The sequence below is a fragment of the Pararhizobium sp. P1_E7 genome (assembly GCF_056405855.1).
This window is the reverse complement of the sequence record NZ_JBFUBH010000014.1, coordinates 1-57,671: the sequence shown is the minus strand read 5'-3', so window position 1 is coordinate 57,671 and position 57,671 is coordinate 1. Positions and strand designations below refer to the sequence as shown.

Genomic DNA, 57,671 nt, shown 5'->3' with positions numbered 1-57,671 from the left:
AGACGCGATTCCAGAAACGCATCGGCGATCCGCCCTGCGCCCAGCCGGTAGAGTTCGGCAGCGGCGCCAGCCAGCGCCAGCTGTTCGACCAGCATGCGGGCCGCACCTTCGTCGCGCTCGCAGAGCGACATCGCCGCCCTCAGCACATCGACGGTCTTCTTGGCGGATGGTCCGAGATCGCGGCTGATCACCTGGAACAGCAGTTCGAACAGATCCTTGCCGCGGGTCAGCACTCTCAGCACATCCAGCGCCATGACATTGCCGGAGCCTTCCCAGATCGCATTGACCGGGGCTTCGCGATAGTGCCGGGCGATGGGCCGTTCCTCGACATAGCCGCTGCCGCCGATGCATTCCATCGCCTCGGCGATCAGCGCAGGCGCAATCTTGCAGCTCCAGTATTTGGCAACCGGCGTCATGATCCGGGCATAGGCGGCGTCCTCGGCGCTGTCGCGCGCCTTGTCGAAGGCTTCGGCGAGGCGGAAAGACAATGCGCTGGCGGCGGCGACATCGAGCGCCATGTCGGCCAGAACCCGCGTCATCATCGGCTGGGCGACCAGCGGCTTGCCGGACACCTTGCGGCCACGCACATGATGCACGGCTTCGGCCAACGAGGCGCGCATCATGCCGGCCGAAGCCAAGGCGCAATCGAGACGCGTCAGCGTCACCATATCGAGGATGGTGCGAATGCCGGCATCGGGCGTGCCGAGCACGAAACCGAACGTATCGGAGAATTCGACCTCGGAAGACGCGTTCGACCGGTTGCCCAGCTTGTCCTTCAGCCGCTGGAAGCGCAGGCCATTGGCCGAGCCGTCTTCGAGGAGACGCGGAACGAGGAAACAGCCGAGACCGTCGCGGGTCTGGGCCAGCATCACGAAGGCATCGCTCATCGGCGCCGACATGAACCATTTGTGGCCGTTGAGGCGGTAGATGCCCTCGCCCACGCGCTCAGCTGTCGAGGTATTGGCGCGCACATCCGTGCCGCCCTGCTTTTCCGTCATGCCCATGCCAATGGTGACGGAGGCTTTCTGCATCCAGGGCCGGTTGGACGAATCATACTTCCGGGACAGGATTTTTGGCGCCCATTCCTTCTGAACGGCTGGCGACGCCGAGATCGCAGCAACCGAGGCGCTGGTCATGGTCAGCGGGCAGAGGTGACCGCATTCGAGCTGCGCCGTCAGGTAGAAGCGTAGCGCCCGCGCCTTGTGCGAGCGGCCACGCTCGTCGGCGATGTTTTCCCAGGCGGACGCATGCAGGCCCGACGTCACCGAGCGGCGCATCAGCGCGTGCCAGGCCGGGTGAAATTCGACCACGTCGAGCCGCTCGCCGCGCGGCCCATGGGTGCGCAGCTTCGGCACGCCTTCATTCGCCATGCGGGCCAGGTCCTGCGCCTCGGGCGAGGTCACATAGCGGCCGATCGTCTCGAAATCGTCGCGCAGAGGACGCGGCATCGACGCGGCGATATCGACCAGTAGCGGGTCGGAGCGGAAGGCATTGATCCCCGACCAGGGTTTCGGCTGGTTCAGATCGGCTAATTTCTGTTCGGTGCGGTTCAGAGTCATGTCGCGGTTCTAACCCAAGTCCCTATGCTTAGGAACAGCAGCCGGACGGGATAAATGCCGCTTCCCGCAACAATTTGCGCACGGTGCGGAATGGCCACAAAAGCGTGGGGCCACAAAAGCATGGGCATGGGCCGGGTTTGCGCAGCCTTTGCCTTGCCGGTTGCTCATACAGTCATTATAGACCCACGCAACTTCACAAAAATGAGGCGGCTCCCCATGGATTTCTTTCCGCATCGCCACCTGCTCGGCATCAAGGGCCTGAACGAACAGGACATCACGCTCCTGCTCGACCGGGCCGACGAAGCCGTCAAGATTTCCCGCCAGAGAGAAAAGAAGACCACGACGCTGCGCGGCCTGACGCAGATCAACCTGTTCTTCGAAGCCTCGACCCGGACGCAATCCTCCTTCGAACTCGCCGGCAAACGGCTTGGCGCCGACGTGATGAACATGTCGGTCAGCAATTCCTCGGTGAAAAAGGGCGAAACGCTGATCGATACGGCGATGACGCTGAACGCGATGCATCCCGATGTGCTGGTCGTGCGCCATTCGTCTGCCGGTGCGGCAGCCCTGCTCGCTCAAAAAGTCTCCTGCTCCGTCGTCAATGCCGGCGACGGCCAGCACGAACATCCGACACAGGCGCTGCTCGATGCGCTGACCATTCGCCGCGCCAAGGGCAAGCTGTCCCGTATCATCGTCGCCATCTGCGGCGACGTTTTGCATTCGCGCGTTGCGCGTTCCAACATTCTTCTCCTCAACCAGATGGGCGCCCGCGTGCGTGTGGTCGCTCCGGCAACCCTGCTGCCTTCCGGCATCGCCGAGATGGGCGCCGAGGTCTATCACTCGATGGAAGAAGGTCTGAAGGATGCGGACGTGGTGATGATGCTGCGCCTGCAACGCGAGCGCATGGCCGGCTCCTTCGTGCCGTCGGTGCGCGAATATTTCCGCTACTACGGCCTCGACGCCGAAAAGCTGAAAGCCGCCAAGGAAGACGCGCTCGTCATGCATCCCGGCCCGATGAACCGCGGCGTCGAGATCGCCTCGGAGATTGCCGATGGACCGCAGAGCGTCATCGAGCAACAGGTCGAAATGGGGGTTGCGGTGCGCATGGCGGTGATGGAAACGCTTCTTCTTTCGCAAAACCAGGGGCCGCGCACATGAGCAATTCCGTCGTCCTGAACAACCTGCGCATCATCGACCCCTCGCGCAACCTTGATGAAACCGGCGCGATCATCGTCGAAAACGGTGTGATCGTCGCGGCCGGAAAATCGGCTGACAAAAAGGGCATCCCTGAAGGCGCCGAAATCAAGGACTGCAATGGCCTGATCGCCGTGCCCGGCCTCGTCGATGCCCGCGTCTTTGTCGGCGAGCCCGGTGGCGAATATCGCGAAACCATCGAATCCGCATCGCGGGCTGCGGCGGCCGGTGGCGTTACCTCAATCATCACCATGCCGGATACCGATCCGGTGATCGACGATATCGCACTGGTGCAGTTCGTCCAGAAGACGGCGCGCGACAAGGCGCTGGTCAATGTCTACCCGGCGGCGGCACTCACCAAACATCTCGACGGCGAAGAGATGACCGAGTTCGGCCTTTTGCGCGAAGCCGGTGCCGTCTGCTTCACCAATGGCCGCCGCCCGGTGCACGATACGCTCGTGTTGCGCCGCGCCATGACCTATGCCCGCGAATTCGGCGCGGTCGTCTCGCTCGAGACCCGCGACAAATATCTCGGTGCCGGCGGCGTCATGAACGAAGGGCTGCTGGCCAGCTGGCTCGGTCTCTCCGGCGTCCCCAGAGAAGCCGAAATCATTCCGCTGGAGCGCGACCTGCGCATCGCCGGACTGACGAAGGGGGCCTATCACGCGGCGAAAATCTCGCTGCCGGAATCGGCCGAGGCCATCGCCACTGCCCGCAAGCGCGGCGCCAATGTCACCTGCGGCATCTCGATCAACCATCTGACCTTGAACGAAAACGATATCGGCGAATACCGGACCTTCTTCAAGCTCTCGCCGCCGCTGCGTGGTGAAGACGATCGCGTCGCGATGGTCCAGGCGTTGGCCGACGGTACGATCGACATCATCGTCTCGTCGCATGATCCTCAGGACGTCGATACCAAGCGGCTGCCGTTTGCCGATGCCGCCGATGGCGCGATCGGGCTGGAGACAATGCTTGCGGCCGCCTTGCGCCTCTATCACAGCGGCAGCGTGCCCTTGATGCGGCTGATCGATGCCATGTCGACCCGGCCAGCGCAGATTTTCGGGCTCGATGCCGGCACGCTGAAACCCGGCGCCAAGGCCGACATCACGCTGATCGATCTCGACGAGCCCTGGCTTTTCGCAAAAGAGGCGATCGTGTCCCGTTCGAAAAACACGCCGTTCGAAAATGCCCGCTTTACCGGCCGGGCCGTTCAAACCTATGTTGCGGGAAAACTGGTCCACGCCATCTAGGCGGCACGGACTTCGGGAGGGGAACCGTTGGAACTTTTTGTCTGGCAACTCGGGCTGGCGTTGACGGCCGGTGCTGCGATTTTCGGCTATCTGCTCGGCTCCATCCCCTTCGGCCTGATCCTCACTCGGATGGCCGGGCTTGGCGACGTCCGCAAGATCGGTTCCGGCAATATCGGGGCGACCAATGTGCTGCGCACCGGCAACAAGAAACTGGCGGCGGCGACATTGCTGCTCGATGCCCTGAAGGGAACTGCCGCAGCGGCAATTGCCTCACGTTGGGGGATCGAGGCCGGCATCGCCGCCGGTTTCGCCGCGTTCCTCGGTCACCTCTATCCCGTCTGGCTCGGCTTCAAGGGCGGCAAGGGCATCGCCACCTATATCGGCGTATTGCTCGGCCTGGCGCCGGTCATGGTCCTCCTGTTCGCGGCGATCTGGCTGGCGATGGCCAAGCTTACCCGTTACTCCTCGCTTTCAGCACTGGTTGCAACGCTGATTGTTCCGGTTGTATTGTTGGCGGCCGGATACGGAAAGATCGGCCTGCTCTTCGTGGTGATGAGCATCATCACCTGGATCAAGCACCGCGAGAACATCCGGCGGCTTTTGGCCGGCACGGAAAGCCGGATCGGGGAAAAAGGATAAGGCGGAATGTCGAACGGCAGCGCAGGACGAAACGGGATTGCGCTTTCGGAACGACAAAGGATTGCCTGGCTGAGGCTGATCCGCAGCGACAATGTCGGCCCCGCCACCTTTCGCGACCTCATCAATCATTTCGGCTCGGCCGAAACCGCCCTTGAAATGCTTCCGGAACTGTCCCGGCGCGGCGGCTCCACCCGCGCCATCCGTGTCGCCTCGACGGCCGAGGCAGAGAAGGAACTGGCCGCCGCTCACCGGTTCGGCGCCCGCTTCATCGGCATCGGCGAACCCGATTATCCCCCCGCCCTGCGCCAGATCGATGGCGCCCCGCCGCTGCTTGCCGTGAAAGGCAATCCGGCCGCCGGCACCGTTCCTTCGCTCGGTATCGTCGGCTCGCGCAATGCGTCCATCAGCGGCACGAAATTCGCAGCCATGATCGCGCGTGATGCCGGACGTGCCGGATACTCCATTGTATCGGGGCTTGCGCGCGGCATCGACACGGCAGCGCACCGCGCCAGCCTGGAGACCGGAACGATCGCAGCCCTCGCCGGCGGTTTGGATCGGCCCTATCCGCCCGAAAACATCAGTCTGCTGGAAGAGATCACCGATGGTAATGGCCTGGCGATCAGCGAAATGCCGTTCGGCTGGGAGCCCCGCGCCCGCGACTTCCCGCGCCGCAACCGGCTGATTGCCGGTGTCAGCCTCGGCGTTGCCGTCGTTGAAGCCGCCTCGCGTTCCGGCTCGTTGATTACGGCGCGTTATGCCGCCGATTTCGGCCGGCTGGTCTTTGCCGTGCCCGGCTCACCGCTCGATCCGCGCTGTCACGGCACCAACGGGCTTTTGAAGGACGGCGCGATCGTCACGACGGAAGCGCAGGATATCCTCCAGGCGCTGGCGCCGCTCAGCCGCATTGATCTCTTCACACCACAGCAAGCGGAAGAACCCGGTGAACATGATACCGGACCGATGGCGCCGCCGCCGAATGAGAATGACCGCGGGCGGATCACCGATGCACTCGGTCCGACGCCCGTCGAAATCGACGACATCATCCGCCATACCGGCCTTTCGGCCTCGGCCGTCTATCTGGTGCTTCTAGAACTGGATCTTGCCGGAAGGCTTCACCGGCATCCGGGCGGTCTTGTTTCCCTCAGCATCGGAGAATGAAAGCTGCCTTTTGCCGGACAGGATGTCACCCGCTTCGACAAAAGCCATTTCGATCAGGTAGCGCAGCATATCAGCCCCCTCATGGGCGGCGACGCCGCGAAGTTCTGCGAGCATCTCTTTGATGTAGGCGACCTTCTCGCGGGCCTCTTTGCTGCCGGCCGCGGTTGAATTCGGAATCATCGGTTTTCCCCGTGGTGCTTTCAAATTCCGTCCGTAGCCGGGCACATGATAGTCGAGCGGAAACCCATACACCCCCGCGCGGCCGTCTCGGTCGCAACGAGGACGCAAGAGCTCGAAAGTATCGTCTCGCGTCGTCGTTCTGCGAAATCGGACTACACTTAAAAGACGATAACCCATTTATCTGTAATTGCAATACGCACGTAATCGCCTATAGGTTGCATCGCATTGCAAGGGCTTATTTTTGGCGCAGCACTTGACCGCAGACGAATCCCTGTCCATGTCGGGGCATCGATATTTCCCATTGTGCCGCCTCTCTCCGGCCTGGCACAGCTTTGAACGGTTGCTTTGAGAATATGACCATGAATGTCGTCGTCGTGGAATCGCCTTCAAAGGCGAAGACCATCAACAAGTATCTTGGACCCGGGTACAAGGTTCTCGCCTCCTTCGGTCACGTCCGCGATTTGCCGGCCAAGGATGGCTCGGTGCTTCCGGATGACGACTTCGCCATGCTCTGGGAAGTGGACACTGCCTCCGCCAAGCGCATGAAGGATATCGGCGACGCATTGAAGTCGTCCGACGGGCTCATACTCGCAACTGACCCGGATCGCGAGGGGGAAGCGATTTCGTGGCACGTGCTCGATCTCTTGAGGAAGAAGAAGCTGATCGGCGACAAGCCCGTTAAGCGCGTCGTCTTCAACGCCATCACCAAGAAGGCCGTGCTCGACGCGATGGCCAATCCGCGCGACATCGATGTGCCGCTGGTGGATGCTTATCTCGCACGCCGGGCTCTCGACTATCTCGTCGGCTTCAATCTGTCGCCGGTGTTGTGGCGCAAGCTGCCGGGTGCCCGCTCGGCTGGCCGCGTGCAGTCTGTGACGCTTCGCCTCGTTTGCGACCGCGAAGCGGAAATCGAACGCTTCATCTCCGAGGAATACTGGAACCTCTCGGCGCTCCTGAAGACGCCGCGCGGCGATGAATTCGAGGCACGCCTGGTATCGGCCCACGGCAACCGTTTGCCGCCGCGCGGCGTGACCAACGGCGAAGACGCCGGCAAGCTGAAAGCCTTGCTGGAAGGCGCCGCCTACACGGTCGAGAGCATCGAGGCGAAACCGGTCAAGCGCAACCCGTCGCCGCCCTTCACCACGTCGACGCTGCAGCAGGCCGCTTCCTCCAAGCTCGGCTTTTYCGCCTCGCGGACCATGCAGGTTGCCCAGAAATTGTATGAAGGCGTCGATCTCGGCGGCGAGACCGTCGGTCTGATCACCTATATGCGTACTGACGGCGTCCAGATGGCGGCAGAAGCGATCGATGCGGCCCGCAGTGCGATCGGCGACCAGTTCGGCAACCGCTACGTGCCGGAAAAGGCCCGCGTCTATTCAACCAAGGCGAAGAACGCCCAGGAAGCGCACGAGGCGATCCGCCCGACCGACTTCACCCGCACGCCCGATCAGGTGAAGCGTTTCCTCGACGCAGACCAGCTGCGTCTCTATGACCTGATCTGGAAACGCGGCATCGCCAGCCAGATGGCGTCTGCCGAAATCGAACGGACCACGGCCGAGATTACCGCCGACAACAACGGCCAGAAGGCCGGCCTTCGGGCGGTCGGCTCCGTCATCCGCTTTGACGGGTTCATTGCGGCCTACACGGATGCCAAGGAAGATGGCGAGCAGAGCGACGACGGCGACGAGGATGGCCGCCTGCCCGAGATCAACGCCCGCGAAAACCTCGCCAAGCAGAAGATCAATTCGACCCAGCATTTCACCGAGCCGCCGCCGCGCTATTCGGAAGCCTCGCTGATCAAGAAGATGGAAGAGCTCGGCATCGGCCGCCCTTCCACCTATGCAGCGACAGTGACGACGCTGCTCGACCGGGAATACATCACCAACGACAAGCGCAAACTTATCCCCGCGGCCAAGGGCCGGCTGGTAACGGCTTTCCTCGAGAGCTTTTTTGCACGCTACGTCGAATATGATTTCACCGCTTCGCTTGAAGAAAAGCTCGACCGGATTTCAGCCGGTGAGCTGGACTGGAAGGACGTTCTTCGCGACTTCTGGAAGGATTTCTTTGCGCAGATAGAAGAGACAAAGGAACTGCGCGTCACCAATGTTCTCGACGCCTTGAACGAGGAACTGGCGCCGCTGGTCTTCCCCAAGCGCGAAGATGGCAGCGATCCGCGCATCTGCCAGGTCTGCGGCAACGGCAAGCTGTCGCTGAAGCTTGGAAAATACGGCGCCTTCGTCGGCTGCTCGAACTATCCGGAATGCAACTTCACCCGCCAGCTCTCGTCTGACAGCAATGGTGGCGACGAGGCCTCCGTGTCCAACGAGCCGCTGGCACTCGGCAAGGATCCGCATACGGGCGAGGAAATCACCCTGCGTTCCGGCCGTTTTGGCCCCTATGTCCAGCGCGGCGACGGCAAGGAAGCCAAGCGCTCCAGCCTGCCCAAGGGTTGGACCCCGGCCAGCATCGACCATGAAAAGGCGCTGGCGCTCCTGTCGCTGCCGCGCGATATCGGCGCGCATCCGGAATCCGGCAAGATGATCTCGTCGGGCCTTGGCCGCTATGGACCGTTCATCCTGCATGACGGGAAATATGCTAATGTCGAAAGCATCGAGGACGTATTCTCCATCGGGCTGAACCGCGCGGTCACCGTTCTCGCCGACAAGCAGGCGAAGGGTCCCGGCGGACGCGGTGCGTCGGCCGCTCCTTTGAAGGAAGTCGGCGACCACCCGGATGGCGGGCCGATTACGGTCAAGGACGGAAAATACGGTCCTTACGTCAACTGGGGCAAGGTCAACGCCACCCTGCCGAAGGGCAAGGATCCGGCATCGGTGATGCTTGAGGACGCCCTCCTGCTGATCGCCGAGCGCATTGCCAAGGGCGGCATCAAGCCCGCCAAGGCCACGGGCAAGGGAGGCAAGGCCGCCAAGCCGAAGGCCGCGCCGAAGACCGGTGCAACAGAAGCGAAATCGGCAAAGCCGAAAGCTGCTGCAAAACCGAAGGCCGCGGCCAAGCCCAAGGCAGCCGCCAAGCCCAAGACTGCCGCCGCGCCAGCGGCAAAAGCCAAGAAGGCCTGAACAACGTGACCAGAACTCCACGCGATCGACCCGAACGGCCCGGTAAACCCGCAGTCCGGATCGGACGCGGGGGCAAGAAGGCCTTCATGCCAGCAGACGACACGGTGATCATTCACGGCGCCGTGCCGCCACGCGACGTGCTGATGCGCTTTATCTCGGAAAACCCGGAAAAGGCGTCGAAACGCGAAATCTACAAGGCTTTTGGTCTGAAGGGCGAAACGCGCATCGAGCTGAAGGCCTTGTTGCGCGAGATGGAGCAGGACGGGCTTCTGGAAAAGAAGCGCAACGCGCTGGTGCGCCCGGGCGCCCTTCCCCCCGTCACCGTTCTCGACATTACCACCCGCGACAAGGATGGCGAACTGATCGGCAGGCCGGCCGAATGGCCGGAGGATGCAGGCGTTGCACCGGCCGTATCGATCCGCCAGTCGAGTGTTGGCCAGTCCAAGGGCAAGATGCCCGTCGGCGGCATTGGCGACCGGGTGCTGGCCAAGATCTTCCCGGCCAAGGATCGCGGCGGCCCGGGCTATACGGCCCGTATCATCAAGGTGCTCGACCGCAAGCGCAACAACAACGCAGCCCTCGGCGTCTTTCGCGCAATGCCGGATGGCGGTGGACGCATCATGCCGATCGAGAAGCGCGGCGAGGAAATGCAGGTCGATGCGGAGCATCAGGGACCGGCCAAGGACGGCGATCTCGTCGAGGTCGAAATCGTCCGCTCCGGCCGCTTCGGTCTGCCGCGCGCCGCGGTAAAGTCCGTCATCGGCTCGGTTGCGACGGAAAAGGCGATCTCCATGATCGCCATCCACGCCCATGGCATTCCCTATATCTTTCCCGACAGCGTCATCAAGGAAGCGGACGCTGCGGGCCCCGCCACCATGTCGCACCGCGAGGACTGGCGTTCGCTGCCGTTGATCACCATCGATCCTGCCGATGCCAAGGACCATGACGACGCCGTTCATGCCGAACCCGACCCCTCGCCCGACAACGAGGGCGGCGTCATCGTCACGGTCGCGATCGCCGACGTCTCCTGGTATGTACGGCCGAAATCGGCGCTCGACCAGGAAGCGGCCAAGCGCGGCAATTCGGTCTATTTCCCCGACCGGGTCGTGCCGATGCTGCCGGAGCGGATTTCCAACGAACTCTGCTCACTGAAACAGGGCGTCGACCGGCCGGCTCTGGCCGTGCGCATGCGGTTTTCGAAGGAAGGCCGCAAGGCGGGACATACTTTCCATCGCATCATGATGAAGAGCGCCGCCAAGCTCTCCTACAATCAGGCACAGGCGGCGATCGACGGCAGCCCGGACGATCAGACCGGGCCGCTGCTCGAGCCGATCCTGAAGCCACTGTGGAACGCCTATGCGATCCTGACCCGCGGACGCGAACGGCGTCAGCCGCTTGAGCTCAACATGCCCGAGCGCAAGATCATCCTCAAGGCCGACGGTACCGTCGATCGCGTTTTCGTGCCCGACCGCCTCGATGCCCACAAGCTGATCGAGGAGATGATGATCCAGGCGAACGTGGCGGCTGCCGAGACACTGGAGATCAAGCGCCAGCCGCTGGTCTATCGCGTCCATGATGCGCCGTCGCTCGCCAAGCAGGAGACCCTGCGCGAATTTCTGGCGACGCTCGATCTTTCGCTGGTCAAGGGCGGCAACCTGCGCTCCAACCATTTCAACGGCATCCTGTCGAAGGCCGTGGATCAGCCGTATGAGACCATGGTCAACGAGATGGTGCTGCGCTCGCAGAGCCAGGCGATCTACAGCCCGGAAAATATCGGTCATTTCGGCCTCAACCTGATGAAATATGCGCATTTCACCTCACCGATCCGCCGCTACGCCGACCTGATCGTGCATCGTGCACTGGTCGGCACGCTGGGGCTTGGCGAAGGCGGAATCACGCCTGCCGAAGAGGCAGCGCTCAACGATATCGCCGCCGAGATTTCCACCTTCGAACGCCGGGCCATGGCCGCCGAGCGTGATACCGTCGACCGGCTGATTGCCCATCATCTCAGCGGCCGGGTCAACGAGGAATTCGACGGACGCATATCAGGTGTGACCAAGGCGGGACTATTTGTCACTCTCCCGGCCTATGGCGCCGACGGCTTCGTGCCTATATCTACACTCGGACGCGACTACTTCATCTATGACGAAGCCCATCAGGCCCTTTCCGGCGAAAAAACCGGACTTGGCTATCGTCTTGGCGATCAGATCCGCGTCAAACTGGTGGAAGCCGTGCCGCTTGCCGGTGCGCTCCGCTTCGAGATGATCAGCGAAGGACGCAAGATGCCGACGGCGACCCGCTCCTTCCACAAGTCCGGCCGCCGGGATCGCAGCGGCGCTCGCAAGATGCCGGGAACGCGACCACCGCGCGGCAAGCGATAGAGGACGTGAAGGCAAAGCCTCGCGTCCGCAGATTGAGGATATGGACATGCAGGCAACTGGCAGCACTCAGGAAACAGTCCGCTTCGAGCAGACACGCGAAACCGATCGCCCGGTTGGACGATCGATCAAGCGCGGGCTTTTGAACAAGTGCCCGGCTTGCGGCAGCGGCAAGCTGTTCGGCCGTTTCCTGAAGACCGTGCATGCCTGCTCGTCCTGCGGCGAGCAGCTCGACCAGCATCGCGCCGACGACTTCCCGCCTTACATCGTCGTCACCATCATGGGCCACATCGTGCTTGGCGGCTTCATGGCAACCGAAATGATCCTGCCGATGTCGAATTGGGGGCACCTGGCGATCTGGGTGCCGATCACCATTATCGGCTCGCTGGCGATGATGCAGCCTGTCAAGGGCGGTGTCGTCGGCCTGCAATGGGCCCTGAAGATGCACGGTTTCGGTGGTCACGACGACGAACCGGCAGACGTCCTGCCGGTCACGGACCGGACTGCGTGACGGCCACTCGTGACGGGCCGGCCAATGATCCGCCCTTGGATAATGGCCCGCCCTCGCATATCGCCAAACCCCGCTCGCCGCGGCCGCGCGATGCCGCGTCGATCATGCTGCTCGACCGCTCGCAGGCTTGCGTGCGCGTTCTTGTCGGCCGGCGCAACAAGGCGCATGTCTTCATGCCGAACCTGCATGTCTTCCCGGGCGGGCGCCGGGACAGGGACGACCACAGGCTCTCCTTTAGCGGCGACATCCACCCGGCTGTGCTGGAGCGCCTGAAAACCGCCGACAAATACGCCTCCGAGGGCCGTCTTCGCGCCCTCGCCCTTGCCGCCATCCGTGAGCTGCACGAAGAGGCAGGCATCGCAGTCGGAACCAAAGACTGCGCAAGCACGACGTTACCTTTCCTTCCCGATCTGACAAACTTGCGCTATATGGCACGGGCGATTACGCCGCCGGGACATCCGCGCCGGTTCGACACCCATTTCTTCGCCCTTTTCACGGACGAGGCGGGCGTCGATCCGGGCGATATCCGCGACAGCCGGGAGCTCGAAGATTTGAGATGGATTGATGTGAACGATGTTTCGGCGGTGCGGCTGCCGGACATTACCGGGATCATCCTCGGTGATTTGAGGGCAAGCCTTCAATCCGATGCATCTCTACCCTTCGGGAGGCCGGTACCGTTCTATTACACGCGTCATGGGCGCTTTGTCCGCGACCTCCTTTAGGGAATTTCATTGCATGTCACAGCCGCCGTCCGGCACGCCTGCGCCGGTTGAGGAGATACACTGGCCATCGCTGATTGCCGCCATTGCCGCCATCACGGCCGTCGGCATCGCCATCGGTCTCGGTCTGCCGCTGCTCAGCATCATCATGGAAAAGCGCGGCATTTCCTCGACGATGATCGGCCTCAACTCGGCAATGGCAGGCCTTGCCTCGATGGCGGCCGCGACCGTCACGGCAAAGATCGCCCACCGCTACGGCGTCGCCAATACGATGCTGCTCGCCATCGTCTTTGCCGCGATGAGCGCGCTCGGCTTCTACTACATCGAAAATTTCCTGCTGTGGTTTCCGCTCCGCGTGGTCTTTCACGGCGCCATCACCGTGCTGTTCGTCCTCTCCGAGTTCTGGATCAACGCCACGGCACCGCCAAGCCGCCGTGGGCTCGTTCTCGGCATCTACGGCACGGTTCTGTCGCTCGGCTTTGCGGCCGGCCCGCTACTGTTCTCCATTCTCGGCAGCGAGGGTATCCTGCCGTTTGCCTTCGGCGCCGGCGTCATCCTACTGGCGGCCATTCCGATCTTCCTTGCCCGCTACGAAAGCCCGGCGCTGGACGAAAAACCGGAGCTGCATTTCATGCGCTACGTGTTCCTGGTTCCGACCGCCACCGCCGCTGTGTTCATTTTCGGCGCCGTCGAATCAGGCGGCCTGTCGCTCTTTCCGATCTACGGAACCCGCAGCGGCTTCACCGAATCGCAGGCAGCTCTGCTTTTGACGGTCATGGGTATCGGCAATGTGATTTTTCAGATTCCGCTGGGCATGCTGTCGGACCGCATGAAGGACAGGCGCAATCTTTTGGCCCTGATGACTGTCGTCGGCCTGATCGGGGCACTGTGTCTGCCCTTGATGCAGGGCAATTGGTGGCTGATGGCGATCGTGCTTCTCTTTTGGGGCGGCAGCGTTTCCGGCCTTTATACGGTCGGCCTGAGCCATCTTGGCTCCCGTCTCATCGGCGCCGACCTCGCGGCAGCCAATGCGGCCTTCATCTTCTCCTATGCCGTCGGAACGGTGGCTGGCCCGCAAGCCATCGGCGCGGCCATGGATATTTCCGGGAATGACGGTTTTGCCTGGGCAATCGCCGGTTTCTTCGGGCTTTATGTGGTACTTTCCGTGGTGAGAATCGTTTTCAATCCAAAACGGACTTGACTTTTCGGGCGCGATTTGTAGTTTCGCGCCAAGTTTGCCGGGACCCTTCCCTTGGAAGTCCGCGGCTTTGTTTTTTATAAAGGCAGGACGACCATGGCGAAAGCTGCAAAAATCAAGATCAAGCTTCTGTCGACGGCCGACACGGGTTTCTTCTACGTAACCTCGAAGAACAGCCGCACGAAGACGGACAAGATGTCCTTCACCAAGTACGACCCGGTCGTGCGCAAGCATGTCGAATTCAAGGAAACCAAGATCAAGTAAGATCTGGTTCCGTTTCAAATGAAAGGCGCCGGCTGAAAAGCCTGGCGCCTTTTTTGTTGTGCTCGATCCGGCAGGAACCCTTCAATAATTTTTCCTTACGATTCCGATTTAGGGAATTATGCAGCACCGAAAAACAAAAACGCCGCCCCCAAGGCGGGGACGGCGTTTTAAAGGGCGCCGGCTGACCGGAACCGCGGCACGAGGAACCGCATTGGTTACAAGTCAGCCAGCAAACCCCACGACCCAGGAGATGCGGCGGACCTAGCATCATGGGGTAACTGGTGGGAGTTGTTTTGCTCCCTTGCCTTTGAGAATTGACCGAAAATAAAAAAAAATCAATGAATTCTTAACCACGGCACATGGCAACACTCGGTCATGGTTAATTTTACCATTACCTAATAGACCATCCAACGCTGATTCCGCAGTAAGCCGATCTTCGAACGCAACCTTTTGTAAAGTAATACTATTGTTTCACAGATTTGCAAAATATCAATACTGAGGGCCGCACCGGACGGCGACCCATTTTTAAATATTTGAATTTATTAGTTTAGGCGAAGAACATTCTGGCGCGCGAGACACTCTTCCATCCCTGAGCGGCAAGTCCTTCCTGCCCCAATAGCGCGAGTCAGACCTCGAAAGCAGATTTTTCGGTTAACTTCTGACGCAGGATAGCGCGCGTTTTGTTTTTCTTGTGGAAAACTGCGCGAAAAGCTGAACTCTCAGGCTGATTCTGCTCAGGCAGCGGCGGCGACCACCTGGTTGCGGCCATTGTTCTTGGCCTGGTAGAGAGCCATATCCGCGCGCTTCAACAGAGCCTCCGGCGTATCGCCTTGCGGGTTAAGCGTGGCAATGCCAAGCGACGCGGTGATCGACAGGGGCGTGTCGGAATTCGGCAGAGCGAAACTCCTGCCTTCGACAATGATGCGCAGGCGCTCGGCAATCGCTGCGGCCGCATCGGCGGATGTGTCCGGCATCACGACGACAAACTCCTCGCCGCCAAACCTGCAGGCAAGGTCGGCGCCCCGCACCGTGGAGCGGACGCGATGGGCAAAGTCACGCAGAACCTCGTCTCCGGCATCATGGCCATAGGTATCGTTGACGCTCTTGAAGCGATCGATATCGGTGATGCAGACGGACAAAGGCCGTCCGCGCGCAAGGGCGCGCTCGATCAGCAGTTTCAGATGGTTATCGAGATAGCGGCGATTGTGCAGCCCGGTCAGCCCGTCGGTCACCGCCAGCTCGATCGTCTGCTTGACGCTGGCGCGCAGCCGGTCATTGCAATGCTTGCGGCGGATCTGCGTCAGGCTGCGGGCAACGAGTTCATTCGGATCGACGGGCCGCATCAGATAGTCGGTGACGCCCAGATCCAGCGCGCGAACCACCAGTTCGTCGTGCCCCTGCTCGGCGATGATGAGAAGCGGAATATACCGTGTGCGCTCAAGCGAGCGAAGCTGCGAGCAGAGCCGCAACGGATCGTAGTCGTCGAAGTTCGAATTGACGATGACCAGATCGAAGCTGTTTTCGGCGGCCTCAAACAGGGCGGCCTGCGGATCCGACATCGCCGTCACCTCGGCAACCGGCTTCAGGGCCCGGATGATACGCTCCTGCGAACTGCCTCTGCYATCGACAAGCAGAACGTTGCCGAACTCGTCCGGGCGGTCGGCGGAGGCCAGATCCTGAAAGCCGACATTATGAGCCGTTTCGGCGCGAAGGCGCAGTTCGTCGCTGACATTCTTCAGCCGAACCAGGCTTTTGACGCGCGACATCAGCTGCAGGTCGTTGACCGGCTTGGTCAGAAAATCATCGGCGCCCGCTTTCAGCCCCCTCACCCGATCCGACGGCTGATCAAGGGCTGTCACCATGACAACGGGAATATGGGCGGTGCGCGGGTTCGACTTTACACGCTCGCACACCTCGAACCCGTCGATGCCCGGCATCATGACATCGAGCAGGATCAGATCGACCGGCTGTTTCTCGCAGATCGCCAAAGCCGCATAGCCGTCGGCTGCCGTCAGTACGTCAAAATACTCGGCCACGAGGCGTGCTTCGAGCAACTTGACGTTGGCCGGTATGTCATCGACGACAAGGATACGTGCAGTCATGCAATCTTTCCTGCCAATGAGCGCATGAAACAGAAAGCCGGTTTAACTTTCAAATTCGTTCCATGCGCAAGAGTATCGTTCAGGGGCATTCTTGCCAGCCCCCTGACGCCTCATCAAGCGTCGCCCAAATAAGTCTTGATCGTCTCAATAAATTTCGGCACCGAGATGGGTTTGGAAACATAGGCCTCGCAGCCCCCCTGCCGGATGCGCTCTTCATCTCCCTTCATCGCAAACGCCGTGACAGCGATGACCGGGATGACATGCAATTCGTCGTCTTCCTTCAGCCATTTCGTCACCTCAAGCCCGGAAACCTCCGGAAGCTGGATGTCCATCAGGATCAGGTCTGGCCGATGTTTACGTGCAAGATCAAGGGCTTCCATACCATTTCTGGTCTGAATGGTCGTGTACCCGGACGCCTCGATCAGGTCACGAAAGAGCTTCATATTCAGCTCGTTGTCTTCGACAATCATCACCTGTTTGGGCATTTCGATCCCTTGATTTGCGCTTCCGGCTTGTATGCCCTTCGCATCGCTATACGTTGCGGCACGACTCTGCTCACTGTCCCGGACAATCGGAAGTTAACGCGATTTGGTTGAAAAACAGGTAATATCCGGTAAGAAATTACCCGAATGCGATAAGGACGAATGTGCGTGACCCCATCGGAAGAAACAGCGATTGCCATCCTGGGCTGGCTTGCAAACGAGCCTGAACTGCTTGGACGTTTCCTGGCTCTGACGGGCACGGATCCATCCTCCCTGCGCCACGCCGCGGCCGACCCCGGTTTCCTTGCCGGCGTCGTCGATTTCCTGATGGGCCATGAGCCGACGCTGCTTGCCTTCTGCGAAGCGACCGGCACGCAGCCCGAAGACGTGGTGCGGGCGCATCTCATGCTGTCGGGACCAGACAATCCCGGGGATTTTTGAACGTGCCGGATGCCCTTGACCTCAATCATATCCGCCTGACCGGCCGGCCGCTGATCGTCTGCGATATCGATGAGGTCGTGCTCGAATTCCTCACGCCGTTCCGCAATTTCCTGCGCGCGTCCGGCCGCGATCTTTTGCCACGCTCTTTCCGCCTGCACGGCAACGTCGTCAAGCTCGACAGCGGCGAGCCGGAAGCCGATGAGGCGACAAGCGCCCTGCTGGAGGAGTTCTTCACGCTGCAGGACCTGTGGCAGATGCCTGCCGACCGTGTGGCCGAAACCCTGGCCGACCTCGCCGCTGATGCCGACATCGTATTCCTGACCGCAATGCCACCGCGCCACACCGGCGCACGCAGGGCGCTGCTTAACAGGCATGGCCTTCCCTATCCGATGCTTGCCAGCGAGGAACCGAAAGGCCCGATCATCAAGCGCCTGCATGATGCCCGCGACGTGCCGCTGGTCTTTATCGACGATATCCTGCGCAATCTGCAATCGGCGCAGGCCCATGCGCCGGACTGCCTGCTGATCAATCTGATGGCCAACGCGCAATTTCGGGCGCTGGCGCCCGAGCCCGGCGACGGTATCCTCAAGGCCGACAGCTGGACGGACGCCGCCGCGATCATCCGCACGCATTTCGTGCGCTGAACGCCGGCCGATGAACGGATACTGGGCAAGGAAATCGCTCAAGCCCACGGTTCCTGCGACTGTCATCGAGATTGCCTCTCCACGCCTTGAGACTCGTTAACTTAGGGCGTATCGTCAAAATGTTCAACTTTTGTTCCGATCGATGCAAACAAACGCGCAGCAATTTCCAGGATTTTGCCGGGACTGCCTGACGGGCCAGCCGGCCGGCATTCGCCGTTGCCGGGCCTGCGGCAGCCCGCGTGTGCTCTACCACGCCGAGCTCTATCAGCTGACGCTCGCGCATATCGACTGCGATGCCTTCTATGCGTCGGTCGAAAAACGTGACAATCCGGAACTGGCCGACAAGCCGGTGATCATTGGCGGCGGCAAGCGCGGGGTTGTGTCCACCGCCTGCTATATCGCCCGCATCCACGGCGTTCGCTCCGCAATGCCGATGTTCAAAGCGCTGGAAGCCTGTCCACAGGCAATCGTCATCAAACCGGACATGGAGAAATATGCGCGGGTCGGCCGCCAGGTGCGCACGCTCATGCAGGAGCTGACACCGCTGGTTCAGCCGCTTTCGATCGACGAGGCATTTCTGGAGCTGAAGGGAACCGAGCGCTTGCACCACGCTCCCCCGGCCCTGACGCTGGCAAAGTTCGCGCGGCGGATCGAACAGGAAATCGGCATCACCGTTTCGGTCGGCCTGTCCTATTGCAAGTTCCTCGCCAAGGTCGCCTCCGACCTGCAGAAGCCACGCGGCTTTTCCGTCATCGGGGCGGCCGAAGCGCTGGACTTTCTGAAAGACAGACCGGTCACGCTGATCTGGGGCGTCGGCAAGACCTTTGCAGCGGCCCTGGAGCGTGACGGCATCCGCACGATAGGCCAGCTGCAGACGATGGAGGAAACGGACCTGATGAAGCGCTATGGCACGATGGGCCAGCGCCTCTACCGGCTATCGCGCGGCCAGGACCAGCGCACGGTCGATATCGATGGAGAAGCCAAGAGCGTTTCTTCGGAAACCACCTTCAATGACGATCTGTGCGACTACGACGATCTGGTCACGCACCTGCGCCGGTTGAGCGAACAGGTGGCGCACCGGCTGCGCAAGGCCGACATCGCCGGGCAGACGGTGGTGCTCAAGCTGAAGACCGCCGACTTCAAGAGCCGGACGCGCAACCGCCACCTCGACAGCCCGACCCGGCTTGCCGACCGCATCTTCCGCACCGGCATGCAGCTTCTCGACAAGGAAACCGACGGCACGAAATTCCGCCTGATCGGCATCGGTGTGTGCGACCTTTCCAATCCCGACCTTGCCGATCCGCCCGATCTCGTCGATGCGCAGGCAACGCGGCGCGCGGCGGCTGAAGCAGCAATCAATGCGCTGCGCGACAAGTTCGGCAAGGCAACCGTCGAGACCGGTTACACGTTCGGCAAGGGCCGGAAGACGTAGCCGGCTTCACATTCCCGTGTTCCACCACAACGGCAAAGTTTCCTTAAGTCTCTCCGGCTAGGCTGCTCCCCTGTTTCCTGCGTCCGGATGTTCTTCATGGTTTTGCGTCTTGCATTTGGTCTCGGCTTCGCCCTTGCCTTGTCTGCCAGTACAGCGCTGGCGGGCAGCGAGCAGGCTCCCCTGCAGATCGTCGTTTCCAGGGACCAGCAATCGCTGGTGGTCTATGACGGCAATACCGTGGTTGCCACCTCGAACGTCTCGACCGGCAAAGCCGGTCACTCGACGCCGACAGGCATTTTCTCCATTCTGGAAAAACGCCGCTTTCACAAGTCGAACATCTATTCGAACGCGCCGATGCCCTTCATGCAGAGGCTGACATGGTCGGGCATCGCACTGCACGCCTCCAATCATGTTCCGAGCTATCCGGCGTCCCACGGCTGCGTGCGGATGCCGGACGCCTTTGCCAAGCAGCTGTTCAAGATGACCGGCCGCGGCCTGCATGTGCTGATCTCCGATCGCCAGCTGACGCCCGTTGCGATCTCCGACCCGTTCCTGTTCCAGCCCAAGGTGGAGGAACCGGCGCTGCTTTCGGATGCGACATTGCGGCCGAGTGTTTCACAAGTTCACACCCAGTCCGTCGAAGTGGCCACGATCGAGCCCGCTCCGGAAAAACCGGCGGCCACCGAGACGAAAGGCGAACCACCGATCCGGATGCTGATCACCCATCGCGGCACGCGTGAGATTACCCTTGATATCCAGAGCCTGCTCAACGAACTCGGCTATGCCGCCGGTTTTGCCGACGGATATGCCGGCGTGCAGACCACCGACGCCATCAAGGCTTTTCAGACAGCGGAAAAAATAAGCGTCGATGGAAAGATGACACCGGCGTTCATGGAAGCGCTCTACGCCAAGGCGGGCAAGGGCAAACCGCCGAACGGCCAGTTGCTCGTTCGCCGCGACTTCGAGCCGCTGTTCGAAACACCCGTGGTGATCGACGGGCCGGAGATCGCGCTCGGCACGCATTTCTTCCAGTTCCAGGATATCGACGCCTCCACCGGCAAGGGCGAATGGTTCGTCATGACGCTCGACAACGCATTATCCGGGCCGATGAAAAAGCGCCTTGGCATCACCGTCGAGGAAGACCCGACGGCCTTCAATAGCGCTCAGCGCACGTTGAGCCGCATCAAAATACCCGATGACGCCCGCCAGCGGATCGAGGCGCTGCTTGCCGAAGGCTCGTCGCTGACCATTTCCGACATGGGCCTCGGCCAGGAAACGGGCACCGGCACCGATTTCGTGACGATCACCCGCACCCGATCTGCCGCGTCGCGCGTCATTCATGATGCGCAAAAGTCGCTGTAGCATTTTAAGTTTGTTGCATAACTCCTGGGCCGCAAAGCCGCACCTTCAGACGAGCTCCACGTCAATGACGCCGGGCGCTGTTCGAAGCGCTGCGGCAATCTCGGGCGAGATGCGATACTTCTCGTTCAGCTCCACCTCGATCTCGCGCTGACCGTTATCCTTGATGACGATGAACGACACCAGGCCATCGCCACGCGTGTTCAGATGGCTCGCGACGGAACGCAACGGGCCGCTGTCGCGGACATAGACGCGCAGCGCCTTCTGCATCTGCAGCGACCGTTCTTCCAGCGATTGTAGCGTCTGGATGCGCAGCCCGATGCCCTCCGGCCGTTCCTCCGCCTGCACCGTCATGACCAGCGATTTGCCGGGCTCCAAAAGGTCGCGGTACTGGTTGAGCGCTTCTGAAAACAAAACGGCTTCGAACTGGCCGGTCGAATCGGAAAAGGCGATGATTCCCATCTTGTTACCGGTGCGGGTCTTGCGCTCCTGCTTGGAGGTGACCGTTCCCGCCAGACGCCCGGCCGCCGCACCCTTTTTCACGGACGCGGCGAAATCGGCAAATGTCTGAACGCGGATTTTGTTCAAGAGCTCGTTATAGGTGTCGAGCGGATGGGCGGACTGATAGAAGCCCAGAACCTGAAATTCACGGTGCAGCTTCTCGGACGCCAGCCAGGGCGAATAGGGCGGCAGACTGATCCTTTCCGGACCGGTCGCAGCACCAGCGCCGAACATGTCGCTTTGACCGCTGATCTTGTTGGCCTGGGCGATCTGCGCGAAACCGAGAATGCGGTCGAGCCCGCCCACCAGTTCGGCCCGGTCATAGCCGAAGCAATCGAAGGCACCGGCGCAGATCAGGCTTTCAAACACCCGGCGATTGCACAGCTTCGGATCGATCCTCAGGCAAAAATCCTCGAGATTGGCGAAGGGTTCGTCACCGCGTACATCGACGATGTGATCGACCGCCGCTTCGCCGACGCCCTTGATGGCTGCCAGCGAATAGTAGATGCGGTTGTCGCCGGTCTCGAAACGCCGGAACGAGGTCTGGACCGATGGCGGGATGACCTCGATGCCGAGCCGCTTGGCGTCCTGGCGGAAATCGTTGATCTTGTCGGTATTCGACATGTCGAGCGTCATCGACGCGGCGAGAAACTCGACCGGAAAATGGGCCTTCAGATAGGCGGTCTGGTAGGAGACGATGGCGTAGGCGGCAGCGTGGGACTTGTTGAAGCCGTAATTGGCGAATTTGGCGAGCAGATCGAAGATCAGGTCGGACTGCGGCTTCGATACGCCGTTATCGACCGCGCCCGTGACGAAGCGGGCGCGCTGCTTGTCCATTTCCTCCTTGATCTTCTTACCCATGGCGCGGCGCAGAAGATCGGCTTCGCCGAGCGAATAGCCCGACAGAACCTGGGCGATCTGCATCACCTGCTCCTGGTAAACGATAACGCCCTGGGTTTCCTTCAAGAGGTAATCGATCTTCGGATGGATCGATTCGATCTCCTCCTCGCCGTGCTTGCGGGCGTTGTAGACCGGGATGTTCTCCATCGGGCCGGGACGATAGAGCGCCACCAGCGCGATAATGTCCTCGATACAGTCCGGGCGCATGCCGATCAGAGCCTTGCGCATGCCGGCACTTTCCACCTGGAACACGCCGACCGTGTCGCCCTTCGACAGCATCTCGTAGGTCGTCTGGTCATCGAGCGGCAACGCCTCGAGCTTGACCTCGATGTTGCGCTTCCTGATGAAATCGACGGCGACCTTCAGCACGGTCAGCGTCTTCAGGCCGAGGAAGTCGAACTTGACGAGCCCGGCCTGCTCGACCCATTTCATGTTGAACTGGGTGACCGGCATGTCGGAGCGCGGATCGCGGTACATCGGCACCAGCTGCGACAGCGGCCGGTCGCCGATGACGATGCCGGCGGCGTGGGTCGAGGCGTGACGGTAGAGCCCCTCGATCTTCTGGGCGATATCGAGCAGGCGGCCGATCACCGGCTCCTTGTCGACTTCTTCCTGGAAGCGCGGCTCCTCCTCGATCGCCTTCGACAACGGCGTCGGGTTGGCCGGATTGTTCGGCACCAGCTTGCAGATCTTGTCGACCTGGCCATAGGGCATTTCCAGCACGCGCCCAACGTCGCGCAGGGCGGCGCGCGCCTGCAGCGATCCGAAGGTGATGATCTGCGCCACCTGTTCGCGGCCATATTTACGCTGGACGTAGCGGATGACCTCCTCGCGCCTGTCCTGGCAGAAGTCGATGTCGAAGTCGGGCATCGAGACGCGGTCCGGGTTGAGGAAGCGTTCGAACAGCAGCGAGAAGCGCAAGGGATCCACGTCGGTGATGGTCAACGCGTAGGCAACCAGCGAGCCAGCCCCCGAACCGCGGCCCGGCCCCACCGGAATGTCCTGCAGCTTTGCCCATTTGATGAAGTCGGCAACGATCAGGAAGTAGCCCGGAAACTTCATCTTCTCGATGACCGAGAGCTCGAAATCGAGCCGCTCGCGATAGTCGGTTTCGGTGTAGCCCGGCGAAAGCCCGAGCTTCTGCATCCGGTCTTCGAGCCCCTCGACGGCCTGGCGGCGCAGCTCGAGCTCCTCGGCGCGCTCGGCTTCCTTCGGATCATCCGATGCGCCGGTAAAGCGCGGCAGGATCGGCCCGCGCGTCTTCAGGACGAAAGAGCAGCGCTTGGCGATCTCGATGGTGTTGTCCAGCGCCTCCGGCAGGTCGGCAAACAAAGCCGCCATGTCCTTGCGGCTCTTCAGGTAATGATCGGGCGTCAGGCGGAAGCGCGAGTCGTCGGACACCATGGCATTGTGCGCCACGGCCATCAGCGCATCATGCGCCTCGAATTCGGCCGGTGACGGGAAGAACGGCTCGTTGGTTGCCACGATCGGTAGTTCAAGCTTGTAGGCGAGATCGACAACCCGGTTTTCGTGGCGGCGGTCATATTTGCCATGGCGTTGAAGCTCGACATAGAGCCGGTCGCCGAAGACCGCGGCAAGCGCTTTCAGCCGCGTTTCGGCCACTCCCGGATGCCCGGATTTCAAGGCCATGTCGACAGGCCCGCCGGAGGCACCGGTCAGGGCGATCAGACCATTCGCTCCGCCCTCCTGCAGCCAAGACAAAGCGATACGAACCGACTGATTGCCTTCGCCGTCCAGGTAGGCGCGGCTGACGATATCGACGAGGCGGACATAGCCTTCGTCCGTCGCAGCAATCAAAACGATTGCCGGAAGCTTGGCCAGATGCTGGGCGTGGCCGCGTTTCTCGCCCTCGCCTTCGTCCTCCATGTCGATGGACAGCTGGCAGCCGATCAAGGGCTGCAGACCATCGTCCATGCATTTCTGCGAGAATTCGAGCGCGGCAAACAGGTTGTTGGTATCGGCTATCCCAATCGCCGGCTGGCTGTCCGCCACGGCCTTGCCGATGATTTTCTTGATCGGCAGAGCGCCTTCAAGCAGCGAAAAGGCAGAATGAACGCGAAGATGAACAAACTGCGGAGACGTATCACCCGAAGCGCCGCCAGCCTGCCGCTTGTCGTTTACCGCATCTGCCATGGCACACCCCGATTCCCGTGAGGGCCGCAGGATATCCTGTTTCCGTTCGCAGATGTCCAGTTTTCATCGGCCGAAGGGCCGCATTTTCAAGCCGCGCCCAGCTTGTCCACAGCCGGTCCGATCCGGATGCCGCGCGGCAGTGCGTTCGTGTGGAATTGCTGCTGGCGAGAGGCTGTTTCACATCCCGATGACAATGATTGAAAAGCTGGCGATGAACATGGCGATGGAGGTCAACGCGGCGAGGTCACGAATGAAATCAGTCATTGGTTGGCTCCTTTTTCCGTTATGTTCTCATATTGTTCTATTTACGTTCACGCGTCAAGCAGGAACTGCCACTCTCGGTGCCGGGAAGGACCGGAATGGTAAACACTTTTCACTTCGGGCTTCACTCAAGAAACCTGACCTCTGGACGCAGGCCGGGCGGCCAACTACTCTGCGCCCGGGTGAAAATCGGGGGATGAAATCATGAAAATATCGATGGCCGTGATGACGGCACTCATCAGCCTGTCTGCCACTGTGGCGCAGGCAGCAGACGCCATAGACCCTGACCGCATCACCTTTGCCGCGACCGGCGATTGGGACAAGGACGGCAGTTCAGATCTTGCGATGCTGGTGGCGCCGCCAGAGGGCAGCGGTGAGGACCATGCCGTCTACATCTATCTCAACGACGGCGACACCGACCGGCTGAAACTGAAGACCGTGGTGCTGAACAAGGTCTGGGGAGATCTGATCATGTCCGGGCGGGCGCCATCGATCACCGCCCTTGCCAACGGCTCGATCCTGATCACCACCCACAATGATTCGATTGGCCGCAATCGCTGGGAGCAGAAGCTGACGATCGCCTATCGGAATTTCGATTTCGTCGTGGCCGGCTATACCTACACGTCCTACGACACGCTGGACCTCGACAATACCACGGATTGCGATTTCAACGTGCTGACCGGCAAGGGAAAGAGCAACGGCAAGCCCGTCGCCACGAAGGGCGAAATCGTGCTTTTGAATGATTGGTCCGACGATCGCGGGCAGACGGTTTGCGGTATCGAGTAACCCCGCTGCCGGCCCCCGAATCCGTGTCGGGGCGGCAGCTGTCAGAGGTAGCCGTTAAAGCTCGACGACCTTGCCGTCCTCGATGGTGACGCGGCGGTCCATGCGCGAGGCCAGCTCGTAATTGTGCGTGGCGATCATGGCCGCGAGACCGGACTGGCGCACCAATGCTTCGAGCGCCTCGAAGACGTAGCCAGCGGTTTCCGGATCGAGGTTGCCGGTCGGCTCGTCGGCCAGCAGCACCAGCGGGGCATTGGCGACGGCACGGGCGATGGCAACACGCTGCTGTTCACCGCCGGAAAGCTCCGACGGGCGGTGTTCGGCGCGGTGGCCGATACGCATATAGTCGAGAAGTGCCGCTGCACGCTCGCGGGCCTCGGCCTTGTTGAGACCGGCGATCAGCTGCGGCATCATGATGTTCTCGATCGCCGTGAATTCCGGCAGAAGATGATGGAACTGGTAGACGAAGCCGATGTCGTTGCGGCGGATGGCGGTGCGCTGCTCGTCTCCGAGCGTGCCGCAGGACTGGCCATTGATCAGCACTTCGCCCCCGTCAGGACGTTCCAGCAGGCCGGCCAGATGCAACAGCGTCGACTTGCCGGTGCCAGACGGCGCCACAAGCGCGACTGTCTGCCCGCCATACAGCGAAAAATCAGCGCCCTTGAGGATCGACAGGGTTTCGTCGCCCTGGCTGTAATGACGTTCGACGCCGGAAAGCTGCAATGCCACGCGCGCATTCATCGTGTCTGTAATCCCTAATTATTCGTAGCGCAGAGCCTGAACCGGATCGAGGCGCGAGGCGCGCCAGGCCGGAAAGATCGTGGCGAGAAAGGAAAGGCCGATGGCCATGAGGACAACCGAAGTGGTTTCGCCCAGGTTCATATCGGCCGGAAGCTGGCTTAGGAAGTAGAGTTCGGGATTGAACAGCGCCGTGCCCGAAATCCAGGAAAAGAACTGGCGGATGGACTCGACGTTGAGGCAGACAATCACCCCGAGCAATACGCCCGCAAAGGTGCCGACAATGCCGATCGCCGCACCGGTCATGAAGAATATCCGCATGATGGCGCCGGATGACGCCCCCATGGTGCGCAGGATGGCGATGTCGCTGCCCTTGTCCTTCACCAGCATGATCAGGCCCGAGACGATGTTGAGCGCCGCCACCAGAACAATCAGCGTCAGGATCATGAACATGACGTTGCGCTCGACCTGAAGAGCCGAAAAGAAGGTCTTGTTGCGGTCGCGCCAGTCGCTGATCAGCACCTGGCGGCCGGCTGCGTCCTCGATCGGCTGGCGCAGATCATCGACCAGATCCGGGTCGGTGACGAACAGCTCGATCGACTGGGCTATGCCCTCGGCATTGAAATAGAGCTGCGCTTCTTCCAGCGGCATGAAGATGATCGAGGCATCATATTCCGACATGCCGATCTCGAAGATCGCCGAGACGGTATAGGATTTGACGCGCGGATTGACGCCCATCGGCGTGATGTCGCCTTCCGGCGCCACCAGCGTGATCGTACCGCCGGCGGTGATCCCCAGCTGCTGAGCCATGCGTGAGCCGATCGCCACGCCGGTTCCGGCGGTATAACCGACGAGATCGCCGGACTGGATATGATCGGAAATCGACTTCATCTTGACGAGATCGTCGGCACGCACGCCGCGGACCAGCGCGCCGGTTCCGGCGCCGCCCGGACCGGAGGCCAGGGTCTGGCCTTCGATCATCGGGATCGCCATGGTCACGCCCTTGACGCCGGAAAACTTCGTCGCAAGGTCGGCATAGTTATCCAGCGGCCCATCGAGCGGCTGGACGATCATATGGCCGTTGATGCCGAGAATGCGCGAGATCAGCTCGGTGCGAAAACCGTTCATGACAGCCATGACGATGATCAGCGTGGCGACACCGAGCATGATGCCGATGAAGGAGAAGCCGGCGATCACCGAAATGAACGCTTCCTTGCGGCGCGAACGCAGATAGCGCCAGGCCACCATGCGCTCGAATGTGGAAAACGGACGGCTCGACGGCGCCTGGGCGGTCGCTGCCTTTTCCTGTTCTAGCGTCGCAGCGCTCATTCCTTGGTCCCTTATTTCGAGGCGGTCAGCTTGTTGATGGCAGCCTCGATCGTCAATGTTTCGCGGGCGCCGGTCTTGCGGTCCTTCAGCTCGACCTCGCCATTGGCGACCGAGCGCGGACCGGCAATGATCTGGAGCGGTACACCAATCAGGTCAGCGGTCGCAAACTTGGTGCCGGCGCGGTCGTCCTTGTCGTCGTACAGCGTATCGAATCCTGCGTTGTTGAGCGCAGCATAGATGGTTTCGCACGCCGCGTCGCAGGCTTCGTCGCCGGATTTCATGTTGATCACAACCGCGTCGAACGGCGCGATCGAGGCCGGCCAAATGATGCCGTTCTCGTCGTGCGAGGCTTCGATGATGGCCGGAACCAGACGGGTCGGGCCGATGCCGTAGGAGCCCATGTGCACCGTGTGCTCCTTGCCGTCCGGGCCCTGAACCTTGGCACCCATGGCTTCGGAGTACTTGGTGCCGAAATAGAAGATGTGCCCGACCTCGATGCCGCGCGCCGAAACTTTCGAGGAATCGCCGATGGCATTGAAGGCCGCCTCGTCATGCATCTCCGAGGTGGCGGCGTAGAGCGACGTCCACTTGTCGAAGATCGCCTTCATCGCTGCCGCGTCCCAGAAATCGGTGTCGTCGGCCGGAATGTCGAAGTCGAGGAAGTCCTTGTGGCAGAAGACTTCCGATTCACCGGTGTCGGCGAGAATGATGAATTCATGGCTGAGATCGCCGCCGATCGGGCCGGTATCGGCCCGCATCGGAATGGCGCGCAGGCCGAGCCGCGAAAAGGTGCGCAGGTATGCGGCGAACATGCGGTTATAGGAATCCACGGCCCCTTCGCGGTCAAGATYGAAGGAATAGGCATCCTTCATCAGGAATTCGCGCGAGCGCATGGTGCCGAAACGCGGGCGGCGTTCGTCACGAAACTTCAGCTGGATATGATAGAGATTGAGCGGCAGATCCTTGTAGGACTTGACGTAGGAGCGGAACACGTCCGTTATCATTTCCTCGTTGGTCGGCCCATACAGCATGTCGCGCTTGTTGCGATCCTTGATCCGCAGCATTTCGTCGCCATAGGCGTCGTAGCGGCCGCTTTCCTGCCAGAGTTCGGCCGATTGCAGCGTCGGCATCAAAAGTTCAACGGCGCCGGCGCGGTTTTGTTCTTCGCGGATGATCTTGGTAACCTTGTCGAGAACCCGCTTGCCGAGCGGCAGCCATGTATAAATGCCGGCCGATTGCTGGCGCACCATGCCGGCACGCAGCATCAGCCGGTGCGAAACAATCTCCGCTTCCTTCGGGGTTTCCTTCAGAATCGGCATGAAAAAGCGGGACAGACGCATGAATGGGTTCCAGAACTTAGAAGCATTTCGCACTATCTTTGGAATCGGGCGAAATAACGTTGAGCTTTCAGGCCGTCTACGCTTGCTTTGCGCGCAAACCGGACACTGCCGTTTGACTGTTGCCGCGACGATCCGGTCAGCTGATTCCACAAGAAGGATGCACCGCGCTCACGCGTTCATAGACGCTTCGCGGCAGGAAGAAAACCCGTCATCTTCGACGGTCCCGAACGTTGCGAGACAAAGGATTTCAAGGCAGGAAAAACAAAAATACCTGCGGCAAAAAGGCACGGTAGTAACAGGATTTTGACAGAAGTTGTCAACGGGGAAAATTTATTAGAGTGTCGCAAAAATGCAAAAAAATCGGATGACAACGCATAATGTTTAAGCTAGTTTTGGCCCACAAAAGAGGCAGGGAGATTAAATTCTTGTCGATTTCGCGGTCAAGTCTTGGGAGGATAAGATCTTAGGCGCGGTTACACGCAGCCACCGGTAACGGATAAGGATCACGCGATACTTTAAAGAACAAGGCTTCTGGCCTTGTTTTTTTTTGACTTTTATACAGTCGCGAAATCAAATTGGATGTGAACACTGCTTCGACGGTGTCAATTCTGTGGCGCACTCACTACCACGATAAATGTACATCTGCGTAAGTGGCCCGTCACAGCCGCCACAGCAACGCCCGTCATTCACCCTCAATAGAACTTCGGAGCAAATTGCGGGATTGCATCCAGGCCGTAACCCAGACGGACGGAAAGAATGTACCACGCGCCGTGGATCACGGCGGCAAGCACCGAGGTCATCAGAAAGACCCGGAGTGCGCGAAAGCGCGCGGGTGCACTTTCGACACTGCCCGGCACGACCTCATTCTCCTCAGCCTGCGTTCGCAAGCCGATCGGCAGGACAATGAACAGCGCCAACCACCAGATGATGAAGTAGATCGCGAAGGTGGAAAAGATCGGCATTGTGGTCTCTCATTGCGAAGGGAGAGGCACGTCTCCCTTTTACATCATGCGCTGTTATAGCGCCTTCGCCCTTGCCCGACAAATACTCCGCCCGGCAAATACCGGGCTCGCGCCGTTCTGTCACACCTGCCCGCGTTTACACTTGCCCGGCTCTATACCTGCTCGAGCTCGATCAGCGTGCCGAAGAAATCCTTCGGGTGAAGAAACAGCACAGGCTTGCCGTGCGCGCCAATCTTCGGATTGCCATCGCCAAGCACCCTGCCCCCGGCAGCAACGAGACTGTCGCGCGCGGCCAGGATATCCTCGACCTCGTAGCAGATATGATGCATGCCGCCAGCCGGGTTTTTGGCAAGGAAAGCCGCGATCGGAGAATCCGTGCCAAGCGGTTCCAGCAACTCGACCTTGGTATTTGCAAGTGTGACGAAAACCACGCTGACGCCGTGCTCCGGCAGCGCTTCGGGCTCCGTCACTAAGACCCCGAGCACCGACCGGTACCGCTCGACCGCCTCAACAAGGTTCGGCACGGCAAGCGCGATATGGTTGACACGTCCAAGCATTTGGATCCGCGTTCCTTGCTGTCAGAGCTTGTTGATGAATACGGTGACGACCGGCTTCTTGCCCCAGACCTCGTTGGCCGTACCACGGATGGCGCGGCGCACCGCTTCCGTCACCATGGCGATATCCTTGCGCTTGCCGCGCGGGATGCTTTCGACGGCGCCGAGGACCGCATCATACAGCGTGTCGTTCATGTCTTCGCCCTCGTCATCGAATTCCGGCAGGCCGATCGGAACGACGATCGGATCGGCGGCGAAATCGTAGCGCGCGTCGAGAATGACGTTGACGGAGACATGGCCGGCGAAGGACAGCTTGCGACGTTCACCGATGCCCATTTCCTCGAAGTCGCCGATCAGGCCGCCATCCTTGTAGATGCGACCATGCGGCGCGGTGCCAATCACCGTTGCAGGCCCCGGCGCAAGCCGCAGGATATCGCCATTGCGCACGCGCGGAACGGTCTTGATGCCGGATTGCAGGCCAAGCTCGGTCTGCGCCGTCAGATGCGCGGCTTCACCGTGCACGGGCACCAGTATCTGCGGACGAGTCCACTGGTACATCTGCTGCAGCTCGTTGCGGCGGGGATGGCCGGAGACATGCACCAGCGCCTCGCTATCGGTGACGATATGGATGCCCTGCTCGATAAGGCCATTCTTGATATCGTTGATCGCCTTCTCGTTGCCGGGAATGGCGCGCGAGGAAAACACCACCGTATCGCCGGCCGTCAGGGCGACATTGCGCATCTCGTCGCGCGAAATCTTGGCGAGCGCGGCGCGGGATTCGCCCTGGCTGCCGGTCAGGATCACCACGACCTTGTCGCGCGGGATATAGCCGAATTCGTCTTCGGCGATGAACGGGTTCAGCCCTTCCATCAGACCGACGTCGCGGGCGACATCGCAGACGCGCTTCATCGAGCTGCCGAGAAGCAGCACTTCGCGGCCGGCGTCGGCCGATGCCTTGGCGATCGAGCGGATGCGGCCGACATTGGACGAAAAGGTGGTGATTGCCACGCGGCCCGGGGCGTCCTGGATGATCTTGGTGAGGCTCGTTGAAACCTCTTCTTCCTGCGGCGATACGCCGTCGCGCATCGCATTGGTGCTGTCGCACATCAAAGCCAGCACGCCCTCGTCGCCGATCTCGCGGAACCGCGCCTCGTCCGTCAACGGACCGAGCGACGGCGCATGATCGATCTTCCAGTCACCGGTATGGACGATATTGCCCAGCGGCGTGCGGATGACCAGCGACATCGGTTCCGGGATCGAATGGTTGACACCGACCGCCTCGATTTCGAAAGGCCCGACATTGATGCGGTCGCCTTCCTTGAAAATGGTGATCGGCACTTCGGCGCGGCTGCGCTCGTAGGAACGCTTGGCTTCCAGCATGCCGGCGGTAAAGGGCGAGGCATAGACCGGCACGTTGAGGCCCGGCCACAGGTCGGCCAGCGCACCGTAATGGTCTTCATGGGCATGGGTGATGATAATGCCCTTCAGGTTCTTGCGCTCTTCGGCAAGGAACCGGATATCGGGCAGCACCAGATCGACACCGGGCAAATCGAGGCCCGGGAAGGTCACGCCGCAATCGACCATGATCCACTGGCGGTGGGCGGGCGAGCCATAGCCGTAAAGGGCCAGGTTCATGCCGATTTCCCCAACTCCGCCCAGCGGCAGGAAGACGAGTTCGTCTTGTTTGCTCATTGAATGATTGCGCCTTATGTCACCCGAAAGGGGTTTTATCCAAAAAATACATCGCCAGCGGCGATGCGCTGAACCGTGCCTGCCCCGAGATCGAGCATCAGCCGGCCGTCTTCATCTATGCCTTCGAACCTTCCGGAAAGCGAGCGATCCGGCAGGTTGACAGTAATCTTCTGGCCGATGCCGCCTGCAGCGGACCGCCATTGTGCAATAATCTCTGCTATGCCTTCGCCACGATTCCAGACGTTCAACGCTTCGCCCATGCTGCGAAACAGATGGGCAAACAGTTCGTCCGGCGAAACGGCGGAGCCTTCCCTATGCAGGCTCGTCACCGGATAGAGCCCATGATCCGGCGCCAGCGCGACATTGATGCCGCAGCCGATCACCAGCGCATGATGCCCGTCCGGCAGTCCCTCGCCTTCCAGCAGGATACCGCAGCACTTTTTACCTGCAATCAGAATATCGTTCGGCCATTTGATCGTGACCGGATTTGCACCCGCCGGCATCACCGCCTGGATCGCCCGATGCACAGCGACAGCGACGGCCAGCGGCAGCGATTGCAGTTTCTCCATCGGCGCCGGATCGATCAGAAGCAGCGAGGCATAGAGATTGCCCGGCTCCGATGCCCAGCTACGGCCACGCCGGCCGCGGCCGGAGATCTGCCGCGTCGCGGTGATCCAGTGAAGTCCCGGATCACCCGCGCGCGCCCGGATCAGGCATTCCGTGTTCGTCGATCCGACATCGGCAAGCGCCGTGTGGCGGAAGTCATCGAGCGAGACCCGGCCGATCCGGTTTTCTCCTGTCAAAAGAAGGTCCGCGCTGCGACTTCGGCCGCCGTGCCGATCGGTCCGCCGATCAGTACATAGGCGAGAACAAACAGACCGGAGAGCCCATAAACAAGACGCAGAACGCCGGAGGGACGTGCAAATTCACCCTTCGGATCATCGAACCACATCAGCTTGATGACACGCAGATAGTAGTAGGCACCGACGACGGAGGCCAGGACACCGATGATCGCCAGCGCGTAGAGATGCGCTTCGATCGCTGCCATGAACACGAAATACTTGGCAAAGAAGCCTGCCAGCGGCGGAATGCCGGCCAGCGAGAACATCATCACCGTCAGAACCGTCGCCATGAGCGGATTGGTCTGCGACAGGCCGGCGAGATCATCGACCTGTTCGACATGATTTCCGTCCTTGCGCTTCATCGCCATGATGCAGGCAAAGGTGCCGAGCGTCATGACCATATAAACCAGCATGTAGATCAGCACGCCACGCACGCCAGCCATCGACCCGCTGGCAAGGCCAACAAGCGCGTAGCCCATGTGGCCGATCGACGAATAGGCCATCAGCCGCTTGATGTTCTTCTGACCGATCGCCGCGAAAGAACCGAGCAGCATCGAGGCAATGGAGATGAACACGACGATCTGCTGCCAGTCGGCAACGATCGACTCAAACGGCGTGATCACCAGCCGGATCAGCATCGCCATAGCGGCAACCTTCGGGGCGGCGGCGAAGAACGCAGTCACCGGTGTCGGCGCACCTTCGTACACGTCCGGCGTCCACATGTGGAACGGAACAGCCGAAATCTTGAAAGCGACGCCGGCAAGAATGAAGACGAGGCCAAAGATCAGGCCAAGCGAGCGGCCTTCCGCCGACAGCGCCGCGGCAATACCTTCGAAGCTGGTGTGACCGGTGAAGCCGTAGACCAGCGACATGCCATAGAGCAGCATACCGGACGACAGGGCGCCGAGAACGAAATACTTCAGGCCCGCTTCCGTCGAGCGAAGATTGTCGCGGTTCATCGCGGCAACGACGTAGAGCGCCAGCGACTGCAGTTCGAGCGCCAGATAGACCGAGATCAGGTCGTTGGCCGAAATCATCAAGAGCATGCCGAGCGTCGCCAGCACGATCAGCACCGGAAACTCGAAACGGTCGATGCCGGTCGAGCGCGCCTCGCCCGCTGACATGATCAACACCACCGTGGAGCCGAACAGCGTCAGCACCTTCATGAATCTCGCAAACGGATCGGACAGGAAGGCGCCGTTATAGGCCTGACCGTCGCCGGTCTGCCAGATCAGCCAGACGCCCGAAAGGGCGAGCAGCACGACGGCAAGGCCGGTGACCAGTCCGGACGATTTCTCGCCCGAGAAGACGCCGATCATCAACAACACCATGGCACCGACCGCAAGGATCAGCTCCGGGGTCGACAGGTGCAGGCTAGCGAGGAATGTTTCAGCAATCATTTCAATCCCGTCCTGTCGTCAGTTCGCCGAAAGCGCAACGTCATGCGCTGCCTGCACGGCCGCAGTATAATTGTTGATGAGCACGTCCACCGAGGCTGCCGTCGCATCGAACACCGGAGCCGGATAGACGCCGAAGAAGACGGTCAGCACGATCAGCGGATAGAGCAGCGCCTTTTCACGGCCGGAGAGATCCAGCAGCGATTTCAGGCTTTCCTTGTCCAGTGTGCCGAAGATCACGCGGCGGTAGAGCCACAGAGCGTAGCACGCCGACAGAATGACGCCGGTGGTGGCGAAGAACGCAACCCAGGTGTTGGCCCTGAAGGCGCCGACCAATACGGTGATTTCACCGACGAAGCCGGACGTGCCCGGCAGGCCGACATTGGCCATGGTGAAGACCATGAAGGCAACCGCATATTTCGGCATGTTGTTGACGAGGCCGCCATAGGCGCTGATCTCGCGGGTGTGGGTGCGGTCGTAGACCACGCCGACGCAAAGGAAGAGCGCGCCGGAAACGAGGCCGTGCGACAGCATCTGGAAGATCGCCCCCTGCACGCCCTGCGTATTGGCGGCAAAGATACCCATGGTCACATAGCCCATGTGGGCGACCGACGAATAGGCGATCAGCTTCTTGATGTCGGACTGCATCATCGCCACCAGAGAGGTGTAGATGATTGCGACGATCGACAAAGTGAAGACGAAGGGCGCGAAATATTCCGACGCCAAGGGGAACATCGGCAGCGAGAAGCGCAGGAAGCCGTAGCCGCCGAGCTTCAAGAGAACGCCTGCCAGGATGACGGAACCCGCCGTCGGCGCCTGCACGTGCGCGTCTGGAAGCCAGGTATGCACCGGCCACATCGGCATCTTCACCGCAAACGAGGCGAAGAAGCCGAGCCACAACCAGATCTGCATCTGGCGCGGGAACTGGTAGGCGAGCAGTTCGGCGACATCGGTCGTGCCGGCCTGCCAGTACATCGCCATGATGGCAAGCAGCATCAGCACCGAGCCGAGCAGCGTGTAGAGGAAGAACTTGTAGGACGCGTAGACGCGATCCTTGCCGCCCCAGACACCGATGATGATGAACATCGGAATGAGGCCCGCTTCGAAGAAGACGTAGAACAGCACGATATCGAGCGACACGAAGACGCCGACCATGAACACTTCCAAAAGCAGGAAGGCGATCATGTAGGCCTTCAGGCGCTTTTCGATCGTGACCCAGCTCGCCAGAATGCAGAACGGCATGAGGAATGCCGAGAGCACGACGAACAGCACTGAAATGCCGTCAACGCCGAGATGGTAGGAAATACCGGTACCAAGCCATGCATGCTTCTCGACCATCTGGAAGCCAGGGTTCGAATTGTCGAAGCTCCACCAGATCCAGCAGGATAGGAGAAATGTGGCAATCGTCGTGACAAGCGAGATGTTCAGGACATTGCGGCGGCCGGAAGCGCTGTCTTCACGCGTCAGAAACAGAAGCACAACACCGGCCAGCGGCAGGAAGGTGACCGCGGAGAGAATGGGCCAATCGGTCATCAGAAGGAGCTCCCGAGCATCATCCAGGTAACGAGCGCCGCGATGCCGATGAGCATCACGAAAGCGTAGTGATAGAGGTAACCGGTCTGCAGGCGAACGACGCGGTCCGTCACGTCCATGACCCGGGCGGCAATGCCGTTCGGGCCGTAGCCGTCGATGATCCTGCCGTCACCTTCCTTCCACAGGAAGGTACCGAGGCGCTTGGCAGGACGAACAAACAGGAAGTCGTAGAGTTCGTCGAAGTACCACTTGTTGAGCAGGAACTGGTAGAGACCGCGATGCTGGTCGGCCAGGTATTTCGGCGTTTCAGGCGAGCGGATGTACATGTACCAGGCGGTGACGAAGCCGAGGATCATGGCGATGAACGGGCTGAGTGCGACCAATGCCGGAACGTGGTGGAAATGCTCGAGCAGTTCGTTCTCCGGTCCGGTGAACAAGGCACCCTTCCAGAATTCGGCATATTCGTGGCCGTAGAAATATCCCTCACCGAGGAAACCGGCAACCACGGCGCCGAGAGCCAGAATGTACAGCGGAACCAGCATGACCTGCGGCGATTCGTGCACGTGGTGCATGACCTCGTGCGAAGCGCGCGGCTTGCCGAAGAACGTGAGGAACATCAGGCGCCAAGAGTAAAAGCTGGTGAACAGCGCGGCGATCACCAGAAGGGTGAAGGCGAAGCCGCCGACCGCCGAATGCGATGCATAGGCCGCCTCGATGATCACGTCCTTCGAGAAGAAGCCGGCAAAGCCGACCGGTGTGAACGGGATACCGACACCGGTGATCGCCAGCGTGCCGATCAGCATCATGAAGTAGGTCACCTTGATGTGCGGACGCAGGCCGCCCATGTAGCGCATGTCCTGCTCGCCATCGACGGCATGGATGACCGAGCCGGCGCACAGGAACAAGAGCGCCTTGAAGAAGGCGTGCGTGAACAGGTGGAAGATCGCCGCACCATAGGCGCCGGTGCCAAGCGCCACGAACATGTAGCCGAGCTGCGAGCAGGTCGAATAGGCGATGACGCGCTTGATGTCGTTCTGGACGAGACCGACGGTCGCCGCGAAGAACGCGGTGATCGCACCGACGACGGTGACAACCATCAGAGCCGTGTGGGACAGTTCGAACAGCGGCGACATGCGGGCGACGAGGAAGACGCCGGCCGTGACCATGGTCGCGGCGTGGATGAGCGCCGACACGGGCGTCGGGCCTTCCATGGCGTCCGGCAGCCAGGTGTGCAGCAGGAACTGCGCCGACTTGCCCATCGCGCCCATGAACAGCAGCAGGCAGATCCCGGTGATCGCATGGGCCTTGTCGAGATGCATGCCGAACAGGTTGATGACGACCTCGCCACCTTCGGCAGCGCCTTCGGCCGGCAGGTAGCTGGCAGCGGCGGCAAAGATCGTCTCGAAACTGATCGAGCCGAACAGCACGAAGACGCCGAAGATACCGAGTGCGAAACCGAAGTCACCGACGCGGTTGACGATGAAGGCCTTGATCGCGGCGGCGTTTGCCGACGGCTTCTTGTACCAGAAGCCGATCAGCAGATAGGACGCCAGACCGACGCCTTCCCAGCCGAAGAACATCTGCAAGAGATTGTCCGACGTCACCAGCATCAGCATGGCGAAGGTAAACAGCGACAGATAGGCAAAGAAGCGCGGCCGGTTCGGATCGTGATGCATGTAGCCGATCGAATAGAGGTGAACCAGGCATGACACGGTGTTGACGACGACGAACATGACGGCCGTCAGCGTATCGACCCGGAAGGCCCATTCGGCATCGAAGCTGCCGGACTGGATCCAGCGCATCACGGTGACCTTGATCATCTCCGTCTCGCCGAGCGCGACGTTGAAGAACACGATCCAGGACAGGACCGCGACGATGATCATGAAGCCGGTGGTGACGTATTCCGAAGCCTTGGCGCCGATCGAGGTGCCGAACAGACCCGCGATCAGGAAGCCGATCAGCGGCAGGAAGACGATGGCTTGAATAATCGTATTCATTGGCCGCTCAGCCCTTCATCATGTTGACGTCTTCCACGGCGATGGAGCCGCGGTTGCGGTAGAAGACGACGAGAATTGCAAGACCGATGGCGGCTTCCGCGGCCGCGACGGTCAGAATGAACAAGGCGAACACCTGGCCGGTGATGTCGTTCAGGAACGACGAGAAGGCGACCATGTTGATGTTCACCGCAAGCAGAATGAGTTCCACCGACATCAGGATGATGATGACGTTCTTCCGGTTGAGGAAGATGCCGAAGACGCCCAGCGTGAACAGGATGGCGCTGACGGTCAGATAGTGGGAAATACCGATTTCCATGATGTGTTCCTTGACCTCGCGTCCGTCTTAAAGGCCCTGCCCCGACTTCACCTTGACCACCTCGACGGCGGTCTCCGGCTTGCGGGCGACCTGTGTGGGAATATCCTGGCGCTTGATGTTTTCGCGGTGGCGCAGTGTCAGCACGATGGCGCCGATCATGGCGACCAGAAGAACCAGGCCGGCAATCTGGAAGAAGTAGATGTAGTGCGTATAGAGCACGTCGCCGAGTGCGGCCGTATTGGTGCGATCCGTGATGGCCGGGATCGGCATCGAGATCGACTTGGCGATTTCCGGCGAGAATGAGCTGCCGCCGACCACGATGATCAGCTCGGCTGCAAGCACCAGCCCGATCAGCGCCCCGACCGGTGCATAGTCAAGCACCCCTGCCCTCAATTCGGTGAAGTCGATGTCGAGCATCATCACCACGAAAAGGAAGAGAACCGCAACCGCCCCGATATAGACGACCAGCAGGATCATCGCCAGAAACTCGGCGCCTGTCAGCAGAAACAGGCCGGCCGCGTTGAAGAACGTCAGGATCAGGAACAGCACGGAATAAACGGGGTTCCGCGCAGAAATCACCATGAACGCCGACGCAACCGCGACGAATGAAAAAAGATAGAAAAAAAGAGCCTGCAGACCCATGATCGGTGCCTTTTTCGTCTTCCCCGGGTAGGCATGACCGGCTGGTCATCCTTCCCACTGGCGCACCGGATAGCCCGGCCAACGCCCTAAATCTGATTGACGCCCGCCTTGAGTGGCGGGCGCAGTCCGGTTGCAGCGGTCTCAGCGGTAAGGCGAGTCCATTGCGATGTTGCGGGCAATTTCGCGTTCCCAGCGGTCGCCGTTGGAAAGCAGCCGGTCCTTGTCATAGTAGAGTTCTTCGCGCGTCTCGGTGGCGAACTCGAAGTTCGGACCTTCGACGATCGCGTCTACCGGACAGGCTTCCTGGCAGAAACCGCAATAGATGCACTTCACCATGTCGATGTCGTAACGGACCGTGCGGCGCGTGCCATCGTTGCGGCGCGGGCCAGCTTCAATGGTGATCGCCTGGGCAGGACAGATTGCTTCGCACAGCTTGCAGGCAATGCAGCGTTCTTCCCCGTTCGGATAACGGCGCAGCGCATGCTCGCCACGGAAGCGCGGGCTGACCGGCCCTTTTTCGAACGGGTAGTTCAGCGTCGACTTCGGTGCGAAGAAATAGCGCATCGACAGGAAGAACGCGCCAACGAATTCCTTGAGGAACAGCGAACTGACGGCTTGCGACAGACTTGCCATCATCAACCTCCAAACGTGCCGGCCAGGGAGGCGCCGGCTGATTTTGCGAAACGGGGAGAAAACATCAGGCCCACACCACCAGTTTCAGCACGACTGCAACGATGAAGACCATGGCGAGCGACAGCGGAAGGAAGACCTTCCAGCCGAGACGCATCAGCTGGTCATAGCGATAGCGCGGCACGAAAGCCTTCACCATGGCGAACATGAAGAACACCATCGAGGCCTTCAGGATGAACCAGATGATGCCGGGAACCCAGTTGAGGAACCAGACGTCGACCGGGGGCAGCCAGCCGCCGAGGAACAGGATCGTCGTCAGCGCGCACATCAGGCAGATGGCGGCATATTCGCCGAGCATGAACATCATGTACGGGGTCGAGCCGTATTCGACCATGAAACCGGCGACCAGTTCCGATTCGGCTTCGACCAGGTCGAAGGGCGGACGGTTGGTTTCAGCCAGCGCCGAGATGAAGAAGACGATGAACATCGGAAACAGCGGCAGCCAGTACCAGTCGAGGAACGAGCCCGGCAGGCCCATCATGGTGCCCAGGCCATCACGCTGCGAATCGACGATATCCGTCAGGTTCAGCGAACCGGCGCAGAGCAGCACCGTGACGATGACGAAGCCGATCGAGACTTCATAAGAGACCATCTGGGCCGCCGAACGCAGGGCCGAGAGGAAGGGGTACTTGGAGTTCGATGCCCAGCCGCCGATGATGACGCCGTAAACCTCAAGCGAGGAAATGGCGAACACATAGAGGATGCCGACATTGATATTGGCCATCACCCAGTTCGCATTGAGCGGGATAACGGCCCATGCCGCCAAGGCCAGCGTCACGGAAACGAGCGGCGCCAGCAGGAACAGGATCTTGTTCGAACCGGCCGGGATAACCGGCTCCTTGAAGACGAACTTCAAAAGATCGGCGAAGGACTGGAAAAGTCCCCACGGGCCTACCACATTCGGTCCACGGCGCATCTGCACCGCTGCCCAGATCTTGCGGTCGGCCAGCAGGATGTAGGCGATGAAGATCAAAAGCGCGACCAGAAGCAGCAGCGACTGGCCGATCATGATGGCCGTTGGCCAGACATAGGTCGAAATGAAAGCGTCCATTTTGTCTTATTCCCTCGCGCTCATTCCGCCGCAGCTTTGAAATTGTTGCGTGCCAAAGCCGAACATTCGGCCATGACGGCGGACGCGCGTGCTATCGGGTTCGTCAAATAGAAGTCTTTGACCGGAGACGCAAACGCCGATTTGCCCATCTCACCGGCTTTTTGTGCCAGTGCGGCAATTTCACCGCTAGCGCCGGATGCGATCATGTCGATCGCGGCGAAATGCGGATGCGCCGCATAAAGCTTGCCGCGCAATTCGGCAAGCGAATCAAACGGCAGCTTCTTGCCGAGCACGTCGGACAGCGCACGCAGGATCGCCCAGTCCTCGCGGGCGTCGCCCGGTGCGAAGCCGGCGCGGTTACCCATCTGGACACGGCCTTCGGTGTTGACCCAGATGCCGGACTTTTCGGTATAGGTCGCGCCCGGCAGAATGACGTCGGCGCCATGAGCACCTTCGTCGCCATGCGAGCCGATATAGACGGTGAAGCCGGCGGTCTTGGCGGAGAAATCCATTTCGTCGGCGCCAAGCAGGAACAGGACGTCGGTTGCAGTCAGCATCTCGGCAGCAGTCTTGCCCCCCTCACCCGGCACAAAGCCGAGATCGAGACCACCGACGCGGGAAGCGGCGGTATGAAGAACGGCAAAACCGTTCCAGTCCGCAGTCACCGCACCGACGGCGCCTGCGAGCTTGGCGGCAGCAGTCAGAACCGAAGCGCCATTGCCGCCGGAGATCGCGCCCTGGCCAACGATGATCATCGGGCGCTGTGCCTTTTTCAGGACGCTGAGGAACTTGCCCTTGCCTGCGACCAGTTCGGCCAGCGTGTCCGTGCCTGCACCGAGATAGTCATAGGAATAGCGCAGCTCGGCCTGTTCGCCGATCACGCCGATCGGGAAATTGGCCATCCGGAACCGCTTGCGGATGCGGGCGTTGAGTACTGAGGCTTCAAAGCGCGGGTTCGATCCGATGATCAAAAGTGCGTCAGCGCTTTCGATGCCCTGGATCGTCGGGTTGAAGAGATAGCTTGCACGGCCGAACGAGGGATCGAGCGCTGCGCCATCCTGGCGGCAGTCGATGTTCTTCGAGCCGAGCGAGGAGATCAGCTCCTTCAGCGCAAACATTTCCTCGACGGAAGCGAGATCGCCGGCAATCGCGCCGATCCTGTCGCCGCTGGTCTTTGAGACAGCTGCCTTGATCGCGGCAAAGGCCTCGTTCCAGGTAGCGGGCTGCAGGCGGCCGTCCTTCTTCACGTAGGGGCGGTCGAGGCGCTGGGTCTTCAGGCCATCCCAGATGAAGCGGGTCTTGTCGGAAATCCACTCTTCGTTGATCTCTTCGTTAACGCGCGGCATGACGCGCATCACTTCGCGGCCACGCGTATCGACGCGGATGGCCGAGCCGACAGCGTCCATGACGTCAATCGATTCGGTCTTGCCGAGTTCCCACGGACGGGCGTTGAAGGCGTAGGGCTTCGAGGTCAAAGCACCGACCGGGCAGAGATCGACGACATTGCCCTGAAGCTCCGACGTCATCGCCTGTTCGAGATAGGTGGTGATCTCGGCATCCTCGCCGCGGCCGATCAGGCCGAGTTCGGCAATGCCGGCGACTTCGGTGGTGAAGCGCACGCAGCGCGTGCAGTGAATGCAGCGGTTCATCACGGTCTTGACCAGCGGGCCGATGTACTTGTCTTCGACAGCGCGCTTGTTTTCGTTGTAGCGGGTCGAATCGACGCCGAAGGCCATCGCCTGGTCCTGCAGATCGCATTCGCCGCCCTGGTCGCAGATCGGGCAATCAAGCGGATGGTTGATCAAAAGGAATTCCATCACGCCCTCGCGGGCCTTCTTGACCATCGGGGTGGTCGTGAAGACTTCCGGCGCTTCGCCATTCGGGCCGGGACGCAGGTCGCGCACGCCCATGGCGCAGGAGGCTGCCGGTTTCGGCGGCCCGCCCTTCACCTCGATCAGACACATGCGGCAGTTTCCGGCGACCGACAGCCGCTCATGGAAACAGAAGCGCGGAACCTCGGCGCCGGCCTCTTCGCACGCCTGCAGCAGCGTGAAATGATCCGGGACCTCGATCTCTTTTCCGTCGACTTTCAGCTTTGCCATCTTCGCACTCAATCCTGTCGTTCATTCGCCAGCCAAAGCGGCGAACAGATATTATAAAGGCACGCTAACCTGTTGAACGAAAACCACCGGCCCCCGCTCGAAACTCAATCTCACCCCTGGCTCAGCCCTTCATCAGGGCCTTTGCCTGCTCGACCCAGCCGTCCCGCGCGATGCGACCGCCAAAACCCAGCTGGTCGTCGATGCGCTGCACGTCCTTATCGCTCCACAAAGCGACATCAGCATAACGCCGCACGCCCATTCCATTCAAAACCTGCTCCAGCTTCGGACCGATGCCCGAAATCCGCTTCAGATCGTCCGCCTGCGTCTGGACAACGCTGGCCGCCGCCTTCTGCCGCTTCGGCTTTTCAGCCATTGCCGCGGCAGCCACTACCGCCACAGCCTTGACTGGCGCTGTCTTCACAGGCGCAGACTTCACCGGTTTAGTCGCAGCCGGGGCAGCCTTGACCGCTTCTACCTTTACAGGCCTGGCACTCTCTGTCACCGACGCGGCATCCGCCGCCTTGGCAGTGGTGACCACCGGTTCGGCAGGCCCCGGCGCGGGCTTTTCGTCCGCTACGGCGCCGGTCTTCTGCGCCGTCCCGGCCATTCCCTGCATCGCCCCAAACATGAAGCCGGCGATATGGCTGGTGACACTAAGACCGATCGCGGTTGCTGCCGCCATCGCCGCCGCCGGATGCTGCATCAACGGATGCAGCGGCACCTTCGGCATGTCCTTCAGCCACTCGGTCATGCCGAACGGGTCGTTTCTACCGGCCTGGAAGCCGATGGAAGGACCGGCAGATCCTGCCCGTGTACCCTTGTCTGCTTCCTGTTCCGGCCTGTTCATATCGCTTACTCCGCCGCTTGCAGCACCGCCCCATGCGATGTCGAATTCCGCGTGTATTCATCGATGCGCTTTTCCATCTCCGGACGGAAATTGCGGATCAGGCCCTGGATCGGCCATGCGGCCGCGTCGCCGAGCGCGCAGATGGTGTGGCCTTCGACCTGCTTGGTGACATCGAACAGCATGTCGATTTCGCGCTTCTGGGCGCGGCCCTGAACCATGCGTTCCATGACGCGCATCATCCAGCCGGTGCCTTCACGGCACGGCGTGCACTGGCCGCAGCTCTCGTGCTTGTAGAAGGCAGCCAGCCGCCAGATGGCCTTGATGATGTCGGTGGAGCGATCCATGACGATGACGGCGGCGGTGCCGAACGACGACTTGACGTCGCGCATCCCGTCGAAATCCATTGGCGCGTCGATAATGTCCTCGGCCTTGACCACCGGACAGGACGAACCACCAGGGATGACAGCCAGAAGATTGTCCCAGCCGCCGCGGATGCCGCCGCAATGACGCTCGATCATCTCGCGGAACGGGACGCCCATCGCGTCTTCGAACGTGCATGGCTTGTTGACGTGGCCGGAGACCATGAACAGCTTGGTGCCGACATTGTTCGGGCGGCCGATCGCCGAGAACCAGGAAGCGCCACGGCGCAGGATGGTCGGGGCAACGGCGATCGATTCGACGTTGTTGACCGTCGTCGGGCAGCCGTAGAGGCCCATATTGGCCGGGAACGGCGGTTTAAGCCGCGGCTGGCCCTTCTTGCCCTCAAGGCTTTCGAGAAGTGCTGTTTCCTCGCCGCAGATATAGGCGCCGGCGCCGTGATGGACGTAGATGTCCATATCCCAGCCATGCTTGTTGTTGATGCCGAGAAGGCCGGCATCATAGCATTCGTCGATCGCCGCCTGCAGCGCCTCGCGCTCGCGGATATATTCGCCGCGGACATAAATGTAGGCGACATGCGCGCCCATGGCGAAGCTGGCGATCAGGCAACCTTCGATCAGCGTATGCGGATCGTGGCGCATGATGTCGCGGTCCTTGCAGGTACCGGGCTCGGATTCGTCGGCATTGACGACGAGATAATGCGGCCGGCCGTCGCTTTCCTTCGGCATGAAGGACCACTTCAGGCCTGTCGGGAAGCCAGCACCACCACGGCCACGAAGGCCGGAAGCCTTCATCTCGTTGATGATCCAGTCACGGCCCTTTTCCAGGATCTGCTTGGTGCCATCCCAGTGGCCACGGCTTATGGCGCCCTTGAGCGACTTGTCATGGATGCCGTAGATATTGGTAAAAATGCGATCTTTATCGTCGAGCATGGTTCACCTAACTTATCGCGGCTTCTTGCCGAAAACTTTGATGTATTCGGCTTCGCCGCCCTTGGCCAGCGCCTTGGCTTGCTTGACCCAATCGTCGCGTTCGATGCGGCCCTTGAAATTCAGATAGCCGTCCACCCATTCGCGCTCAGCCTTCTTCCAGCCAGCGACTTGCGCGAAGGTGAAGATGCCGAGTTCGTGGAGGGTGCCTTCGATCTTCGGGCCAACGCCGGAGATCAGCGTCAGGTCATCCGGAGCATCCGGCTTTGCGATGCCGGCGGGGCGGTTCTTGTCCTCCAGCGACGGCTTTGCAGCAGCGGCAGCGGGCTTGGCGTCCGCGTGGACTTCGGCATCGCTCACCTTCTTGGCGCGCGGTGCTGCCGGCTTCTTTTCCGGGGTCAGCAAGGTGGTCGGTCCGCCGACGGGTGCCGAGAAGATACGGTCGATCTGCGGGCCCGGCTTGACGTCGGCGCCCTTGCCTGCGTCGAAACGGTCGATGATGTATTCCAGCTGCGGAACAGTCAGGTCTTCATAGGTATCCTTGAAGATCATCACCATCGGTGCGTTGACGCAGGTGCCCTGACATTCGACCTCTTCCCAGGACAAAGTGCCGGCTTCGTTCGGCGTCAGCGGGTTGGGGTGAATGCGCTTCTTGCACAGGTTGATCAGGTCTTCCGAGCCGCGCAGCATGCAAGGGGTCGTGCCGCACACCTGAACATGGGCGCGTGTACCGACCGGTTTCAACTGAAACTGGGTGTAGAAGGTCGCAACTTCGAGCACGCGGATATAGGGCATGGTCAGCATGTCGGCGATGCTTTCGATCGCCGCCTTGGTCACCCAGCCATCCTGCTCCTGCGCCCGCATCAACAGCGGAATGACCGCCGATTGCTCGCGGCCCTTCGGGTATTTCTTGATCGTGGCCTTGGCCCATACGGCGTTTTCCTTGCTGAACGCAAAGGCCGCTGGCTGGACATTTTCTTCGGCTAGTCGACGAACGGACATTCTTCCCGCACCTTATCAGTTAATCGAACCGCACCGCGAGGCCGTCAGGGTGACGAATTCGCAGGCATAGGCTGACTGGTCTTTTTGCAAAAATACGATGTAGCGCGTGCCGTTCGGCACTGCGGCCCTGATCTCATAGCCCTGGCTCAGAAGCCTGCCCATACCGCTGCCCGACGAACCGCTCATCGCCGGCTCATCGGACTTGGGCGCGGTTTCCTGCGCAAAGGCAGGACCCGCAACAAGCATCGATGCCAAAAATGTCAGGACCACCCTGCGCATCAACGATCAACCTCGCCGAACACGATATCGAGCGATCCGAGAATGGCCGAGACGTCCGCCAGCTGGTGCCCGCGACAGATATAATCCATGGCCTGAAGATGGGCGTAGCCCGGAGCGCGGATCTTGCAGCGATACGGCTTGTTGGTGCCGTCGGAGACGAGATAGACGCCGAATTCGCCCTTCGGGGCTTCAACGGCAGCGTAAACCTCGCCCTCCGGCACGTGATAGCCTTCGGTATAGAGCTTGAAGTGGTGGATCAGGGCTTCCATCGAGCGCTTCATCTCGCCGCGCTTCGGCGGCACGATCTTGCCGTCGAGCGAGGAGACCGGGCCGACCTTGGCGTCGCCCAGCAGGCGATTGACGCACTGGCGCATGATCTTGGCCGATTCACGCATTTCGATCATGCGGATCAGGTAACGGTCGAAGCAGTCGCCGTTCTTGCCGATCGGGATGTCGAAATCCATGTCGGCATAGCATTCATAGGGCTGCGACTTGCGCAGATCCCAGGCAGCGCCCGAACCGCGCACCATGACGCCGGAAAAGCCCCAGGCCCAGGCATCATCCAGCGTCACGACGCCGATATCGACGTTGCGCTGCTTGAAGATGCGGTTGCCGGTGAGCAATTCGTCGATATCGTCGACGGTCTTCAGGAACGGATCGATCCACTTGCCGATGTCTTCGACCAGTTCGTGCGGCAGGTCCTGATGAACACCGCCCGGACGGAAATAGGCCGAGTGCATGCGCGCGCCACAGGCCCGCTCATAAAACACCATCAGCTTTTCGCGCTCTTCGAAGCCCCAGAGCGGCGGCGTCAGCGCGCCGACGTCCATGGCCTGCGTCGTGACGTTCAAGAGGTGCGACAGGATGCGGCCGATTTCCGAGTAGAGAACGCGGATCAACTGGCCGCGGATCGGCACTTCCGTTCCCGTCAGCTTCTCGACCGCCAATGCATACGCATGTTCCTGGTTCATCGGCGCGACATAGTCGAGCCGATCGAAATAGGGCACGGCCTGCAGGTAGGTCTTGGTTTCGATCAGCTTCTCGGTGCCGCGGTGCAGCAGGCCGATATGCGGATCGACACGCTCGACGATTTCGCCATCGAGCTCCAGCACGAGGCGCAACACGCCGTGCGCCGCCGGATGCTGCGGTCCGAAATTGATATTAAAATTACGGACGTTATGTTCATTCATGCCGCTTGCTCCAAGCCGGATAGGCCCTCGCTCTTGCGGGGCCGCCGGCCTTCCTTGTCACTTCGCGTTTGCTTTTTCGTCACCGGGCAGAACGTAGTCCGTCCCTTCCCAAGGCGACATGAAGTCAAAGTTGCGGAATTCTTGCTTCAATTCGACCGGCTCATAGACAACCCGCTTGGCTTCGTCGTCATAGCGCACTTCAACGAAACCGGTCGTCGGGAAGTCCTTGCGCAGCGGATAGCCCTCGAAGCCGTAGTCGGTGAGGATGCGGCGCAGGTCCGGATGGCCTGTGAAGAGAATGCCGTACATGTCATAGGCTTCCCGCTCGAACCAGTCGGCGCCCGGATAGACGGCGCAAGCCGACGGCACCGGCTGATCTTCGCCGGTTGCGACCTTCACACGGATGCGCAGATTCTGCTTCGGCGACAGCATATGATAGACGACATCGAAACGATCGGGACGCTGCGGCCAGTCGACGCCGCAAATATCCGTGAAATTGACGAAGCCGCAGCGGGGATCATCCCGCAGGAACGTCAAGAGCGCGATCAGATTGTCCGATGTCGACGTCAGCGTCAGCTCGCCAAAGCTGATGACGGCATCCGAAATCAAGGCGCCGCGCGTTTCGCGGATATAGGTAGCAAGTCCGTTCAGGGCTTCACTCATGTTCAAGTCCCCTGCCCTTACCGTTCGATCGTGCCTGTGCGGCGGATCTTCTTCTGCAGCAGCAGCACCCCGTAAAGGAGAGCCTCTGCCGTGGGAGGACAGCCCGGCACATAGATATCGACCGGTACGACGCGGTCACAACCGCGCACCACCGAATAGGAATAGTGATAGTAGCCACCGCCATTGGCGCAGGAGCCCATCGAAATGACGTAGCGCGGCTCGGGCATCTGGTCGTAGACCTTGCGCAGCGCCGGCGCCATCTTGTTGGTCAGCGTGCCGGCGACGATCATGACGTCGGACTGGCGCGGTGAGGCGCGCGGCGCAAAGCCGAAACGCTCGGCGTCGTAACGCGGCATCGACATCTGCATCATCTCGACGGCGCAGCAGGCCAGACCGAAGGTCATCCACATCAGCGAGCCAGTACGGGCCCAGTTGATCAGCTCATCCGTCGAGGTGACCAGAAAACCCTTGTCGGCGAGCTCGTTGTTGATCTCGCCGAAATATTTGTCATTGCTGCCGATCAGCTTGCCGGTCGAGGGATCGACGATCCCCTTAGGCTTTGGCGCAACGAGCGTCGTGCTGGATGTCAGTTCCATTCCAGCGCTCCCTTCTTCCATTCATAGATAAAGCCGATGGTCAGCACGCCGAGGAACGACATCATCGACCAGAAGCCGAGCCAGCCCATGTCCTTGAACGATACGGCCCAGGGAAACAGGAATGCCACTTCGAGATCGAAGATGATGAAGAGAATCGACACGAGGTAGAATCGAATGTCGAATTTCATGCGGGCGTCATCGAATGCGTTGAAGCCGCACTCATAGGCCGAAAGTTTTTCATCGTCAGGCGCCTTGTAAGCGACTGCGAACGGCGCGATCAGCAGCGCCAGCCCGATAACCAGCGAAATACCGATGAAAATCGCAATCGGAATATAGGAGCCGAGAAGGTCTGTCATTGTATCCGTCCCTGCCTGCGAGGCGCGCTGGAGAAGCGCAAAACAAAGGCTCACAGGCCGAAAAATATGTTGCAACGCCAAAGTGGTTAGCGCAGCCAGCGCCGCTGTGCAAGCCTTCAGAACGGTTTTCACCCCCTTGTGTGTCCGGAATGAAGACCGCCCAAAAGCTTGGATCTTAGGTAAGCAGGCGTAAATACCGCGAAATCCCGACCGGGCCGTGCAAGGCCGGCCGCCAAGCCTTTTCGCGGCAGCGCCGGGGACATATGGTCGCGCTTGCTAAAATCGATTGAAATCGGAATGAAAAATCCCGGGATGGGGTGGCGGAGGCGCAGGCCGCCAGCCGGAGGGAGCTGCAACAGGACTGCATGGCCCCCATCCGCGTTTTGCATGGGTAGCGATGTTGCCGCCTCGCATTTGCCCGAAAGTCCGCGGCGGATCGCCCAATACGAAAGGCTCTTGAGATGTCCCGGGTGCACTGTGCGGAGGGGGACCGATTCTCAGCATGACCAAAGGCCGCTTCCGTTGTGAAGCGCCAGACACTGCTCGGATAATTCAACCGGAGGCACATTTCACCAGACGGCAAGAACCGACCGGGACCAAAGGTCCCGCCGGCTTTCAAATCACACTTGCATTTGAAATCTTAGCGGAAAATGGCGCGAGTGACGGGGCTCGAACCCGCGACCTCCGGCGTGACAGGCCGGCACTCTAACCAACTGAGCTACACCCGCGCATTATAGTACAAAACCCCCGGACATAAGCAGAATCTGCTATTCTTGAAATGGCGCGAGTGACGGGGCTCGAACCCGCGACCTCCGGCGTGACAGGCCGGCACTCTAACCAACTGAGCTACACCCGCGCATTTCATTTCAAGTCGTCCGGATGCTTTTGCATCCGCTCGAAGCGGCTAGGCCGTTTCGATGAGCGGCTAACTACGAGGTTCGTCTTTGGGTGTCAAGCAGGTTTGGAGACAAAACAGTGACAGCCATCGAATTGTTTCCACAGGTCCGAAAAAGCACCTGCAAATATTCCGGAACATCGGACAAGCGCTTCCCCTTGCATCATAATCTGCCCCGACAGCCCTCCCCGTTGCAGCTCATCATAGGCCTGCCGGTTTTCCACATCCGATTTATCAGGCGACAGCCAGCGAACATGGGAGTTTGAAAAAAAATCGAAAAAATCGTCCATTCCGCTCTTGCGGTTTTCCGCCGATACGCATAGATCACGGCCACCGACGCGGCAGACACTGCTTCTGCTTCGCGAAGGGCGATTAGCTCAGTTGGTAGAGCGCCTCGTTTACACCGAGGATGTCGGGAGTTCGAGTCTCTCATCGCCCACCATTTTTTCAAATGCTTATCAGACGCCAATCGCACCACTGTGTAGCAGCCTTGTGTATGTCCCTTGTGTAGCTGGTGAGATCAGAACATCGGCGATAAGCTTTGCACCCACGCCAAAGCTGAATCAGACGCCTTCACGAGAGCGTCAATGACCGCCTGCCGATGCTGAGTGTGAGCCAGTCCTATCTCAAGGCTGGCGATTTCCGTCATCACAAAAAACCCTGCCCCAAGCACCGTCACGGCCAACACCTTCGCAATTCTTCTAAAGATGGATATCTGTGCTTCGACGTTAGCAACGTCGGGCGCGGGGCTTTCGCCTTCCTGTCTTACCTCTTCAATCGCGGCAACGACCTGCTGAAACTGCTCTTGAGTGACAGGGCGCTCAATCTCAAGCAATTCCGGTGGATGGTTATGTCCCCTGTTCGGCGCGACATTTTGATTCTGCCGTATGATCACTTCCAACTGATCAAGGCGGTCGAGCATTTCTAGGCGGAGGGCTTCAATTGCAGCCTGACTTGGCAGACTATCGCCAGTTGCGAATGATGATCCGGCGAAGGCTGCCCCGAGATATGCCGGGCCATTTATGACATATTCATTTAGCGAGCCACCGCCAATTACGCCCGATGGTGTCGGCGCGTCCACGATTAAGCCACGACCGCGCTCGTCGGTAAGAATGCGGTCATTCTCATCCGTTGGATAGGCTTGGCTCGGCGGCAACTCAGGAAATCGATTTGCCTCCTCCTCATCTTCATCCTCAACTAAATCCGAGATATCCGGCAACGGCTCATTGATAGAGTATATGCCGTCATCAGGCTCGCCTTCGCGAAGGCGTAAATCCCGATCATAGTCGTCGTCGGTATAATCATCGTGGTCGCTGCGAATGGGCGCCCACTCATAGATGCCGTCGCTAGTTGCTTCAGACACAGCGTCTTGGATCACTTCGAAGTCCGCTAGATCGGAGAACTCATCTTGAAGCTCTTCGTCGGCGTCATAAGGGCCACCGTGATTCCACAGGTATCCACCTTCACGGCCATTGTAAGAGGTTTCGTGAACAGGATCTTGATAATTCGAGTAAAACCACTGAACCATCGCTTCGACTTTGCGAGCGCGGGATAAGCGCCGAAATTGCGATGGGGTAAAGCGTTCTTCGCCTATGAAATACTCTTTGCCAGTCGCCATGTATGCTCAATCGATTCTAGCGGAAACTCCGGTGGAACAGCGGCTAAAATACTTGCAGCGGCGATTCCATACAACTATGGTTTGCGGGTTAGTAACCCGCCGCATAAAGATTCCCACGATCTCAGAAATCTTCATTTTTGAACGCTTTCTCAAGCAGCCGCGTTGACGCCTCTTGCTATATGGCAAAGGCGTTGCCATGTGTTTGCGAACGAAAATGCGAGCCGATCCAGCTCCTTGGAACGGAGTATCGGGACTGGCGATCCGGGCGGTGAAAGGGAAATATCACATGAGGAAAGCAATTCTGGCTGCAACGCTTGCCGCAGGTCTTGCCGCCTGTACCGCGATGCCGGAAATAGCCCCCATCCCTGGCAGCATCACCTATGGTGGCCAACCGGCGACCAAACTGACCAAGGCCCCCGCCGGCAGCGTCGTTCACCACCAGTTGAATGACGAATACGGTCATCCGGCCGAGGAAACCTATATCATCCAGCCGGACCGCTCGTTGCGGCTGGTGCGCAGGGAACAGATCGTCGATCCGAATTGAACGCGCCCGCGTCAGCGGACGGTTTCACGCAGCAAAATCTAAGTGCTACAGCGACCTGCGCGTCATGGCCGACTCGCGGCGCTGGAGTCGGCTAGACCTCTTCCTTTTTCCGAACCGGCGCCTTGCGCTTGGGCTCTTCCGGGGCGTCCGGCATATAGGGCTTTTCGCCTTTCGGCGTCGGTGCCAAAAGGTTCTTCAGCGCCGACAGCCGGTCTTTCAACAACGGGCGAAAGCGCGTCGCGCGATAGGGCATGTCGGCTGCGCCATAGCCTTCCGGGCCATCGTCATTTCCCCGGTGGATTTCCGCCAGTTTCACGCCGATGAACTCACCGTCGATATAGTGCTTGTAGGGGCCGACCCAACGAATGGTGTAGATCTGCCCCTTGCGGATGCCCTGATCGATCGAGACGTTCTTGAACTTGTCATCGATGCAGACGACCTTCTGCCCAACATGAAAATTGTACATCGGCGAATCCTTAAGCGGCAGTCTGCGGGCAAATGCCGCCGAGACGCGAAACCTTTTGCCTTCAGATAGCTGTGTTCACCCGGCTATTGCAACGCGCAAACAGCAACTATCATCGGCCCGGACGTCGGCGGCACCTGGCGGGACGCATCATTTCGATTGATATTGGTCGTCGCTCACAAGTTCCAGCCAGTCGACCGCCTTGCCGTCAAGTGCTTCCTGAATGGCGATATGGGTCATGCCGGTTGTGGCCGAGGCACCGTGCCAGTGTTTTTCGCCCGGCGGGAACCAGACAGTATCCCCTGCCCTGATTTCGCGAACCGGTTCGCCCCAGGCCTGGGCAAGGCCGCTGCCTGAGGTGACGATCAGGGTCTGGCCGAGCGGATGGGTGTGCCAGGCCGTGCGGGCGCCCGCCTCGAAAGTGACCGAAACGCAACGGATCCGGGCCGGCTCCGGCGCGTCGTGTATCGGGTCCTGCCGAACGCTGCCGGTAAAATAGTCTGCAGGCGGGCGAACCGACGGCCGTGATCCACAGGCTTTGATTTCCATGACGATGGCTCCTGGTGTTTGCCGCCAACGCAGCGGTTACAGTTGAATAATGGAACATAGCGCTTTCCAGCCCAATGTCTCCCCTGCCGCCGCTGCTTGGGCCCTTTCGGACCGGGCTCAGGCAAGCCCGGCCGTCCCTTCGATCACAGCGTATGGATCGTCACGTCCGGGCAAGCCTCGCGGGCGATGTCGCAGAGATGCTGATGATGGGTCAGATAGATCACCTGACCCACCCCGGCCATATCGGCCATCAGGGAAAACGCATGCCCGGCACGTCCGTCGTCGAAGGTTTCCATGATATCGTCGGCGATGAAGGGCAGCGATTCGCGCGTTGCGGCGATCTCGTGATAACCCGCCATGCGCAGCGCCAGGTAGAGCTGGAATCGGGTCCCCTTGGACAGGTCCCGCGCCAGTTTCGAGCCGCCACCGGCAGCATTGGCGATCAGGAACTCCTCACCCTTTTCGGCCTGTGTCGTCAGCCCCTCATAATCGCCGCCGCTGATGACGCTGAAGGCCACTGACGCCCGGCGCATCATGGCGCTGCGATGCCGCTCGCGATAGAGTCTGAGCGCCGTTTCACCGGCAAGAATGCCCATGCGCAGCCGCAGATAGGCGGTCGCCCGCTCCTCGATCTCCGCAAGCACCGTGCGGCGCTTTTCGTCGATATGCGCAGCCGCATCGCCGCCGCCGATGGCGGCCAGCGCCTTTTCGGCATCACGCCGCTCGGCATGCAATTCGGCCCCGTCCCGGTCGGCTTGTTCAAGCCGGGACTGCAGGGCCGCCATTTCAAGCCGCAGCCCGTCGGCATCGACGGCACTCAACAGCATTTCCGCCTCGTCCGCACGGCTAACGGCGAGCCTGGCCGCCAGATCGGTTTCCGCCTCGGCTATCCGCTCGCGCAGGCGCTGCCGCGCCTTGACCGTTTCCAGATGGGCTCCAACCTCCAGCAGCGAGCCGCTTTCGAACAGATCAAGCATGCCGCGCTTCTGTGCGTCGTGGCGTTCCCGCGCTTCTACCAAAGTCCGGAGTTCTGCGTTGCGCGCGTCATTTTCGCCGGTAAAACGCCGGAAAAGCGCTTCCTGCCGTTCGGCGCCCGCCAACCTGTCACGAATGGCCTGAACCGTTGCGAGCGGTTCGTCCGGTGTCGCCATGCCAAGGCGCTCGGCGAGTGAGCCAACGATAGCCGCGAAGGCCAACTGGTCCTTGCGCATGCCATCGATTCGATGGTCGAGGTCCGCCTTTTTCTGGATCAGCTTGTCCAGATCCTGAAGAATGATCAGAACAGGAGCGATTTCCTGCGGCGACAAGGGCGTCGCGGCCTCAGCCAGCCATGTCGCCCCGATGGTCTCCTGCCAGCGCGCAGTCCACTCAGCCATGTCCGAGCCGGCCGACGTCCATGCGGCCGTGCGCGTGCGCAGAGCCGCCTCGGCCCGTTCCACAGCTTGCGCCGCCGTAACATGGGTTCGGTGGGCTGATTGGAGATCGTTGACAATGCGCTCGGCCAGGACGATGGCGTCTTCCAGCCGCGCCGGCATGTCCTTCGTCACGCCTTGGTCTTCCAACGCCTGTTTCAGGCGTTCCATCGCCTTGTTTTCGTCCGCCGCCGCAAGCTGCGCATCCTGGCGTGCCGCGCGAAGCTGGTTGCGCACCTCAAGGGCAGCCACCCGGCGCCCAAGCCACACCACCAACTGGTTCAGCTTGGTATCCTCAGGCAACCCGCAAGCAACGGCTGCAGTCGAAATCTCCCACCGCAGCGCGGCAATCGCCGCATGGGTTGCCTCATGCTGCTGGCGAAAGGCCGAAAGCTTGCCGTTGCGTTCGGCGACGGACAGCGAAAGCCCCCTTGCCTGTGCAAGATCCTGCGATCGGGCCAGCCTGAGCGCCGTCGCCTCGTCGTCTTTCCGCAGCACGGCTTCAAAAACCTGGGCGCTGTCGCCATCCAGCTGCTGCGCATGCGCCTGCCAGGCACGATCGCGCTCCTGCCGCAACGCCAATGCGGCATCGTCGGCAGCAAAGCCCCCCGTTCGCGTCAATTCCTGAAGCCTCGCCCCGTCRGCAGCCGTCAGCGCCGTCTCTTCGGCGATCCTGTCATCGAGCCGCTTCAGCTGTTCGGTGAGCGCCGATCGCCGCGCCGTCCACTCGGCAATATCGGTTTCGTCGGGGATGCAAACGGCTGCCAGGCTGTCCGCATCGAGCTGCGCGGGCGAAAGCGTAGCAAGCTTGTCGGCCAGAACGTCGTCCAGCGCGGCAATTTGCCGGTTTGCCGTCTGTTGGCGTAGCAGGCAATCATTCTGGCGCAGCGTTCGCAGCAGATCAACCAGCGGTGCCGGATCGCCGGCGCGTGCCGAGCCTTCAGTAGCGAGCAGTGCCGCTTGTACCCTCACAGCCTCCGCATTTTCCGCCTCGGCATGGTTTTTTTCCCGCAGGGCTGCGTCCAGCCGTTCGCTGAGCGCGGCATGTTTTTGCGCCAGATCCTGCAGCCGGCCGGTTAAGGCAGCCGGCAGAATGAGCGCCGCGGCGTCAGGCATATCGGCCCGGTCAAGGCGGCCTATACGGACGGCAATGTCGGCGACGATCTTGGCACGCTCGTCGAGGCGATTGGGCATATCGCTTGCGGCTGTCCGGTGGCGGGCCTCCAGACCGGAACTCTCCAGATCGCGGATATCGCCGGCAAGCGCCAGCACGGCGATATCCCGCTCGATGGCAGCGATCTCGGCGGCTCTCCGGTCGATATCGCCTTCCAGCTGCGTCAGCCGGGCATCGATCTCGGTTTCCTCGCGCTGCAATTGCGGCAAAAGCACATGCCAGGCGGCCGGCGGCTCCGGCAGGTCGGCGAAGGCGGCAAGTTCGGAGCGTAAACCGCGCAGCCGCGCCAGAAGCGGTAGCGCCTCGATGCGGTCGCGGGCGTGGTCGAGGCAAACGCGCAGTTCCGCCCGCGCCTTCACGGCAACCTCATGCCGCTCGGCAGCTGCGTCACGCACCTTGCGCAAACCAGCAAATTCGCGGGCATTGATATCAATGGCGGCCTTTTCGTCCTTCAGCGCCTCAAGGTCCGCTTTCAACTCCGCCAGCTTGTGCTTGCGGCCCTGCGGCTTGTAAAAGGCGTCCGCCTGCGCCTTCAGGCCGGACAGGATGGCGCTGCTGTCCGGCAGACCGGAGCTGGCCGAAAACAGCAGAGCACCGAGTTCGCCTTCGCTCTTCAGGATGCTTTCGCCGCCCTTTTCGATGCTGTCGTCGTCGAGCGAAAACATCATCTGGTAGGTCGCCCGGTCGATCGAACCGAGCGCCGCCGAAAACAGATTGTCCGGCAAGGCCTGATCAGCGCCATCCAAAAGCGAATTCTGGTTGCGCTTCACGCGGGAGACGGCATGCACCTTGCCGCCGGTCTCGATGACACCACCGACGCGCATCGTCGCGTAGGGATGCAGGAAGCCGTAGCCGCTCAGCCGCTCAATCCCGAACAAAAGGTCGAGGAACGCGGAAAACAGCGTCGACTTGCCCGCTTCGTTCGGACCGTAGACGAGGTGAAAATCCGGACTGCCGACACGGGCCTCGCCAAAGTCCAGGCTGCGTCCGGTGAATTTACCATAGCGAACGAGATCGAGACGGTTGAGGCGCATCAGCGATCCGCCTCCGCATCACCGCCATGCAGATAGGCAAGGACGTCATCGCTGCCGGCGAGCGCCATGGCCTCGGCAAAACGCCCGGCAGCGTCTTCATCGACGGCCAGGCTTTCGCGCAATTCGCGCGGCAACTGCAGCAATAGCTCATCGAGCACCGCTCCCGCTTCCTGGCGAAAGGCGTGCGAAGCCAACACGTCGGTGCGGATCAGGCCGGCGAGTTCCTCCACAGGATCGGGCCCCGCCTGAGATGCCCCCGCCTCCATGCTCCGGCAATCGATATCGATCTTCTCGACCCAGCAACCGCTGAGACCGGCGGCGAGATTGGTGATTTCGGCGGAGAGGAAATCGGGGTCACGCCTGAGCTTCCAGGCAAGCGACGTCGTGCCTGTCAGCGAGATCCTGAGAATGAGATGGTCGGCGCCGGCGTTATTTCGCAGCGATGACAGGGCTTCGCCTACCTTCTCCAGCATCTGGCGCCAGTCCTGTGCACCGCTCAGATCGATGACAACTCGCTCGAACACCGCCTGTCCGATATGATGCTCCCGGTGTTCCAACACACCATCGTCGCCGACAGTGACCAGCGTCACCGTCTTTGGCCCTGCCTCGTTGATGTCGCGCCCCTGCGGCATGCCCGGCATGACGATCAACGGGCTCTCGGAGTGAACCTGGCGCATATGGACATGACCAAGCGCCCAATAGTCAAAACCGTGCCGCGCAAGTTCGGCGACACTCGTCGGCGCATAGGGATCGTGGCCAGGCGTGCCGGCCAGACTGGTATGCAGCATGCCGATATTGACAGCATCGGCAATGGGTGGCTGGAAGGATGGCAACAGGCTGTCGGGCGCATGCGGATTGGCAAAGCTGATGCCGTGGATATGGACTTCCCGTCCATCGCCAAGAGACTTGGCAAGCACCGGCTTCGCACGCCCGGTAAACACATGCACATTGGCGGGGAATGTCAGCTCACGCGTCATCGCCGATTGTGAGTCGTGATTGCCGCGAATGAGGAACACCCGGATTCCGGCGGCCTCCAGCCGGCGCAATTCGCTCGCCAGATAAAGTGCCGTGTTCATCGATGTCTGCGAGCCGTCATAGAGATCACCCGCAATCAGCAGGGCATCGACGCCCTCTTGCAGGCACAGATCGACGATCCTTGCGAGCGCCGTCCGGGTCGCGCCGCGCACCAGCTCGGCGAGGTCCGGATTTTTCAACGCAAGACTACGCAAGGGTGAATCGAGATGAAGGTCGGCGGTATGGACAAAACGAAACGGCATAGCCGACCATGGCCCGGCGTCCAGCCTCGCGTCAATGCCGGCGATGGCCTGCTCCAATGTCTATTCAGGTCTTTCATCATTCAGGTCTTTCATC

Annotated in this window: 50 protein-coding genes and 3 tRNA genes (1 of these 53 running past the window's edge); 17 read left to right on the top strand and 36 right to left on the bottom strand. The window is 60.6% G+C overall.

The window, feature by feature from the left end; translation table 11 throughout:
• Positions 1 to 1,559, bottom strand: the 5' portion of a protein-coding gene (locus AC1D17_RS15635) for an acyl-CoA dehydrogenase family protein (protein WP_477566296.1). 91 nt of this gene lie to the left of the window's left edge; 1,559 of the gene's 1,650 nt are visible here — the first part of the coding sequence; it begins with the start codon at positions 1,557 to 1,559; the stop codon falls past the left edge of the window.
• Positions 1,560 to 1,775: 216 nt separating this feature from the next.
• On the opposite strand from AC1D17_RS15635, the gene AC1D17_RS15630 reads away from it, so the two are divergent.
• From AC1D17_RS15630 to dprA, 4 genes are read left to right on the top strand one after another with little or no spacing between them, the layout of a single operon-like run.
• Entirely contained in the window at positions 1,776 to 2,717 is a 942-nt protein-coding gene (locus tag AC1D17_RS15630) for an aspartate carbamoyltransferase catalytic subunit (RefSeq protein WP_477566295.1), read from the top strand.
• Positions 2,714 to 4,003 (top strand): dihydroorotase, encoded by a 1,290-nt coding sequence (locus tag AC1D17_RS15625; RefSeq protein ID WP_477566294.1) that lies wholly within the window; start codon positions 2,714 to 2,716, stop codon positions 4,001 to 4,003. Before AC1D17_RS15630 ends, AC1D17_RS15625 begins: the two co-directional genes overlap by 4 nt.
• A 27-nt stretch (positions 4,004 to 4,030) precedes the next feature.
• Complete coding sequence (plsY, locus tag AC1D17_RS15620; protein ID WP_477566293.1) at positions 4,031 to 4,642, top strand: glycerol-3-phosphate 1-O-acyltransferase PlsY; 612 nt, start codon at positions 4,031 to 4,033, stop codon at positions 4,640 to 4,642.
• A gap of 6 nt (positions 4,643 to 4,648) precedes the next feature.
• Complete coding sequence (gene dprA / locus AC1D17_RS15615) at positions 4,649 to 5,800, top strand: DNA-processing protein DprA (protein WP_477566292.1); 1,152 nt, start codon at positions 4,649 to 4,651, stop codon at positions 5,798 to 5,800.
• Here dprA and AC1D17_RS15610 read toward each other — a convergent pair.
• Complete coding sequence (locus AC1D17_RS15610) at positions 5,729 to 6,157, bottom strand: hypothetical protein (RefSeq protein WP_477566291.1); 429 nt, start codon at positions 6,155 to 6,157, stop codon at positions 5,729 to 5,731. The two genes, dprA and AC1D17_RS15610, sit on opposite strands and share 72 nt — an antisense overlap.
• A gap of 182 nt (positions 6,158 to 6,339) precedes the next feature.
• Between AC1D17_RS15610 and topA the strand changes: the two genes are divergently transcribed.
• The 6 genes from topA to rpmG all read left to right on the top strand — a co-directional run bounded on the left by topA (position 6,340) and on the right by rpmG (position 14,127).
• Positions 6,340 to 9,057, top strand: coding sequence for a type I DNA topoisomerase (gene topA / locus AC1D17_RS15605; RefSeq protein ID WP_477566290.1), 2,718 nt, complete (start codon positions 6,340 to 6,342; stop codon positions 9,055 to 9,057).
• Between the two features lie 5 nt (positions 9,058 to 9,062).
• Positions 9,063 to 11,438 carry a ribonuclease R gene (gene rnr / locus AC1D17_RS15600; protein WP_477566289.1) on the top strand — a complete coding sequence of 792 codons (2,376 nt, stop codon included), beginning with the start codon at positions 9,063 to 9,065 and terminating at the stop codon, positions 11,436 to 11,438.
• A gap of 46 nt (positions 11,439 to 11,484) precedes the next feature.
• Positions 11,485 to 11,946, top strand: a complete 462-nt coding sequence (locus tag AC1D17_RS15595; protein ID WP_264219174.1) for a DUF983 domain-containing protein — start codon at positions 11,485 to 11,487, stop codon at positions 11,944 to 11,946.
• A 104-nt stretch (positions 11,947 to 12,050) separates the two neighbouring features.
• The gene (locus AC1D17_RS15590) at positions 12,051 to 12,668 is read left to right on the top strand and encodes an NUDIX hydrolase (RefSeq protein WP_477566331.1); all 618 of its coding nucleotides are present in this window, start codon (positions 12,051 to 12,053) and stop codon (positions 12,666 to 12,668) included.
• Positions 12,669 to 12,681: 13 nt separating this feature from the next.
• Positions 12,682 to 13,866, top strand: a complete 1,185-nt coding sequence (locus tag AC1D17_RS15585; RefSeq protein WP_477566288.1) for an MFS transporter — start codon at positions 12,682 to 12,684, stop codon at positions 13,864 to 13,866.
• Between the two features lie 93 nt (positions 13,867 to 13,959).
• Entirely contained in the window at positions 13,960 to 14,127 is a 168-nt protein-coding gene (rpmG, locus tag AC1D17_RS15580; RefSeq protein WP_018325943.1) for a 50S ribosomal protein L33, read from the top strand.
• 734 nt (positions 14,128 to 14,861) lie between these two features.
• Here the strand turns inward: rpmG and AC1D17_RS15575 are convergent.
• Both AC1D17_RS15575 and AC1D17_RS15570 read right to left on the bottom strand, forming a co-directional pair.
• Positions 14,862 to 16,229: a PleD family two-component system response regulator gene (locus tag AC1D17_RS15575; protein WP_477566287.1), complete on the bottom strand. Its 1,368-nt coding sequence runs from the start codon at positions 16,227 to 16,229 to the stop codon at positions 14,862 to 14,864.
• Between the two features lie 113 nt (positions 16,230 to 16,342).
• Positions 16,343 to 16,714 carry a response regulator gene (locus tag AC1D17_RS15570; RefSeq protein ID WP_003547430.1) on the bottom strand — a complete coding sequence of 124 codons (372 nt, stop codon included), beginning with the start codon at positions 16,712 to 16,714 and terminating at the stop codon, positions 16,343 to 16,345.
• 165 nt (positions 16,715 to 16,879) lie between these two features.
• Here AC1D17_RS15570 and AC1D17_RS15565 point away from each other — a divergent pair, with 165 nt between their 5' ends.
• From AC1D17_RS15565 to AC1D17_RS15550, 4 genes are all read left to right on the top strand, one after another.
• Positions 16,880 to 17,152 (top strand): DUF3572 domain-containing protein, encoded by a 273-nt coding sequence (locus tag AC1D17_RS15565; protein ID WP_477566286.1) that lies wholly within the window; start codon positions 16,880 to 16,882, stop codon positions 17,150 to 17,152.
• Positions 17,153 to 17,154: 2 nt separating this feature from the next.
• On the top strand, positions 17,155 to 17,796 hold the full coding sequence (locus AC1D17_RS15560) for a hypothetical protein (protein WP_477566285.1): 642 nt from the start codon (positions 17,155 to 17,157) through the stop codon (positions 17,794 to 17,796).
• 142 nt (positions 17,797 to 17,938) lie between these two features.
• Positions 17,939 to 19,228 carry a DNA polymerase IV gene (locus AC1D17_RS15555; RefSeq protein ID WP_477566284.1) on the top strand — a complete coding sequence of 430 codons (1,290 nt, stop codon included), beginning with the start codon at positions 17,939 to 17,941 and terminating at the stop codon, positions 19,226 to 19,228.
• 102 nt (positions 19,229 to 19,330) lie between these two features.
• A complete protein-coding gene (locus AC1D17_RS15550; protein WP_477566330.1) occupies positions 19,331 to 20,590 on the top strand; it encodes a L,D-transpeptidase family protein in 1,260 nt (419 codons plus the stop codon).
• A 45-nt stretch (positions 20,591 to 20,635) separates the two neighbouring features.
• On the opposite strand, the gene dnaE is transcribed toward AC1D17_RS15550, so the two are convergent.
• Positions 20,636 to 24,142, bottom strand: coding sequence for a DNA polymerase III subunit alpha (gene dnaE / locus AC1D17_RS15545; RefSeq protein ID WP_477566283.1), 3,507 nt, complete (start codon positions 24,140 to 24,142; stop codon positions 20,636 to 20,638).
• A gap of 465 nt (positions 24,143 to 24,607) precedes the next feature.
• Here dnaE and AC1D17_RS15540 point away from each other — a divergent pair, with 465 nt between their 5' ends.
• Positions 24,608 to 25,189, top strand: a complete 582-nt coding sequence (locus AC1D17_RS15540) for a hypothetical protein (RefSeq protein WP_477566282.1) — start codon at positions 24,608 to 24,610, stop codon at positions 25,187 to 25,189.
• A gap of 54 nt (positions 25,190 to 25,243) precedes the next feature.
• Here the strand turns inward: AC1D17_RS15540 and AC1D17_RS15535 are convergent, their stop codons facing one another.
• From AC1D17_RS15535 to AC1D17_RS15410, 26 genes are all read right to left on the bottom strand, one after another.
• Positions 25,244 to 25,927, bottom strand: coding sequence for an ABC transporter ATP-binding protein (locus AC1D17_RS15535; protein ID WP_264219183.1), 684 nt, complete (start codon positions 25,925 to 25,927; stop codon positions 25,244 to 25,246).
• 18 nt (positions 25,928 to 25,945) lie between these two features.
• A complete protein-coding gene (locus AC1D17_RS15530; protein ID WP_477566281.1) occupies positions 25,946 to 27,253 on the bottom strand; it encodes a lipoprotein-releasing ABC transporter permease subunit in 1,308 nt (435 codons plus the stop codon).
• Between the two features lie 11 nt (positions 27,254 to 27,264).
• The gene (gene proS / locus AC1D17_RS15525; protein WP_477566280.1) at positions 27,265 to 28,593 is read right to left on the bottom strand and encodes a proline--tRNA ligase; all 1,329 of its coding nucleotides are present in this window, start codon (positions 28,591 to 28,593) and stop codon (positions 27,265 to 27,267) included.
• Between the two features lie 692 nt (positions 28,594 to 29,285).
• The gene (locus AC1D17_RS15520) at positions 29,286 to 29,555 is read right to left on the bottom strand and encodes a DUF1467 family protein (RefSeq protein ID WP_477566279.1); all 270 of its coding nucleotides are present in this window, start codon (positions 29,553 to 29,555) and stop codon (positions 29,286 to 29,288) included.
• Positions 29,556 to 29,707: 152 nt separating this feature from the next.
• Positions 29,708 to 30,112, bottom strand: a complete 405-nt coding sequence (mce, locus tag AC1D17_RS15515) for a methylmalonyl-CoA epimerase (protein ID WP_477566278.1) — start codon at positions 30,110 to 30,112, stop codon at positions 29,708 to 29,710.
• A 21-nt stretch (positions 30,113 to 30,133) separates the two neighbouring features.
• On the bottom strand, positions 30,134 to 31,801 hold the full coding sequence (locus AC1D17_RS15510) for a ribonuclease J (RefSeq protein WP_477566277.1): 1,668 nt from the start codon (positions 31,799 to 31,801) through the stop codon (positions 30,134 to 30,136).
• Between the two features lie 35 nt (positions 31,802 to 31,836).
• The gene (locus tag AC1D17_RS15505; protein WP_477566276.1) at positions 31,837 to 32,604 is read right to left on the bottom strand and encodes a biotin--[acetyl-CoA-carboxylase] ligase; all 768 of its coding nucleotides are present in this window, start codon (positions 32,602 to 32,604) and stop codon (positions 31,837 to 31,839) included.
• Positions 32,601 to 34,043 (bottom strand): NADH-quinone oxidoreductase subunit NuoN, encoded by a 1,443-nt coding sequence (gene nuoN, locus AC1D17_RS15500; RefSeq protein ID WP_477566275.1) that lies wholly within the window; start codon positions 34,041 to 34,043, stop codon positions 32,601 to 32,603. Before nuoN ends, AC1D17_RS15505 begins: the two co-directional genes overlap by 4 nt.
• Positions 34,044 to 34,061: 18 nt before the next feature.
• Positions 34,062 to 35,573 carry an NADH-quinone oxidoreductase subunit M gene (locus AC1D17_RS15495; RefSeq protein WP_477566274.1) on the bottom strand — a complete coding sequence of 504 codons (1,512 nt, stop codon included), beginning with the start codon at positions 35,571 to 35,573 and terminating at the stop codon, positions 34,062 to 34,064.
• A complete protein-coding gene (gene nuoL / locus AC1D17_RS15490) occupies positions 35,573 to 37,570 on the bottom strand; it encodes an NADH-quinone oxidoreductase subunit L (RefSeq protein WP_477566273.1) in 1,998 nt (665 codons plus the stop codon). Before nuoL ends, AC1D17_RS15495 begins: the two co-directional genes overlap by 1 nt.
• 7 nt (positions 37,571 to 37,577) lie before the next feature.
• A complete protein-coding gene (gene nuoK, locus AC1D17_RS15485) occupies positions 37,578 to 37,886 on the bottom strand; it encodes an NADH-quinone oxidoreductase subunit NuoK (RefSeq protein WP_037169335.1) in 309 nt (102 codons plus the stop codon).
• Positions 37,887 to 37,913: 27 nt separating this feature from the next.
• A complete protein-coding gene (locus AC1D17_RS15480) occupies positions 37,914 to 38,528 on the bottom strand; it encodes an NADH-quinone oxidoreductase subunit J (RefSeq protein ID WP_264219193.1) in 615 nt (204 codons plus the stop codon).
• Between the two features lie 141 nt (positions 38,529 to 38,669).
• Complete coding sequence (gene nuoI, locus AC1D17_RS15475; protein WP_264219570.1) at positions 38,670 to 39,161, bottom strand: NADH-quinone oxidoreductase subunit NuoI; 492 nt, start codon at positions 39,159 to 39,161, stop codon at positions 38,670 to 38,672.
• 64 nt (positions 39,162 to 39,225) lie between these two features.
• Positions 39,226 to 40,269, bottom strand: a complete 1,044-nt coding sequence (gene nuoH / locus AC1D17_RS15470) for an NADH-quinone oxidoreductase subunit NuoH (protein WP_477566272.1) — start codon at positions 40,267 to 40,269, stop codon at positions 39,226 to 39,228.
• Positions 40,270 to 40,289: 20 nt separating this feature from the next.
• Positions 40,290 to 42,371 (bottom strand): NADH-quinone oxidoreductase subunit NuoG, encoded by a 2,082-nt coding sequence (gene nuoG, locus AC1D17_RS15465; protein ID WP_477566271.1) that lies wholly within the window; start codon positions 42,369 to 42,371, stop codon positions 40,290 to 40,292.
• Positions 42,372 to 42,492: 121 nt separating this feature from the next.
• Positions 42,493 to 43,218, bottom strand: a complete 726-nt coding sequence (locus tag AC1D17_RS15460; RefSeq protein WP_477566270.1) for a hypothetical protein — start codon at positions 43,216 to 43,218, stop codon at positions 42,493 to 42,495.
• A gap of 5 nt (positions 43,219 to 43,223) precedes the next feature.
• On the bottom strand, positions 43,224 to 44,528 hold the full coding sequence (nuoF, locus tag AC1D17_RS15455) for an NADH-quinone oxidoreductase subunit NuoF (protein ID WP_477566269.1): 1,305 nt from the start codon (positions 44,526 to 44,528) through the stop codon (positions 43,224 to 43,226).
• 12 nt (positions 44,529 to 44,540) lie between these two features.
• Entirely contained in the window at positions 44,541 to 45,527 is a 987-nt protein-coding gene (nuoE, locus tag AC1D17_RS15450; protein WP_477566268.1) for an NADH-quinone oxidoreductase subunit NuoE, read from the bottom strand.
• 15 nt (positions 45,528 to 45,542) lie between these two features.
• On the bottom strand, positions 45,543 to 45,806 hold the full coding sequence (locus AC1D17_RS15445) for a hypothetical protein (protein WP_477566267.1): 264 nt from the start codon (positions 45,804 to 45,806) through the stop codon (positions 45,543 to 45,545).
• On the bottom strand, positions 45,806 to 46,996 hold the full coding sequence (locus tag AC1D17_RS15440) for an NADH-quinone oxidoreductase subunit D (protein WP_477566266.1): 1,191 nt from the start codon (positions 46,994 to 46,996) through the stop codon (positions 45,806 to 45,808). The genes AC1D17_RS15445 and AC1D17_RS15440 overlap by 1 nt, the downstream gene beginning before the upstream one ends.
• A 57-nt stretch (positions 46,997 to 47,053) precedes the next feature.
• Positions 47,054 to 47,659 (bottom strand): NADH-quinone oxidoreductase subunit C, encoded by a 606-nt coding sequence (locus AC1D17_RS15435; RefSeq protein WP_477566265.1) that lies wholly within the window; start codon positions 47,657 to 47,659, stop codon positions 47,054 to 47,056.
• 17 nt (positions 47,660 to 47,676) lie between these two features.
• The gene (locus AC1D17_RS15430) at positions 47,677 to 48,255 is read right to left on the bottom strand and encodes a NuoB/complex I 20 kDa subunit family protein (RefSeq protein WP_264219202.1); all 579 of its coding nucleotides are present in this window, start codon (positions 48,253 to 48,255) and stop codon (positions 47,677 to 47,679) included.
• Positions 48,246 to 48,611, bottom strand: a complete 366-nt coding sequence (locus AC1D17_RS15425) for an NADH-quinone oxidoreductase subunit A (protein ID WP_264219203.1) — start codon at positions 48,609 to 48,611, stop codon at positions 48,246 to 48,248. The genes AC1D17_RS15430 and AC1D17_RS15425 overlap by 10 nt, the downstream gene beginning before the upstream one ends.
• Before the next feature lie 651 nt (positions 48,612 to 49,262).
• Positions 49,263 to 49,339: transfer RNA gene (locus tag AC1D17_RS15420), tRNA-Asp, on the bottom strand.
• A 51-nt stretch (positions 49,340 to 49,390) separates the two neighbouring features.
• Positions 49,391 to 49,467, bottom strand: a tRNA-Asp gene (locus AC1D17_RS15415).
• A gap of 95 nt (positions 49,468 to 49,562) precedes the next feature.
• Entirely contained in the window at positions 49,563 to 49,796 is a 234-nt protein-coding gene (locus AC1D17_RS15410) for a hypothetical protein (protein WP_477566264.1), read from the bottom strand.
• 76 nt (positions 49,797 to 49,872) lie between these two features.
• On the opposite strand from AC1D17_RS15410, the gene AC1D17_RS15405 reads away from it, so the two are divergent.
• A tRNA-Val gene (locus AC1D17_RS15405) sits at positions 49,873 to 49,948 on the top strand.
• 78 nt (positions 49,949 to 50,026) lie between these two features.
• Here the strand turns inward: AC1D17_RS15405 and AC1D17_RS15400 are convergent.
• Positions 50,027 to 51,124, bottom strand: a complete 1,098-nt coding sequence (locus tag AC1D17_RS15400) for a hypothetical protein (protein WP_477566263.1) — start codon at positions 51,122 to 51,124, stop codon at positions 50,027 to 50,029.
• A 286-nt stretch (positions 51,125 to 51,410) separates the two neighbouring features.
• On the opposite strand from AC1D17_RS15400, the gene AC1D17_RS15395 reads away from it, so the two are divergent.
• A complete protein-coding gene (locus tag AC1D17_RS15395; protein ID WP_477566262.1) occupies positions 51,411 to 51,668 on the top strand; it encodes a hypothetical protein in 258 nt (85 codons plus the stop codon).
• A 91-nt stretch (positions 51,669 to 51,759) separates the two neighbouring features.
• On the opposite strand, the gene AC1D17_RS15390 is transcribed toward AC1D17_RS15395, so the two are convergent.
• The 4 genes from AC1D17_RS15390 to AC1D17_RS15375 form a co-directional block, all read right to left on the bottom strand.
• Positions 51,760 to 52,134 (bottom strand): CAP-Gly domain protein, encoded by a 375-nt coding sequence (locus AC1D17_RS15390; protein ID WP_477566261.1) that lies wholly within the window; start codon positions 52,132 to 52,134, stop codon positions 51,760 to 51,762.
• Positions 52,135 to 52,281: 147 nt separating this feature from the next.
• Complete coding sequence (locus AC1D17_RS15385) at positions 52,282 to 52,680, bottom strand: (R)-mandelonitrile lyase (protein WP_477566260.1); 399 nt, start codon at positions 52,678 to 52,680, stop codon at positions 52,282 to 52,284.
• A gap of 143 nt (positions 52,681 to 52,823) precedes the next feature.
• Complete coding sequence (locus AC1D17_RS15380; protein ID WP_477566259.1) at positions 52,824 to 56,300, bottom strand: ATP-binding protein; 3,477 nt, start codon at positions 56,298 to 56,300, stop codon at positions 52,824 to 52,826.
• On the bottom strand, positions 56,300 to 57,577 hold the full coding sequence (locus AC1D17_RS15375) for a metallophosphoesterase family protein (RefSeq protein WP_477566329.1): 1,278 nt from the start codon (positions 57,575 to 57,577) through the stop codon (positions 56,300 to 56,302). Before AC1D17_RS15375 ends, AC1D17_RS15380 begins: the two co-directional genes overlap by 1 nt.
• Positions 57,578 to 57,671: the final 94 nt, after the last annotated feature.

Coding starts and splice junctions, on each gene's coding strand:
- dnaE (WP_477566283.1), bottom strand. CDS start 24,142: ATGGCAGATGCGGTAAACGACAAGCGGCAGGCTGGCGGCGCTTCGGGT.
- AC1D17_RS15590 (WP_477566331.1), top strand. CDS start 12,051: ATGCTGCTCGACCGCTCGCAGGCTTGCGTGCGCGTTCTTGTCGGCCGG.
- AC1D17_RS15630 (WP_477566295.1), top strand. CDS start 1,776: ATGGATTTCTTTCCGCATCGCCACCTGCTCGGCATCAAGGGCCTGAAC.
- AC1D17_RS15510 (WP_477566277.1), bottom strand. CDS start 31,801: ATGAGCAAACAAGACGAACTCGTCTTCCTGCCGCTGGGCGGAGTTGGG.
- AC1D17_RS15595 (WP_264219174.1), top strand. CDS start 11,485: ATGCAGGCAACTGGCAGCACTCAGGAAACAGTCCGCTTCGAGCAGACA.
- nuoF (WP_477566269.1), bottom strand. CDS start 44,528: ATGCTCGACGATAAAGATCGCATTTTTACCAATATCTACGGCATCCAT.
- AC1D17_RS15435 (WP_477566265.1), bottom strand. CDS start 47,659: ATGAGTGAAGCCCTGAACGGACTTGCTACCTATATCCGCGAAACGCGC.
- AC1D17_RS15520 (WP_477566279.1), bottom strand. CDS start 29,555: ATGCCGATCTTTTCCACCTTCGCGATCTACTTCATCATCTGGTGGTTG.
- AC1D17_RS15570 (WP_003547430.1), bottom strand. CDS start 16,714: ATGCCCAAACAGGTGATGATTGTCGAAGACAACGAGCTGAATATGAAG.
- AC1D17_RS15530 (WP_477566281.1), bottom strand. CDS start 27,253: ATGAGCGCTGCGACGCTAGAACAGGAAAAGGCAGCGACCGCCCAGGCG.
- mce (WP_477566278.1), bottom strand. CDS start 30,112: ATGCTTGGACGTGTCAACCATATCGCGCTTGCCGTGCCGAACCTTGTT.
- nuoI (WP_264219570.1), bottom strand. CDS start 39,161: ATGGCAAGTCTGTCGCAAGCCGTCAGTTCGCTGTTCCTCAAGGAATTC.
- nuoK (WP_037169335.1), bottom strand. CDS start 37,886: ATGGAAATCGGTATTTCCCACTATCTGACCGTCAGCGCCATCCTGTTC.
- nuoL (WP_477566273.1), bottom strand. CDS start 37,570: ATGAATACGATTATTCAAGCCATCGTCTTCCTGCCGCTGATCGGCTTC.
- AC1D17_RS15610 (WP_477566291.1), bottom strand. CDS start 6,157: ATGGGTTATCGTCTTTTAAGTGTAGTCCGATTTCGCAGAACGACGACG.
- AC1D17_RS15625 (WP_477566294.1), top strand. CDS start 2,714: ATGAGCAATTCCGTCGTCCTGAACAACCTGCGCATCATCGACCCCTCG.
- AC1D17_RS15495 (WP_477566274.1), bottom strand. CDS start 35,573: ATGACCGATTGGCCCATTCTCTCCGCGGTCACCTTCCTGCCGCTGGCC.
- AC1D17_RS15425 (WP_264219203.1), bottom strand. CDS start 48,611: ATGACAGACCTTCTCGGCTCCTATATTCCGATTGCGATTTTCATCGGT.
- AC1D17_RS15445 (WP_477566267.1), bottom strand. CDS start 45,806: ATGCGCAGGGTGGTCCTGACATTTTTGGCATCGATGCTTGTTGCGGGT.
- AC1D17_RS15585 (WP_477566288.1), top strand. CDS start 12,682: ATGTCACAGCCGCCGTCCGGCACGCCTGCGCCGGTTGAGGAGATACAC.
- dprA (WP_477566292.1), top strand. CDS start 4,649: ATGTCGAACGGCAGCGCAGGACGAAACGGGATTGCGCTTTCGGAACGA.
- AC1D17_RS15480 (WP_264219193.1), bottom strand. CDS start 38,528: ATGGGTCTGCAGGCTCTTTTTTTCTATCTTTTTTCATTCGTCGCGGTT.
- AC1D17_RS15395 (WP_477566262.1), top strand. CDS start 51,411: ATGAGGAAAGCAATTCTGGCTGCAACGCTTGCCGCAGGTCTTGCCGCC.
- AC1D17_RS15390 (WP_477566261.1), bottom strand. CDS start 52,134: ATGTACAATTTTCATGTTGGGCAGAAGGTCGTCTGCATCGATGACAAG.
- AC1D17_RS15535 (WP_264219183.1), bottom strand. CDS start 25,927: ATGAATGCGCGCGTGGCATTGCAGCTTTCCGGCGTCGAACGTCATTAC.
- AC1D17_RS15540 (WP_477566282.1), top strand. CDS start 24,608: ATGAAAATATCGATGGCCGTGATGACGGCACTCATCAGCCTGTCTGCC.
- AC1D17_RS15440 (WP_477566266.1), bottom strand. CDS start 46,996: ATGAATGAACATAACGTCCGTAATTTTAATATCAATTTCGGACCGCAG.
- AC1D17_RS15385 (WP_477566260.1), bottom strand. CDS start 52,680: ATGGAAATCAAAGCCTGTGGATCACGGCCGTCGGTTCGCCCGCCTGCA.
- nuoE (WP_477566268.1), bottom strand. CDS start 45,527: ATGTCCGTTCGTCGACTAGCCGAAGAAAATGTCCAGCCAGCGGCCTTT.
- nuoN (WP_477566275.1), bottom strand. CDS start 34,043: ATGATTGCTGAAACATTCCTCGCTAGCCTGCACCTGTCGACCCCGGAG.
- AC1D17_RS15430 (WP_264219202.1), bottom strand. CDS start 48,255: ATGGAACTGACATCCAGCACGACGCTCGTTGCGCCAAAGCCTAAGGGG.
- AC1D17_RS15410 (WP_477566264.1), bottom strand. CDS start 49,796: ATGGACGATTTTTTCGATTTTTTTTCAAACTCCCATGTTCGCTGGCTG.
- AC1D17_RS15400 (WP_477566263.1), bottom strand. CDS start 51,124: ATGGCGACTGGCAAAGAGTATTTCATAGGCGAAGAACGCTTTACCCCA.
- AC1D17_RS15460 (WP_477566270.1), bottom strand. CDS start 43,218: ATGAACAGGCCGGAACAGGAAGCAGACAAGGGTACACGGGCAGGATCT.
- AC1D17_RS15375 (WP_477566329.1), bottom strand. CDS start 57,577: ATGCCGTTTCGTTTTGTCCATACCGCCGACCTTCATCTCGATTCACCC.
- AC1D17_RS15555 (WP_477566284.1), top strand. CDS start 17,939: ATGCAAACAAACGCGCAGCAATTTCCAGGATTTTGCCGGGACTGCCTG.
- rpmG (WP_018325943.1), top strand. CDS start 13,960: ATGGCGAAAGCTGCAAAAATCAAGATCAAGCTTCTGTCGACGGCCGAC.
- nuoG (WP_477566271.1), bottom strand. CDS start 42,371: ATGGCAAAGCTGAAAGTCGACGGAAAAGAGATCGAGGTCCCGGATCAT.
- nuoH (WP_477566272.1), bottom strand. CDS start 40,269: ATGGACGCTTTCATTTCGACCTATGTCTGGCCAACGGCCATCATGATC.